The organism is Type-A symbiont of Plautia stali (assembly GCF_059731155.1).
This window is the reverse complement of the sequence record NZ_AP035891.1, coordinates 3,962,653-4,016,118: the sequence shown is the minus strand read 5'-3', so window position 1 is coordinate 4,016,118 and position 53,466 is coordinate 3,962,653. Positions and strand designations below refer to the sequence as shown.

Annotated in this window: 60 protein-coding genes, 1 tRNA gene and 12 pseudogenes (2 of these 73 cut by a window edge); 23 read left to right on the top strand and 50 right to left on the bottom strand. The window is 56.9% G+C overall.

Features of this window, described 5'->3' with window-relative positions:
- Positions 1–881: pseudogene (locus AC6I8M_RS21310) on the bottom strand (bifunctional 2',3'-cyclic-nucleotide 2'-phosphodiesterase/3'-nucleotidase); it reaches 1,079 nt to the left of the window's first position.
- Between the two features lie 281 nt (positions 882–1,162).
- Here AC6I8M_RS21310 and cysQ point away from each other — a divergent pair.
- On the top strand, positions 1,163–1,909 hold the full coding sequence (gene cysQ, locus AC6I8M_RS21305) for a 3'(2'),5'-bisphosphate nucleotidase CysQ (RefSeq protein WP_010617985.1): 747 nt from the start codon (positions 1,163–1,165) through the stop codon (positions 1,907–1,909).
- 31 nt (positions 1,910–1,940) lie between these two features.
- Here cysQ and AC6I8M_RS21300 read toward each other — a convergent pair whose 3' ends face one another.
- Positions 1,941–2,498 (bottom strand): YtfJ family protein, encoded by a 558-nt coding sequence (locus AC6I8M_RS21300; RefSeq protein WP_010617984.1) that lies wholly within the window; start codon positions 2,496–2,498, stop codon positions 1,941–1,943.
- A gap of 314 nt (positions 2,499–2,812) precedes the next feature.
- On the opposite strand from AC6I8M_RS21300, the gene AC6I8M_RS21295 reads away from it, so the two are divergent.
- Positions 2,813–3,019 carry a DUF1107 domain-containing protein gene (locus AC6I8M_RS21295; RefSeq protein ID WP_010617983.1) on the top strand — a complete coding sequence of 69 codons (207 nt, stop codon included), beginning with the start codon at positions 2,813–2,815 and terminating at the stop codon, positions 3,017–3,019.
- 56 nt (positions 3,020–3,075) lie between these two features.
- Here the strand turns inward: AC6I8M_RS21295 and paeA are convergent.
- Positions 3,076–4,342 (bottom strand): annotated as a pseudogene (paeA, locus tag AC6I8M_RS21290) (polyamine export protein PaeA).
- A 454-nt stretch (positions 4,343–4,796) separates the two neighbouring features.
- Here paeA and tamA point away from each other — a divergent pair.
- The 3 genes from tamA to AC6I8M_RS21275 are packed head-to-tail and all read left to right on the top strand — an operon-like array spanning position 4,797 to position 10,659.
- Complete coding sequence (gene tamA / locus AC6I8M_RS21285; RefSeq protein ID WP_010617982.1) at positions 4,797–6,536, top strand: autotransporter assembly complex protein TamA; 1,740 nt, start codon at positions 4,797–4,799, stop codon at positions 6,534–6,536.
- Positions 6,533–10,303 (top strand): autotransporter assembly complex protein TamB, encoded by a 3,771-nt coding sequence (tamB, locus tag AC6I8M_RS21280; RefSeq protein ID WP_010617981.1) that lies wholly within the window; start codon positions 6,533–6,535, stop codon positions 10,301–10,303. Before tamA ends, tamB begins: the two co-directional genes overlap by 4 nt.
- Before the next feature lie 2 nt (positions 10,304–10,305).
- Entirely contained in the window at positions 10,306–10,659 is a 354-nt protein-coding gene (locus tag AC6I8M_RS21275; protein WP_010617980.1) for a gamma-glutamylcyclotransferase family protein, read from the top strand.
- Between the two features lie 80 nt (positions 10,660–10,739).
- Here AC6I8M_RS21275 and ppa read toward each other — a convergent pair whose 3' ends face one another.
- From ppa to AC6I8M_RS21195, 16 genes and pseudogenes are all read right to left on the bottom strand, one after another.
- Positions 10,740–11,270, bottom strand: coding sequence for an inorganic diphosphatase (gene ppa, locus AC6I8M_RS21270; protein ID WP_010617979.1), 531 nt, complete (start codon positions 11,268–11,270; stop codon positions 10,740–10,742).
- Between the two features lie 100 nt (positions 11,271–11,370).
- Positions 11,371–11,820, bottom strand: a complete 450-nt coding sequence (locus tag AC6I8M_RS21265; RefSeq protein WP_010617978.1) for a DUF441 domain-containing protein — start codon at positions 11,818–11,820, stop codon at positions 11,371–11,373.
- A 67-nt stretch (positions 11,821–11,887) separates the two neighbouring features.
- Positions 11,888–12,249 (bottom strand): annotated as a pseudogene (locus AC6I8M_RS21260) (lysozyme inhibitor LprI family protein).
- A 35-nt stretch (positions 12,250–12,284) separates the two neighbouring features.
- Positions 12,285–12,677 (bottom strand): annotated as a pseudogene (locus AC6I8M_RS21255) (hypothetical protein); the annotation flags it as partial.
- 253 nt (positions 12,678–12,930) lie between these two features.
- Positions 12,931–13,305: a Mor transcription activator family protein gene (locus AC6I8M_RS21250; protein ID WP_498013374.1), complete on the bottom strand. Its 375-nt coding sequence runs from the start codon at positions 13,303–13,305 to the stop codon at positions 12,931–12,933.
- Complete coding sequence (locus tag AC6I8M_RS21245) at positions 13,299–13,721, bottom strand: gp16 family protein (protein WP_498013375.1); 423 nt, start codon at positions 13,719–13,721, stop codon at positions 13,299–13,301. The genes AC6I8M_RS21250 and AC6I8M_RS21245 overlap by 7 nt, the downstream gene beginning before the upstream one ends.
- Positions 13,722–13,857: 136 nt before the next feature.
- The gene (locus tag AC6I8M_RS21240) at positions 13,858–14,037 is read right to left on the bottom strand and encodes a hypothetical protein (protein ID WP_022547326.1); all 180 of its coding nucleotides are present in this window, start codon (positions 14,035–14,037) and stop codon (positions 13,858–13,860) included.
- A 246-nt stretch (positions 14,038–14,283) separates the two neighbouring features.
- Positions 14,284–14,454, bottom strand: a complete 171-nt coding sequence (locus AC6I8M_RS21235) for a hypothetical protein (protein ID WP_010617120.1) — start codon at positions 14,452–14,454, stop codon at positions 14,284–14,286.
- Entirely contained in the window at positions 14,451–14,981 is a 531-nt protein-coding gene (locus tag AC6I8M_RS21230; protein WP_010617119.1) for a host-nuclease inhibitor Gam family protein, read from the bottom strand. Before AC6I8M_RS21230 ends, AC6I8M_RS21235 begins: the two co-directional genes overlap by 4 nt.
- A 32-nt stretch (positions 14,982–15,013) precedes the next feature.
- Complete coding sequence (locus AC6I8M_RS21225; protein ID WP_010617118.1) at positions 15,014–15,244, bottom strand: hypothetical protein; 231 nt, start codon at positions 15,242–15,244, stop codon at positions 15,014–15,016.
- Positions 15,245–15,246: 2 nt separating this feature from the next.
- Positions 15,247–15,549 carry an HI_1482 family protein gene (locus AC6I8M_RS21220; protein WP_010617117.1) on the bottom strand — a complete coding sequence of 101 codons (303 nt, stop codon included), beginning with the start codon at positions 15,547–15,549 and terminating at the stop codon, positions 15,247–15,249.
- Positions 15,550–15,560: 11 nt separating this feature from the next.
- Entirely contained in the window at positions 15,561–16,715 is a 1,155-nt protein-coding gene (locus AC6I8M_RS21215) for an AAA family ATPase (RefSeq protein WP_498013376.1), read from the bottom strand.
- 12 nt (positions 16,716–16,727) lie between these two features.
- A pseudogene (locus AC6I8M_RS21210) lies at positions 16,728–18,516 on the bottom strand (integrase catalytic domain-containing protein).
- Positions 18,516–19,466, bottom strand: a complete 951-nt coding sequence (locus AC6I8M_RS21205) for a DUF3102 domain-containing protein (protein WP_498013377.1) — start codon at positions 19,464–19,466, stop codon at positions 18,516–18,518. Before AC6I8M_RS21205 ends, AC6I8M_RS21210 begins: the two are co-directional and overlap by 1 nt.
- A 12-nt stretch (positions 19,467–19,478) precedes the next feature.
- Entirely contained in the window at positions 19,479–19,799 is a 321-nt protein-coding gene (locus AC6I8M_RS21200; protein ID WP_022547321.1) for a helix-turn-helix domain-containing protein, read from the bottom strand.
- Positions 19,800–19,857: 58 nt separating this feature from the next.
- Positions 19,858–20,202: a helix-turn-helix domain-containing protein gene (locus AC6I8M_RS21195; protein WP_498013378.1), complete on the bottom strand. Its 345-nt coding sequence runs from the start codon at positions 20,200–20,202 to the stop codon at positions 19,858–19,860.
- A 30-nt stretch (positions 20,203–20,232) separates the two neighbouring features.
- Between AC6I8M_RS21195 and AC6I8M_RS21190 the strand changes: the two genes are divergently transcribed.
- A complete protein-coding gene (locus AC6I8M_RS21190; protein ID WP_498013605.1) occupies positions 20,233–21,264 on the top strand; it encodes a helix-turn-helix domain-containing protein in 1,032 nt (343 codons plus the stop codon).
- A gap of 29 nt (positions 21,265–21,293) precedes the next feature.
- Here AC6I8M_RS21190 and AC6I8M_RS21185 read toward each other — a convergent pair whose 3' ends face one another.
- Both AC6I8M_RS21185 and AC6I8M_RS21180 read right to left on the bottom strand, forming a co-directional pair.
- Positions 21,294–21,434, bottom strand: coding sequence for a hypothetical protein (locus tag AC6I8M_RS21185; protein ID WP_498013466.1), 141 nt, complete (start codon positions 21,432–21,434; stop codon positions 21,294–21,296).
- Between the two features lie 11 nt (positions 21,435–21,445).
- Positions 21,446–21,802 (bottom strand): annotated as a pseudogene (locus tag AC6I8M_RS21180) (DNA adenine methylase); the annotation flags it as partial.
- Positions 21,803–22,139: 337 nt separating this feature from the next.
- Between AC6I8M_RS21180 and AC6I8M_RS21175 the strand changes: the two are divergent.
- From AC6I8M_RS21175 to AC6I8M_RS21115, 13 genes and pseudogenes are all read left to right on the top strand, one after another.
- Positions 22,140–22,433, top strand: a complete 294-nt coding sequence (locus tag AC6I8M_RS21175; RefSeq protein WP_022547386.1) for a putative holin — start codon at positions 22,140–22,142, stop codon at positions 22,431–22,433.
- A 2-nt stretch (positions 22,434–22,435) separates the two neighbouring features.
- A complete protein-coding gene (locus tag AC6I8M_RS21170) occupies positions 22,436–23,074 on the top strand; it encodes a transglycosylase SLT domain-containing protein (protein ID WP_051588504.1) in 639 nt (212 codons plus the stop codon).
- The gene (locus AC6I8M_RS21165) at positions 23,067–23,651 is read left to right on the top strand and encodes a hypothetical protein (RefSeq protein WP_498013465.1); all 585 of its coding nucleotides are present in this window, start codon (positions 23,067–23,069) and stop codon (positions 23,649–23,651) included. The genes AC6I8M_RS21170 and AC6I8M_RS21165 overlap by 8 nt, the downstream gene beginning before the upstream one ends.
- Before the next feature lie 34 nt (positions 23,652–23,685).
- Positions 23,686–24,009 carry a hypothetical protein gene (locus tag AC6I8M_RS21160; protein ID WP_022547389.1) on the top strand — a complete coding sequence of 108 codons (324 nt, stop codon included), beginning with the start codon at positions 23,686–23,688 and terminating at the stop codon, positions 24,007–24,009.
- A 2-nt stretch (positions 24,010–24,011) separates the two neighbouring features.
- A complete protein-coding gene (locus AC6I8M_RS21155) occupies positions 24,012–24,323 on the top strand; it encodes a hypothetical protein (protein WP_022547390.1) in 312 nt (103 codons plus the stop codon).
- A gap of 2 nt (positions 24,324–24,325) precedes the next feature.
- Positions 24,326–24,877: a DUF3486 family protein gene (locus AC6I8M_RS21150; RefSeq protein WP_022547924.1), complete on the top strand. Its 552-nt coding sequence runs from the start codon at positions 24,326–24,328 to the stop codon at positions 24,875–24,877.
- On the top strand, positions 24,874–26,190 hold the full coding sequence (locus AC6I8M_RS21145) for a phage terminase large subunit family protein (RefSeq protein WP_498013604.1): 1,317 nt from the start codon (positions 24,874–24,876) through the stop codon (positions 26,188–26,190). The genes AC6I8M_RS21150 and AC6I8M_RS21145 overlap by 4 nt, the downstream gene beginning before the upstream one ends.
- A pseudogene (locus tag AC6I8M_RS21140) lies at positions 26,190–27,651 on the top strand (DUF935 domain-containing protein). The gene AC6I8M_RS21145 and the pseudogene AC6I8M_RS21140 overlap by 1 nt, the downstream one beginning before the upstream one ends.
- Entirely contained in the window at positions 27,635–28,468 is an 834-nt protein-coding gene (locus AC6I8M_RS21135) for a phage head morphogenesis protein (protein WP_498013463.1), read from the top strand. Before AC6I8M_RS21140 ends, AC6I8M_RS21135 begins: the two are co-directional and overlap by 17 nt.
- Before the next feature lie 96 nt (positions 28,469–28,564).
- On the top strand, positions 28,565–29,200 hold the full coding sequence (locus AC6I8M_RS21130; RefSeq protein WP_022547399.1) for a baseplate assembly protein: 636 nt from the start codon (positions 28,565–28,567) through the stop codon (positions 29,198–29,200).
- The gene (locus AC6I8M_RS21125) at positions 29,190–29,732 is read left to right on the top strand and encodes a phage tail protein I (protein ID WP_022548472.1); all 543 of its coding nucleotides are present in this window, start codon (positions 29,190–29,192) and stop codon (positions 29,730–29,732) included. Before AC6I8M_RS21130 ends, AC6I8M_RS21125 begins: the two co-directional genes overlap by 11 nt.
- Positions 29,733–29,779: 47 nt before the next feature.
- Positions 29,780–30,292: a tail fiber protein gene (locus AC6I8M_RS21120; protein WP_498013841.1), complete on the top strand. Its 513-nt coding sequence runs from the start codon at positions 29,780–29,782 to the stop codon at positions 30,290–30,292.
- Between the two features lie 56 nt (positions 30,293–30,348).
- Positions 30,349–30,939 (top strand): recombinase family protein, encoded by a 591-nt coding sequence (locus AC6I8M_RS21115; protein ID WP_022548474.1) that lies wholly within the window; start codon positions 30,349–30,351, stop codon positions 30,937–30,939.
- Between the two features lie 98 nt (positions 30,940–31,037).
- On the opposite strand, the pseudogene AC6I8M_RS21110 reads toward AC6I8M_RS21115, so the two are convergent.
- The 3 genes and pseudogenes from AC6I8M_RS21110 to AC6I8M_RS21100 all read right to left on the bottom strand — a co-directional run.
- Positions 31,038–31,763, bottom strand: a pseudogene (locus AC6I8M_RS21110) (Mu-like prophage major head subunit gpT family protein); the annotation flags it as partial.
- Positions 31,763–32,911, bottom strand: coding sequence for a phage protease (locus AC6I8M_RS21105; protein ID WP_498013603.1), 1,149 nt, complete (start codon positions 32,909–32,911; stop codon positions 31,763–31,765). The pseudogene AC6I8M_RS21110 and the gene AC6I8M_RS21105, both read right to left, overlap by 1 nt.
- 238 nt (positions 32,912–33,149) lie before the next feature.
- Complete coding sequence (locus tag AC6I8M_RS21100) at positions 33,150–33,626, bottom strand: phage virion morphogenesis protein (RefSeq protein WP_010616781.1); 477 nt, start codon at positions 33,624–33,626, stop codon at positions 33,150–33,152.
- Between the two features lie 38 nt (positions 33,627–33,664).
- Here AC6I8M_RS21100 and AC6I8M_RS21095 point away from each other — a divergent pair.
- A tRNA-OTHER gene (locus AC6I8M_RS21095) sits at positions 33,665–33,748 on the top strand.
- Here AC6I8M_RS21095 and AC6I8M_RS21090 read toward each other — a convergent pair.
- The 23 genes and pseudogenes from AC6I8M_RS21090 to AC6I8M_RS20980 all read right to left on the bottom strand — a co-directional run bounded on the left by AC6I8M_RS21090 (position 33,748) and on the right by AC6I8M_RS20980 (position 48,565).
- Entirely contained in the window at positions 33,748–35,079 is a 1,332-nt protein-coding gene (locus tag AC6I8M_RS21090; protein WP_498013602.1) for a phage minor head protein, read from the bottom strand. The genes AC6I8M_RS21095 and AC6I8M_RS21090 overlap by 1 nt on opposite strands.
- A pseudogene (locus tag AC6I8M_RS21085) lies at positions 35,063–36,605 on the bottom strand (DUF935 domain-containing protein). Before AC6I8M_RS21085 ends, AC6I8M_RS21090 begins: the two are co-directional and overlap by 17 nt.
- Positions 36,606–38,273 carry a hypothetical protein gene (locus AC6I8M_RS21080; protein WP_022548500.1) on the bottom strand — a complete coding sequence of 556 codons (1,668 nt, stop codon included), beginning with the start codon at positions 38,271–38,273 and terminating at the stop codon, positions 36,606–36,608.
- Positions 38,274–38,312: 39 nt separating this feature from the next.
- Positions 38,313–38,894 carry a DUF3486 family protein gene (locus tag AC6I8M_RS21075; RefSeq protein ID WP_010618207.1) on the bottom strand — a complete coding sequence of 194 codons (582 nt, stop codon included), beginning with the start codon at positions 38,892–38,894 and terminating at the stop codon, positions 38,313–38,315.
- 10 nt (positions 38,895–38,904) lie between these two features.
- Positions 38,905–39,195: a VpaChn25_0724 family phage protein gene (locus tag AC6I8M_RS21070; protein ID WP_010618208.1), complete on the bottom strand. Its 291-nt coding sequence runs from the start codon at positions 39,193–39,195 to the stop codon at positions 38,905–38,907.
- Entirely contained in the window at positions 39,192–39,500 is a 309-nt protein-coding gene (locus AC6I8M_RS21065) for a DUF2730 family protein (RefSeq protein ID WP_498013601.1), read from the bottom strand. The genes AC6I8M_RS21070 and AC6I8M_RS21065 overlap by 4 nt, the downstream gene beginning before the upstream one ends.
- Positions 39,490–39,645 carry a TraR/DksA family transcriptional regulator gene (locus tag AC6I8M_RS21060; RefSeq protein ID WP_022548499.1) on the bottom strand — a complete coding sequence of 52 codons (156 nt, stop codon included), beginning with the start codon at positions 39,643–39,645 and terminating at the stop codon, positions 39,490–39,492. Before AC6I8M_RS21060 ends, AC6I8M_RS21065 begins: the two co-directional genes overlap by 11 nt.
- A 3-nt stretch (positions 39,646–39,648) precedes the next feature.
- Positions 39,649–39,855, bottom strand: a complete 207-nt coding sequence (gene lysC / locus AC6I8M_RS21055; RefSeq protein WP_318285233.1) for an Rz1-like lysis system protein LysC — start codon at positions 39,853–39,855, stop codon at positions 39,649–39,651.
- Entirely contained in the window at positions 39,818–40,186 is a 369-nt protein-coding gene (locus tag AC6I8M_RS21050) for a DUF2570 domain-containing protein (protein WP_022548497.1), read from the bottom strand. The genes lysC and AC6I8M_RS21050 overlap by 38 nt, the downstream gene beginning before the upstream one ends.
- A complete protein-coding gene (locus AC6I8M_RS21045) occupies positions 40,183–40,680 on the bottom strand; it encodes a lysozyme (RefSeq protein WP_498013600.1) in 498 nt (165 codons plus the stop codon). Before AC6I8M_RS21045 ends, AC6I8M_RS21050 begins: the two co-directional genes overlap by 4 nt.
- A gap of 130 nt (positions 40,681–40,810) precedes the next feature.
- Positions 40,811–41,239, bottom strand: a complete 429-nt coding sequence (locus AC6I8M_RS21040) for a Mor transcription activator family protein (RefSeq protein WP_010618214.1) — start codon at positions 41,237–41,239, stop codon at positions 40,811–40,813.
- 490 nt (positions 41,240–41,729) lie between these two features.
- A complete protein-coding gene (locus AC6I8M_RS21035) occupies positions 41,730–41,891 on the bottom strand; it encodes a hypothetical protein (RefSeq protein ID WP_010618216.1) in 162 nt (53 codons plus the stop codon).
- Positions 41,860–42,237, bottom strand: a complete 378-nt coding sequence (locus AC6I8M_RS21030) for a gp16 family protein (protein ID WP_010618217.1) — start codon at positions 42,235–42,237, stop codon at positions 41,860–41,862. The genes AC6I8M_RS21035 and AC6I8M_RS21030 overlap by 32 nt, the downstream gene beginning before the upstream one ends.
- A gap of 23 nt (positions 42,238–42,260) precedes the next feature.
- Positions 42,261–42,602: a DUF7694 domain-containing protein gene (locus tag AC6I8M_RS21025; protein ID WP_010618218.1), complete on the bottom strand. Its 342-nt coding sequence runs from the start codon at positions 42,600–42,602 to the stop codon at positions 42,261–42,263.
- A 2-nt stretch (positions 42,603–42,604) separates the two neighbouring features.
- Positions 42,605–43,060: a hypothetical protein gene (locus AC6I8M_RS21020; RefSeq protein ID WP_010618219.1), complete on the bottom strand. Its 456-nt coding sequence runs from the start codon at positions 43,058–43,060 to the stop codon at positions 42,605–42,607.
- Positions 43,057–43,560: a nucleoside triphosphate pyrophosphohydrolase family protein gene (locus AC6I8M_RS21015; protein WP_010618220.1), complete on the bottom strand. Its 504-nt coding sequence runs from the start codon at positions 43,558–43,560 to the stop codon at positions 43,057–43,059. Before AC6I8M_RS21015 ends, AC6I8M_RS21020 begins: the two co-directional genes overlap by 4 nt.
- 78 nt (positions 43,561–43,638) lie before the next feature.
- The gene (locus AC6I8M_RS21010; protein WP_010618221.1) at positions 43,639–44,265 is read right to left on the bottom strand and encodes a DUF3164 family protein; all 627 of its coding nucleotides are present in this window, start codon (positions 44,263–44,265) and stop codon (positions 43,639–43,641) included.
- Between the two features lie 94 nt (positions 44,266–44,359).
- Complete coding sequence (locus AC6I8M_RS21005) at positions 44,360–44,593, bottom strand: Kil protein family (protein ID WP_058948937.1); 234 nt, start codon at positions 44,591–44,593, stop codon at positions 44,360–44,362.
- On the bottom strand, positions 44,577–44,993 hold the full coding sequence (locus AC6I8M_RS21000; protein WP_010618223.1) for a hypothetical protein: 417 nt from the start codon (positions 44,991–44,993) through the stop codon (positions 44,577–44,579). Before AC6I8M_RS21000 ends, AC6I8M_RS21005 begins: the two co-directional genes overlap by 17 nt.
- Positions 44,986–45,198: a hypothetical protein gene (locus tag AC6I8M_RS20995; RefSeq protein ID WP_010618224.1), complete on the bottom strand. Its 213-nt coding sequence runs from the start codon at positions 45,196–45,198 to the stop codon at positions 44,986–44,988. Before AC6I8M_RS20995 ends, AC6I8M_RS21000 begins: the two co-directional genes overlap by 8 nt.
- 2 nt (positions 45,199–45,200) lie before the next feature.
- Positions 45,201–46,141, bottom strand: a pseudogene (locus tag AC6I8M_RS20990) (AAA family ATPase).
- A 71-nt stretch (positions 46,142–46,212) separates the two neighbouring features.
- Positions 46,213–48,314 (bottom strand): annotated as a pseudogene (locus AC6I8M_RS20985) (transposase).
- A 2-nt stretch (positions 48,315–48,316) separates the two neighbouring features.
- Positions 48,317–48,565, bottom strand: coding sequence for a helix-turn-helix domain-containing protein (locus tag AC6I8M_RS20980; protein WP_041387605.1), 249 nt, complete (start codon positions 48,563–48,565; stop codon positions 48,317–48,319).
- Between the two features lie 156 nt (positions 48,566–48,721).
- Here AC6I8M_RS20980 and AC6I8M_RS20975 point away from each other — a divergent pair, with 156 nt between their 5' ends.
- Positions 48,722–49,345, top strand: coding sequence for a helix-turn-helix domain-containing protein (locus AC6I8M_RS20975; RefSeq protein WP_070206098.1), 624 nt, complete (start codon positions 48,722–48,724; stop codon positions 49,343–49,345).
- 160 nt (positions 49,346–49,505) lie between these two features.
- On the opposite strand, the pseudogene metL reads toward AC6I8M_RS20975, so the two are convergent.
- A pseudogene (gene metL, locus AC6I8M_RS20970) lies at positions 49,506–50,931 on the bottom strand (bifunctional aspartate kinase/homoserine dehydrogenase II); the annotation flags it as partial.
- Positions 50,932–50,933: 2 nt separating this feature from the next.
- Positions 50,934–52,082: a cystathionine gamma-synthase gene (gene metB / locus AC6I8M_RS20965; protein WP_010618227.1), complete on the bottom strand. Its 1,149-nt coding sequence runs from the start codon at positions 52,080–52,082 to the stop codon at positions 50,934–50,936.
- A gap of 279 nt (positions 52,083–52,361) precedes the next feature.
- Here metB and metJ point away from each other — a divergent pair, with 279 nt between their 5' ends.
- Entirely contained in the window at positions 52,362–52,679 is a 318-nt protein-coding gene (gene metJ / locus AC6I8M_RS20960; protein WP_007885403.1) for a met regulon transcriptional regulator MetJ, read from the top strand.
- Between the two features lie 76 nt (positions 52,680–52,755).
- Here metJ and rpmE read toward each other — a convergent pair whose 3' ends face one another.
- Entirely contained in the window at positions 52,756–52,971 is a 216-nt protein-coding gene (gene rpmE / locus AC6I8M_RS20955) for a 50S ribosomal protein L31 (RefSeq protein ID WP_010618228.1), read from the bottom strand.
- A 276-nt stretch (positions 52,972–53,247) separates the two neighbouring features.
- Here rpmE and priA point away from each other — a divergent pair, with 276 nt between their 5' ends.
- Positions 53,248–53,466 carry the 5' end (the start) of a primosomal protein N' gene (priA, locus tag AC6I8M_RS20950; RefSeq protein WP_010618230.1) on the top strand. Its footprint extends 1,980 nt past the window's final position, so 219 of the gene's 2,199 nt are visible here — the first part of the coding sequence; it begins with the start codon at positions 53,248–53,250; the stop codon falls past the right edge of the window.

Here is a 53,466-nt window from a genome sequence, read left to right as displayed (position 1 = left end):
CGCCCCACATGCCGGGCATCACCGCCGGTACGCCATTAAGCGTACCCTGAGCGATATCCGCGCCTTTAATCGCCGCAAACTCTTTGCCGGGGAACACCGCGTGCGCATGGCCAAACAGGATGGCATTGATGCCTGGCACTTGGCTGAGGTAATACACCGAGTTTTCCGCCATGGCATGGTACGGCTCACTGCTCAGACCGGAGTGCGGAATGGCGATGATTATTTCAGCACCTTTTGCGCGCATTTCCGGCACATAGCGCTTCGCTGTCTCGGTGATGTCATCAACGCGCACTTTACCCTGCAGATTGTTGCGATCCCACACCATAATCTGCGATGGTACGAAGCCGATATAGCCGATTTTCAGCGTATGCGGCTTGCCGTCGCGGTCTTTTACCGTGGTTTCTTTAATTAAATAGGGGGTAAACAGCGGTTTGCCACTGGTTTCATCGATAACGTTGGCGTTGATGTAAGGAAAACGTGCCCCGGCAATTGCCTGCTGCAGATAGGGCAGGCCGTAGTTAAATTCGTGGTTGCCCAGATTACCTACCGCGTAATCCAGCGTATATAAGGGCTTTATACACCGGATGGATTTCACCCGGCTGCAGGCCTTTGGCCGCCATGTAATCACCCAGCGGGCTGCCCTGAATAATGTCGCCGTTATCCACCAGCACGCTGTTTGGTACTTCGTCACGCGCCTGCTGGATGAGCGTGGCGGTGCGCACCAGACCAAACTTTTCGGTCGGCGTGTCTTTGTAGTAATCGAAATCCATCATGTTGCTGTGCAGATCGGTGGTTTCCAGAATGCGTAAATCCACCGTGGCAGCCTGCACCGTGGCGGCTGCAACGCACAGTGCCAGTAACGACATGCTCGCTTTGAACATGGCTTGCTCCTTGTTCGCTTTAATGGTCCTCTCAAAATAATGTAAAACCATGACGAATTATCATTTCAATTTGTGATGAGGCTCGGGATTTTGCCTCTTTTCTGCGGAAGCTGACGGAGTGCCTGCCATTCAGCATTGCGCCATAGCTGCCACGACCGAACTATAATATTGATAATAAAAGCGAATACGCTTAGCTGCGGCTGTCACAGCGCACCTGCTAAAATATCTGGAGACGGGCTGCCGGGGTTTCAGCGGCAGCATCAGCCGAAATGAGGTGAACAATGTTAGATAAAATTTGCCAGCTGGCGCGAAGCGCGGGCGATGCCATTATGCAGGTCTACAATGGCGCACAACCGCTGGACGTGACGCGTAAATCGGATGATTCACCGGTCACGGCGGCCGATCTGACGGCACATCAGGTTATCGTGCAGGGCTTAGCGGCGCTGACGCCTGACGTGCCGGTGCTGTCGGAAGAGGATCCACCCGGCTGGGATGTGCGTCAGCACTGGCAGCAATACTGGCTGGTCGATCCGCTCGACGGCACCAAAGAGTTCATCAAGCGTAACGGCGAGTTCACGGTCAATATCGCGCTGATTGAGCACGGCAAACCGGTGCTGGGCGTGGTGTACGCGCCGGCGCTGGGGGTGATGTATTCTGCGGCCGAAGGCAAAGCGTGGAAAGAAGAGGGCGGCCACATCACGCAGATCCACGTGCGTGAAGCGCGGCCGCTGCTGGTGGTGGTGAGCTGTTCGCACGCCGATAAAGACGAAGAGCTGAAGGAGTATCTGACCCAGCTGGGGGAGCACCAGACCACCGCTATCGGCTCCTCGCTCAAGTTCTGCTTGGTGGCAGAGGGCAAGGCGCAGCTCTATCCGCGCTTCGGGCCGACCAATATCTGGGATACCGGTGCCGGCCATGCGGTGGCGATTGCCGCTGGCGCACACGTGCATGACTGGCAGGGCAAAACCCTCGACTACGCGCCGCGCGAGTCGTTCCTGAATCCGGGCTTCCGCGTCTCGCTGTTCTGATACTCTGTGCGCGCCACCCGCTGTGGCGCGATCACGCCTGCAGCAGCTGATGGATCAGTTTCATCGCCTGCTGCACTTCATCTTGCGTCAGCGGACCGTCTTTGGCGTAACGCACATGGCCGGTCTTGTCCAGAATCTCAATCGCCGAACCGCCTTTCTCCAGCTGCCACGCCTTCCGCGCGTTGCCGTTGCTGTCGACAATGAACTGCGACCACGGATACTGCTGTTTATTGCTCTCAATGCTGCTGCGTACAAACATACCGGTGCCGGGAATGGCATCATCGGTATTAACCACCGTGGTGGTTTGGTAGCGGTCGTGCGGCAGCTGAGCGGCTTTGATGGCTTCAATCAGCGCGGCGTTCTGTTCTTTGGCTGACGAGCGTCCGGCAATGTGCAGGATAACCCGCACTTTGCCACTCAGCTGGGCGCTGTTCCAGGGCTGGTAGCGAAACTTCTCCTGCTGATACAGCAGTTCTCCTTTGTCGTTAACGCCGACCGCCGGTACGCGCTCGCCAACCTTAAACGCGTGAGCTGAGGCAAGGCTGGGCAGCAGCAGCGCCAGGGCTATCACGGAATGTGCCAAACGCATGGTAATGCTCCTTAGTGATCCGACCAGTTATTCATGTTTTTGCAATATTAGGCGTGGATAATGCGCCTGTCGCGATGAGATAGCAGCTTTGTAACCCATGCCACAATTCCTTAACCAATGAAGGTTTATACTGTATTTTGTGATCTTTATGACAGAGTTCTCTGTAATGATGTGTCAATTTAGTAAAAAATCCATTTTTTCGGAACATCGGCAAGGAATCATGTTCTATGGTTATGCCTCATTTGCGCTTCAAGGGCTCGTACCGAATTTGGCAACGGCGAAGCGTATTACATCTGTTTAGGATGTTAAACAGCATGAAGATCTTCCAGCGTTATAATCCGCTGCAAATTGCGAGATATGTAAAGACGCTATTTAAAGGAAGGTTGTACATCAAGGATGTTGGCGCGTTTGAGTTCGACAAAGGCAAAGTCATGTTGCCGCACGTCAAGGATAAACAGCACCTTAGCGTGATGTCAGAAATCAACCGCCAGGTGCTGCGGCTGCAAGCCGAGTACAACTAAGCGAAAGAAAGGGCGCCGCTGGCGCCCTGAATCTTTCTGTAACCGCACGATCACTGCTACGCGGCAGGCCCTTCAGACTTATCCAGCGTACTCTTCGACACATTCAGCACCGGCGGGAGGTCATCAATGCGCGTCACCAGCAGCTGGTCGATGCGGTAGCTGTCGATATCCACCACCTCGAATTTGTAGCCGGATAATTTGACGAAATCGGTGCGTTTGGGGATCTTACGCAGCATATACATCATGAAGCCGCCGATGGTCTCGTAGTTACCGGACTGCGGGAACTCGTCGATATCCAGCACGCTCATGACGTCATCAATCGGCGTACCGCCTTCCACCAGCTAGGAATTCTCGTCACGCGCCACAATCTGCTCTTCCAGTCCCTGACCGACCAGATCACCCATCAGCGTAGTCATCACGTCGTTGAGCGTGATAATCCCGACCACCAGCGCATATTCGTTCATGATCACCGCGAAGTCTTCGCCGGCGGTTTTAAAGCTCTCCAGCGCCTCTGACAGCGTCAGCGTGTCCGGCACAATCAGCGCCGAACGAATCTGCACGCCGCTGTTGAGCGTCATGCTCTGGTTGCCCAACACGCGCAGCAGCAGCTCTTTGGAATCAACGTAACCGACGATATGGTCGATATCGCCGTCGCACACCAGAAACTTCGAATGCGGGTGTTGCGCGATTTTGGTTTTCAGGCTGGTTTCGTCTTCGTGCAGATCGAACCACACGATGTTTTCACGCGAGGTCATTGACGAAGGCACGGTGCGTGATTCCAGCTCAAACATTCTCGATCAGCTCGTGCTCCTGCTTGCGCAGCACGCCGGCCAGCGCGCCCGCTTCTACCACCGCGTAAATGTCATCCGAGGTGATGTCATCTTTACGCACCATCGGCAGCTTAAAGATGCGAAAGAACACGTTTGCCAGGCTATTGAATAGCCACACCAGCGGGCGGAAAATCAGCAGGCAGAAGCGCATCGGATTGATAATGCGCAGCGCAATGGCTTCCGGCGCGATCATGCCGACGCGTTTCGGCGTCAGGTCGGCAAACAGAATAAACAGGCTGCTGAAGGCGGGTGAAAACGCCGCATCGCCGACGATACCGCCGAGAATCGCGACGGCGTTGAGGCCAATCTGTACCACGGTGAAGAACATGCCTAGCTGTTCCTGCATCTTCAGCACGCGCTGCGCGTTGATGTTGCCTTCATCGGCCAGCAGTTTCAGTTTGATCTTGCGGGCAGCCGCCAGCGAGATCTCCGACAGAGAAAAAAATGAACTGATTACGATCAGTAAAAGAATGACAAGCAGGCTATCAAGCATAAAAGATCCGTTGGGTTAATCACTTGTCATTTTTGGCCTGGGCAGCGCGAAGAGGCGTACATCCGGTACTTACCCGTCAAACAAGACTATCCGTGCCAAAAATGTCTGCGCCAGTTCGACAAAGTCACGTTAACGTCGGGGCAGAAATGCGTGCAGGCGAGGCCTGCTGGTCGCTGATTATAGCAGCAGCGCTATTGCTGCCGCCAGCGGCGTGATTGGCCGGCTCGGATTAATCCGAGTGGCGGCTGGCGGTGCGCAGAAGCGCGGCTTCGTTGTTGTATCGGTACGCACATTTACCGACAATAGCAGTCGATTTGGCTTAGCGGCCGTTTTTACACAGCCGCTCGCAAAAAAGAGCGGCTATGCTGATGGGTATGCAAGATGTGGTGATACCCTTTCCACCAGAGTTAACGCCCCTGCGGAATAGGGGCAGGCATTATTAACAGGAGTACGCGTGCCGCGATTTCATGCTTATTGCTTGGCCAGCCTGCTGCTTGCCGCACCTGCTGTTGAGGCAGCCAAAGTGCGACTGCAGCTGGAAGGCCTGACCGGGGAATTACAGAAAAACGTCAGGGCGCGCTTGTCCACTACCGGCAGTGACGAGGTGTCGAACGACGGCAGTTTCCAGGCGCGCGTGGCTGCCGCGATCAAAGAAGGTCTGCGTGCGCTGGGCTATTACGAGCCGCAGATCGACTTTGAGTCACGTCCGGCACCGCCGCAGGGAGGGCGTCCGGTGCTGATTGCCCGCGTCACCGCCGGTGAGCCGGTGAAGATTGGCGGCAGCACCATCGTGGTGGAAGGCGCGGCAAAAGACGATCCTGATTATCAGGCGTGGGTGAAACAGGGCAGGCCGAAAGTCGGCAGTCAGCTCAATCACGGCGACTACGATAAATTCAAAAACGGCTTCTCCAGCCTGGCGCTGCGTAATGGTTACTTTGACGGTGACTTTAAGCAGAGCCAGCTTGGTGTCTCGGTAGAACGGCGCTTAGCGTTCTGGGATATCGACTACGACAGCGGCCCGCGCTATCGCTTCGGCGATGTCAGCTTTGAAGGCTCGCAAATCAACGAAGCCTATCTGCGCAATCTGGTGCCGTTCAAAAAGGGCGATCCCTACAGCTCGCGCGATTTGGCCGAACTCAATCGTCGCCTCTCCGCCACCGGCTGGTTTAATTCTGTCGTCGTGGCACCCGAGTTCGATAAAGGGCGCCAGACTAAAGTGCTGCCGCTCAGCGCCGCCGTGTCGCCGCGCGTGGAGAACACCATCGAAGCCGGTGTCGGTTACTCGACGGACGTCGGACCGCGGCTGAAAGGCACGTGGAAAAAGCCGTGGATCAACGACAGCGGCCACAGCCTGACCTCCAGCGCCTATATCTCCGCGCCGGAGCAGCAGCTTGATCTCAGCTATAAAGTGCCGCTGCTGAAAAGCCCACTGGAGCAGTACTACACCTTCTCCGGCGGCCTGAAACGCACCGATCTCAACGACACCAAATCGGACAACACTACGCTGGCGATGTCGCGTAACTGGGACAGCAGCTCCGGCTGGCAGCGCGCGGTTAACCTGCGCTGGAGTCTCGACCACTTTACTCAGGGCAATGTCACCAACACCACCATGCTGCTCTATCCGGGCGTCAGCCTGAACCGCACCCGTTCGCGCGGCGGCCTGATGCCGACCTGGGGCGATTCACAGCGCTACTCGGTAGACGTGTCGGACACCACCTGGGGCTCGGACGTCGACTTCCTGATTCTGCAGGCGCAGAACGTGTGGATCCGCACGCTGGGCGAGAAGCATCGCTTTGTGGCGCGCGGTAACCTTGGCTGGATTGAAACCAACGACTTCGAAAAAGTGCCGCCCGATCTGCGCTTCTTCGCCGGCGGTGATCGCAGCATTCGCGGCTACAAATACGAAGATATCTCGCCGCGCGATGACGAAGGCAAACTCACCGGTGCCTCAAAGCTGGCCACCGGCTCGCTCGAGTATCAGTACAATGTCTCTGGCAAATGGTGGGGCGCGGTATTCGTCGACTCCGGTGAAGCGGTCAACAACATCAAGCAGAGTAATGTTAAAACCGGTGCAGGCTTCGGCGTTCGCTGGTCTTCTCCGGTAGGGCCGATCAAGTTTGATATCGCGCGCCCGATTGGTGACGACAAGGAGCATGGATTGCAATTTTATGTAGGACTGGGGCCTGAACTATGAAGCTGTGGAAAAAGGTCCTGATCGGTATCGGTATTTTCATGCTGGTGCTGTTGGCCAGCGTGGCGTTTCTGGTGGGCACCACGCCCGGATTGCATCTGTTGTTTAAAAGTGCCGATCGCTGGGTGCCGGGCTTGTCGATCAATAAGGTGGAAGGCGGCTGGCGCGATCTGACGCTGAGCGGCGTGAAGTACCAGATGCCGGGCGTCAGCGTGGATGCCGGGCGCTTCCATCTGGCGCTCAACCTCAACTGCCTGCTGCACTCCTCGGTGTGCGTGAACGATATCGCGCTGCAGGACGTCAGCGTGGTGGTCGACAGCAAAAAAATGACGCCCGCCAGTGCGCCGCCGCCGGAAGAGGAGAGCGGCAGCAGCAATCTCAGCACACCATACCCGATTACCCTGAGCCGGGTCAGCCTGCATAACATCAACGTAAAAGTCGATGACACCGCCATTTCGCTGCTCGACTTCACCAGCGGCCTGCAGTGGCAGGATCGCGCGCTGACGCTCAATCCCACCCATATCCAGAGCCTGCTGATCGCGCTGCCGAAGGCGGCGAAAGTGGCGGACGAACAGGTGGTGCAGCCTAAAGTGCAGCTGCCGCAGCCGGATGAGAAACCGCTGGGCGAAACGCTGCAGGCGATGTTTGCCGAGCCGCTGCTGCCGGCACTGCCGGATTTCCAGCTGCCGCTCGACATCAACGTGCAGCAGCTGTTGGGTGAGCAGTTGCGCATCACCGGCGATACGGATGTGGCGATTACGCGTCTGTTGCTGAAGGCCAAAACCACCGACCGGCATGTGCAGCTGGAGACCTTTGACATAGACTCGCCGCAGGGGCAGCTCAACGCCAGCGGCGATGCCCGGCTGGCGGATAACTGGCCGGTCAATGTTGTGCTCAACGGTTCGCTGAATCTCGATCCGATTAAAGGCGAGAAGATCAAACTGAACCTCGCCGGGGCGATGCGTGACGAGCTGAAGCTGGGCCTGAATCTCTCCGGACCGGTGCGCGCCCAGCTGGACGCCGCCGCGCAGCCGGCGGTCGCCGGTCTGCCGCTGTCACTCAAACTCACCAGCCCGCAGCTGCGCTGGCCGCTGACCGGTCCGGTGCAGTATCAGGCGGATAATCTCGACTACCAGTTCAGCGGCAAAGCCACCGACTACGTGATGTCGCTGCGCACCGCGGTGAAGGGCGAAGCGGTGCCGCCCGCCACCATTACGCTGGACGGTAAAGGCAACGTGCAGCAGTTCAGCCTGGATAAACTGCGCGTGGCGGCCCTACAGGGCAACATTGACCTCAGCGCGCTGGTGGACTGGAGCAAAGCCATCAGCTGGCGCAGCGAACTGACGCTGGCGGGCATCAATACCGCTAAACAGTATCCTGACTGGCCGGCGAAGCTTGACGGTAAAATCACCACGCGCGGCAGCCTGTACGGCGGTAGCTGGCAGCTCAGCGTGCCGCAGCTGGCGCTGAAGGGCAATGTGAAGCAGAACGCGGTGAGCGCCGAAGGCACGCTGACCGGCAACAGTTACAATCAGTGGAAAATCCCCGGCATTGACATCGCGCTGGGGCGCAACCATCTCGACGTGAAGGGCGAACTGAGCGACGCGCTAAATCTGGACGCCAGTGTCGATGCGCCGCATCTGGATAACGCGCTGCCGGGCCTGGGCGGCGTAGCCAAAGGCACCATCAAGGCGCGCGGTACGCTGCAGGCGCCCCAGCTGCTGGCCGATCTTACCGCCAGCGGCCTGCGCTGGCAGCAGCTGCAGATCCGCTGCGTCACGCTGCAGAGCGATGTGAAATCCAGCGATCAGGTCGCCGGTAAACTGCAGCTGCGCGTGGAGCAGCTACAGCAGGACGCGCTTAAGATCAGCCTGCTGACGCTCAACGCCGACGGTAACGAGAAGCAGCACCAGCTGAAACTCAACGTGCAGGGCGAGCCGGTCTCCGGCCAGCTGGCGCTCAACGGCAGCTTTGATCGCCAGACGCAGCGCTGGCAGGGCAATCTCAACAATACGCGTTTTGACACGCCGGTGGGCGAATGGCGCCTGACGCGCGCGATGACGATTGACTACCTGAACAGCAAACAGAGCGCCACCATCGGGCCGCACTGCTGGCAAAACCCCAACGCGCAGCTGTGCGTGCCGGAGCCGATCGAGGCCGGTGCCAGCGGTCATGCGCACGTGGTGCTGAACCGCTTCGATCTGGCGATGATCAAGCCGTTCCTCACCGATGCCACCCAGCTGAACGGCGTATTCAGCGGTGATGCGCGCGTTAACTGGACCGCCGACGGCGCGCTGCCGACCGGCACGGTGTCGCTTAAAGGAAACGGCGTAAAAGTGGTGCAGGATGTGCAGGGGAATAACCTGCCGATCGCCTTCGACACGCTCAACCTGAATGCGGCGCTGCGTAACGGACGCGCGCAGCTCGACTGGCTGATTCACATCGTTAATAACGGTCAGCTGAGCGGCAACGTGCAGATCGCCGCTCCGGAGAATCGCCGCCAGCTGTCAGGCAACATCGGCATCAGCAACATTTCGCTGGCGATGCTTAATCCGGCGCTGATGCAGGGCGAGAAGATCAAAGGCAACCTCAACAGCAATCTGCGTCTCGGCGGCACGCTGCAGCAGCCGCAGATCTTTGGTCAGCTCGGGCTGAGCGATGTTGATGTGGATGGCAGCTTTATGCCGGTCGATCTCACCTCGGCCAATCTCAATCTAGTGTTTAACGGCATGAGTTCCACGCTCAACGGCCTGATCCAGACGCAGCAGGGTAACCTCAATCTGGGCGGCAACGCGGACTGGAGCCAGCTGGATAACTGGCGCGCGCGCGTTACTGCGCAGGGTAGCCGTATTCGTGTTACCGTTCCGCCGATGGTGCGGATGGACGTTTCGCCGGACCTAGCGTTTGAAGCCACACCGGCGGCGTTTAATCTTGACGGCAAGGTTGATATTCCGTGGGCGCGCATTACGGTGCAGGAAGTGCAGGAGAGCGCTACCGGCGTGTCGTCGGATGAGGTGATGCTGGATGAGAACCTCAAGCCGATTCAGCCGAAAACCGCCGCGATCCCGATCAACAGCAATCTGGTGATCCACGTCGGCAACGATGTGCGCCTCTCGGCCTTTGGCCTGAAAGCGCGCCTCAATGGCGATCTCAAACTGGTGCAGGATAAAACCGGCCTGGGCTTAAACGGACAAATCAATATTCCTTCCGGCCGTTTCCACGCGTATGGTCAGGATCTGATTGTGCGTAAAGGTGAGCTGCAGTTCGCCGGTCCGCCGGATCAGCCGTACGTCAACCTAGAGGCGATTCGTAACCCGGAAGCCACCGAGGATGATGTGACAGCCGGTCTGCGCGTCAGCGGGCTGGCCGACGAGCCGAAGGTGGAAGTCTTCTCCGACCCGGCGATGTCGCAGCAGGAGGCGCTGTCTTATCTGTTACGCGGTCAGGGACTCAGCAGCGATGGCGACAGCAATGCCTTAACCTCGGCGCTGATTGGACTGGGGGTTGTACAAAGTGGTCAGGTTATGGGTAAAATCGGCGAGGCCTTCGGCGTCAGTAACCTTGCGCTTGATACCACCGGTGTCGGCGACAGCCAGCAGGTGCAGGTGAGTGGTTATGTGCTGCCGGGTCTGCAGGTAAAATACGGTGTTGGCATATTTGATTCACTGGCGACGCTCACTTTGCGTTATCGCCTGATGCCCAAACTCTATTTGGAAGCCGTGTCGGGTCTCGATCAGGCACTGGATTTGCTCTATCAGTTTGAGTTTTAGCAATGCGAATAATTGTCTACGGCAGTTTACGGCGCAAACAGGGAAATAGTTATTGGATGACCAATGCGCAATGGCTCGGCGACCATCAGATTGAAGGGTTTGCGCTCTACAATCTCGGTCACTATCCGGGCGTGGTTGAGGGAGACGGCACGGTGTACTGCGAAGTGTATCGCATCGACGCCAGCACCCTCGGCGAGCTGGATGCCTTGCGCAGCAAGAACGGCAAGTATAAGCGCCAGCTGATCCAGACGCCCTACGGCAGCGCCTGGCTGTACGTGTATCAGCGTTCGATTGCCGGTCGCACCCGCATCGCGAGTGGCGACTGGTTACGGCGCGATGACGCCGCAGAAGCGTAAATAAAAACACCGCCCAGTGGGCGGTGTTTTTTTATCTGCCGATCGCCATACATAGCGATGCGGCAGCGCTGACAGAAAACTTATTTCTTCTGTGCGCGCTCGAAAGAGGAGATGATTTCAGCTTTAGCCGCTTCCACGTTGTCCCAGCCGTCAACCTTCACCCATTTGCCTTTTTCCAGATCTTTGTAGTGCTCGAAGAAGTGGGTGATCTGCGCTTTCAGCAGTTCTGGCAGGTCGTTCACATCTTTAATGTGATCGTACTCTTTGCTCAATTTGGTGTGCGGAACCGCTACCAGTTTGGCATCTTCACCTGATTCGTCGGTCATCTTCAGCACGCTCACCGGACGGCAGCGGATTACTGAACCTGGCTGCAGCGGATACGGGGTTGGCACCAGCACGTCAACCGGGTCACCATCCAGAGACCGCGTGTGGTTGATGTAACCGTAGTTGCACGGATAGAACATGGCGGTAGACATGAAACGGTCTACAAACAGGGCGCCAGACTCTTTGTCCACTTCATATTTGATCGGATCGGCGTTGGCCGGGATCTCGATGACGACATAGATATCTTCTGGCAGATCTTTACCTGCAGGCACCTGGTTCAAACTCATCTGGCTTTCCTTCATTAGTCGTAAGTTGAGTGACGGCTATTATAGCCAACTGACTCTGAAAGTATGCGCCCTTTTTGGCGTTTCGGAATGGTCCAGCAGGCTACTTCGTGGTGACAAACAGCGACACAATCCCTGCCGCGATCAGCGGCCCGACCGGCACGCCGCGAAAGAACGCCACACCAATCACCGTGCTAATCAGCAACCCGCCAATCACCGACGGCTGCACGCTCATTAAACTGACGTCGCGACCGCTGAGCCAGGCAACAAACACGCCAACGATAATCGCCACGATTGATTGCCAGTTAGCAAAGGATTTCAGCAGCGACGAGGCCGGCAGCGTGCCGCTTGCCAGCGGTGCCATGACGGCCACGGTGAGAATAATGATACCAATCTGGATGCCCTGCTTTTCGACGTAGGGAAAGAACTGTGCCAGCGGCGTGAGCTTAATCACCAGCAAGATGAGAATCGAAATGGTGACGGCGCTGTTGTGGACGAAGTAGCTCAGGATGGCGAGGCAGATAAGAATGAGGGGCGAGGCGTAGGCAGCCATGGTTTCTCCGTGAATAATGGGCGCGCTGACCGTGGCCAGCGCTAAGCGTGTTTAACGCTCCCATTTATCAACAATCATCGGGATTGGCGCAACTGCCTTTGTTGATTGCAGCATCAGCGCTTGGTTGCGCACCAGACTAACGCCCTGCGCGCCCACTGACAGCGCCGCCATGGAGCCCTGACTGCTGAGGAAATAGCTGCGGCTGGCATCGGTCCAGCTATCACGGTAGGCCAGCCAAGCGCGCTGCGCATTGCGCAGTTTGTCTTTGGGCTCACCGGTTAATTTCTTCATCAGCTGGCTATATTGCGCATTCATCTCTTTGTCCCATGCCTTATTGGCCGTGCTGTAGCACTGTGACATGCCGGCAGTGCTGGACTCTTTATTCAGGCATTGATTGAGCTGCTGATCGATAGGGTTTTGCTGTGCCATTGCCACGCTGGACGCGAACAGACAGGCAAGCGGAAGCCATTTTTCAGGTAAACATAGACTTCCGAAACATAGTAGCCACGCTGGTCAAACATCCTCTGCCAGGCAGAGTGGGTGCTGTCAGACCACGATATATCATATTTCCGCAGGAGGCCATACATCCATTTCTTGCCGTATTTGCGCCAAACCGAACCTGCAATAAAAGCAGAGATAACAGCCGGAACAGATGCTATGTAGGTGTTGAACCCCAACCACACTGCTGAATGATAAAGCCCGGCGGGTAAAAGACAAAAGACCAGGGTCGTAAACGTGATATCAACAGGCTTATGGTGCTGTTTCAAGCCAACATTGGCAATAAAATAACCGATGTAGCCAGAGGCCAGTGTTACCAGAGTTGCCCAGGGCAGATTCAGCAGCGATGCCTCTATCATTCAATCCTCCTTCGCCTCGTGTTGCCAGGACTCATTAGTGCTTTCTCGCAGAACATTCTTGTATACATATGGCAAACAGACTAGTAAACACCTTTAATGACGTTGAGGATTTTACCCTCATTGCACAACAAGTGATGAATCGAGCATATGAAATATTCTTCTATTGTCTGGTTAGCATTAAACCAATACTCACTATCTGGTGTACAGGTTATGTTTTTCTCTCCGACGTTTCACTGTGTGAAACAAGAAACAGTCATCGAGGCGGCTTATCTTCATCTTCAAACAGATTGCCCTGGATGCGGGCCAGTTCTTCTTTTTTAACCCGTTTGACTACCGAATAAATCCACTGTAACGAGACTTTGTATTTACGCGCCAGCGCGTGGTGGTTATGGCCGTTGAAGTCAGCAAATATCTCCCGGTCACGCTGATTAATTTTCCACATCAACCCCATTGGAAAATAGACATTTTGCCCGCCCCAGACCGCCATCATCTGACTGGCGACGGCATCACCTATCTGGCTGGCGACAGCAGGGTCAACATCGATAATCTGCCTGACAGTCTGGGCGGTGTGTTCGGCCAGCTCAACCAGTAACTCCGGCCCTTTGCTACGAAAGGTATTCTCTAGCATGATGCTGCCCTCGCCACGCGCTTTTGCCACTGCTTGAGTTTCTCGATAACCTGGCTGGCCTGTTGGCTGTCCAGCCAGTAAGGCGAATCACAGCCGGTTTCCCGTTTAACAAAGTGGGCCAGGGCTGTTGCTGACGCATCACGGACAATGCCCTCCTGGGCCATTGCCTGCCACAGGGCCTGCATTTTCTGGAGTTGCGGACGGTCGGTCTGCTTTTTTGTATTGGCTTGATGGGGCTGGATACGGAAGCCTTGTGTCTTCAGGGCGTTTAACACCTGCGCCAGTTGACCGGGATTCAGGGCTTTTGCCGATGTTTTCCCCGTCAGCCTGTGCAGCATCTGGCGGTAAGTCGCGTCATCCAGTTTGAGCTGGTGGGCGGCAATATGGATTAACTGCAGGTACTTTTGTCGGGTCATCGGTGACGTCCTTTATCGTTGTGGTCGGGGTCAGGTTTCCTTATGCGGTGAGCAAAAAATAATCCTTCGGGGTTTGAAGGATTATAAAATGAATGGCGTTATTATACAATTGAATGGTTTACATGCCGCTTTTCCGCTATGACTTCTTCACGCAAATCGCCCTGGCATCAATATCCCTGAAGGTTTCAAATTTTTTCGCAAACAGTCTGGCGGCCTGCTGACAGGCGGTTGCCGTGTCAAAATCCTGTGTATGCAGGGAGGAAAAAACATTATCGCTATAAGGACTGGCGTACATGGCCAAAATTAATATCCACATGGCGATGTCCTCCCCGTTAACCGGCGGGTTTATTGTGAGTGTGTGGCGTTGATGGCGAATTTGTCGTGATACCTTTTAGTGGCACGACATCCCAGTTAAGTATCCAGGCGCTATAAGGCTGTCCGCAGTGTGGGCAGGCCAGCAGCAGGTCAATTCCCCACTCGCCGCTTTCCGGTTGCTGGATAATCCGGGCCTGGGCAGGATTCAGGTGACGGGTTGCCTGATGGCAGCTGATGCAGGTAATGCTCATAACGGGTTTTCCTTATCTGAGTCGACGATGAGTCCGGCCAGTATCCCGAAGGCATGTTGAAATTCACAATACGCGGCGGCAGAATGGTCTGCCCGCAGGTGATGCATGGCGCGGTTTATGTGCCTTTCAATCTGGCGGCGCAGAGGTTTTATTTTCTGATAGCTCATGAGGTCACCTCCTGCCCGAAGGGCGTAATAATGAAATCCTCAAGCTGGTGATGAAAGGTAATGCCGCGAATATTAAGGGGCCTGATGGTATCCTGATTTTTTAGCAGGGCATTTTTATCCACCTGTGCCTTGCGAATAATGCAGTGGTGTTGCCCGTTTTCTTCCAGCGCCTGCAGGATATCGTCCATTCCTTTTAGCGAAACGGATGGCGGGCGGTTACGCCATGACACCTCGCCGGTTATCAGGTTGGCGGTTTTGGTTTTGCCGTTTTGGGTAAGCTCCTCCCGGTTGGCCTCGCACCAGGTCTGGATACCTTTTTGCAACAGGGTGATGCGGGCCTTCATGGCTTCAATATCAGCCGCATGCTGATGCGTTAATCGTGCAATTTCATCATTAATCTGCGTCTCCAGTCGGGTCATTTCCCGCTGGATATCGCCCAGATTTTTAATATCGCTTATCACCTGCTCACGAGTTTGCGGGGTGCAGGCACCCGCCGCGGCTTTAAGCCGCGTTATTTTCTTTGCCATCTTTTTTACCTTTTAATTAACAACGTCGGGAATTAAACGCGCTCGAAAATAATGTCTTCAGGGGCGTCAGTGTGTTGAATATGCTCAAATAAATTCATGTGGTATCGGGCCGCTATTTCACCAAGACGCTGGTCTTGTTCATTAAAATCACGGCAGTTTTCGCAAATCGATAAATAGGTTTCATAGTCCTGTTCGGTAATATCCACGGTTTTTGCCAGATAAACCGATTGTCGTGCGGTAATACGGACAGGGCGTGTTTTCATGATTAACGTACCTCCCAGGTGATTCGGCAGTTATCTTGCAGGAACTGGTATTTTTCCCAGCGGCCCTGACGGTCAGTACCCAGGGCATAGCGAACGGCATGGCCCTTTTGATGTAAGGCATCACACCGTCGGTCATGCCGCAGGATAATGGTCGGACGGCTATAGCCATCAACGGTAAACTGACTGACGGTAAAGCCCTCCTGGCTGAGTTTGTCCATCACCGACAGGCATTGCCTGAACTGCTGCTGGATGGCCTGGTAGGTCATCGCTGACGGGTTTTTAATGGTCACGGCGGGGTTCAGCATAAAAGCCTCCTTTAATGCACACTGTGAATAATATTGGCGTCGATAACCGGGATGGCGTTCTCGGCGGCCAGGTTCATGGCGTCGGTCACCAGATTGCCGACAGCGAGCGGGTAAAGCAGGCTGACCGGCGTGTCTTTTTTCGGGCGCAGCCAGCTCAGGCGTTGACGCAGTGCCGGTATCGCGTCCGGGCCGAGAACGTTGTTCATGTCGCCACCGACGCGTTTAAACCTGAAATCAAGAAAGTCGCTCAGGTGTTCATCCAGCGGCGGCAGGTCAATGACCTCGCAGCGCTGTACCACTTCCCTGACCGCTAACAGGCGCTCGGATAACTTGTCGCCCAGCTCGGGTTGTCCCAGCAGGACGATGGACAGCAGTTTTTTAAAACCGTCTTCCAGCTCAAAGAAGCGTTTGAGGTGCTTTAAGGTCGGGATGGGCAGGCAATGGGCTTCTTCAGTCACCAGCACATGGCTGTACCCGGCACGGCTGCTCTCTTTTAATAGTCGGTGTAACTGACGGAAGCGGGCTTCGGGTGAGCGTTTGAGTTTTTCCAGTGGGGCCAGGGTGTGGACAATAGCCTCGGCGAGACTGGCGGCTTTGAGGGTCTTGCCCTGATGGTCGTTGTCTTCCATCGCCAGCACGTAGGGTTCAATCACCACCACCGGGGCGTTTTCCCGATAAATGCGGTCAGTCAGGTCACGACGCAGGGTACTTTTACCCGAACCGGATTCCCCGATAACCGCGATAAAGCCGCCATAGCGGGCGGTCTGGTACAACGCCTCGCGCACATAACGGCTTTCAGGGGTTAAAAACACATCTTCATGACCCTGTACCGCGTTGTCATCAAACGGGGCGCGAAACAGCCCAAAATGCTTTTTGGTGGCAGGCAGTAATACCTGTTTTTTGAGTAACATGGTGTCCTCCTCGTTGCTGGGTGGTGTGTGCTTTTCCCTGCCGCCGGACGTAACCCCGTCAAAGCAGTCGTCCGTCGCGATACCCTGGTCACGTAACCAGGCCCGGATACGGTGTTTTAGCGCGTCGGTGTCCTGTTTCGGCCACTGGTGGTGATTGACTATCTGCGCCAGTGTCGCCCCGGAAAGGTCAAGCGCCCGGGCCAGTGCTGCCTGTGTCAGATTGTGTTGTTGTAACAGGGTTTTCAGTTTCAGCATGATGGCCTCCCGTTAACCGTGACTGGCCAGGGGGACCACCACCCCGGTGGACTGGGCCATCAGTTCATCACCCAGCGCGTCGACCTGGTCGGCGGGGATGCCGTCCGGGAAGCGCTGGGTCAGCGTGGTGTAAAATTCACTGCGCCAGGTCTTGCCCGCCGCCTGAAAACGCGCACGCAACTGTTGAACCACCACGACCGGGTTTAATCGCTCTTCAAAACGCGGGGCACAAACCGTGGAGACCTGCCCCTGTCTGGGGAGGTAAATCGGTGGGGTATCGCGTTCATTATCAAGATAAGGGTTAAAGCGACCGCCCAGTGGCAGCGCCCTGGCTTTTTGCGCGGCAGCGGTTTCCCCCGGTGTGGTGGTTGCCATACAGGGTCTGCCCGACTTCCGCCAGATGGTGTTGCGCCGTGGTGTGGGGTAATGCCCTGAACGATTCGCCGGGTGTCGGGCTGTTGAGGTCAAAGCCGTAGTCGTCTTTCGCCACTTCCGGCATCCGGCAAAAGACTTCCAGTCCGTTCTCATTCATCATGACCACCTGCGCTTTACTGTCGCGCCAGGGGTTGCGCACTATCTGTACAGTGTCGCCCACGCAAATGCCGGGGACTTGCCGTACATCGTATTCACTCCCCCTGAACGACACGCGAAGGTGAGTGCTGACCTTACGGTTTTCCGGCAGACTCACCGCCAGTTCGCGGCAGACGTCAACAGGCGGTGCCTTGATTAACTGTCCAGGGGTAATACGCAGCCAGCAGTCGGTGCGGGTCATGCCGGTACGTCGGTGGATGGCGGTACGGTTGTATTTTTTACGCCATAACCCGACCAGGCGGTTGAGTTCATCAATATTATCGACTTGCACAAACCGCAGACCGGATTCAAAATGGCACTCGAGAATGTCACGCGCCTTTTCCACTGAGCCGGTGGCGCGGGCATTGCCGGCTTTATGGGCGATAAGCTGAATACCGAGGGTTTGACACAGGTTGCGCAGGGTGGACGAGACCAGCGCGCAACCGGGGTCGGTATAAAGGATGCGCGGCACGCCATGCAGGACGTCGGCCCCACCGCGCTCCTGCATGGCATTAATCAGTACATCGGTAAAGTTTTGTGTCGTTTCGCCGCCGAAGCGGTACTCGGCGTAAATCCAGCCGCTGGTATGGTCAGTCAGCTCAAATGACCAGACGCGGTCGTTAACAATGCGGTCGAGATTTTTTGGCTTGTTCTTGTTAAATTCCGCCTCACTCATCATGTGCAGGCCGGTGTCACGAGTCGTGCTCCGCTTGCCTGGGTTTTTCAGGTAATAAAGCACACACAGCGACGCATCCAGTTGCCAGACATGATTGGGATGGTTGGTTTTTAGCTGGACGCAAGGGGCAGGCGCGCCTAACTGGCTGGGGTGCAGGCGGTAACGGTACAGCGCCCGGCTGATGGCATCCACCGACAGGGGGTACCACTCGCCGGTCTCGTTATCAGTATACCCGGCATGAATCAGGTTGTTCGCCCGCAGGTCATTAACCGCCTGCTCCAGGCTGTAAAGGCGTTTGCCGTTCTTGCGATGCGAGGCCATCATCACGCCGGATATCTGCAGGGCTTCCTCACGGGTCAGGGCACTGGTGCCACAATCCACCCGCTGCCTGCGCGGCGGTTTATAGCTCACCTGTTTAATTTTTCGCAGCAGTGTGGCTCTGGAAATGCCGAGTGCCTGGCAACCTGTCTGATAAACAGCGTCTTTGCCGCCATGCCCGGCTTTTTCGGCAGCCTGGGCAATCGCCAGTATGCGTTCGGTCAGGATGGGGTTCATTACTCCACCTCCTCGCCGCTATCCTGTCCGGTACCGCGTAAATGTTCAGGTAACTGAAAATCCGCGTCTTCTGCCTCTGCATCGGCGTTTACCCAGTCAGGTACGGTCTCTGACGGGGCGTGATGGGGCAGTGTAAAATCACTGCGTAACACATTGATTTCAAACTCAATATCATTAAGCAGGCCCGCTAAATAGTCGGCGTGGGACGTGATATCACCACTGTGACTACTCAGTTTTTCCAGCCCTTCCCGAAAGCGGCCCATTAATATGGCTTTAACATCAAAGCCCACCAGGCCAATCTCTTCACGGAGCTGACGTATTCCCTCTTCCCCTAATGGGCGATGCTGATCGAGCAGGCGTTTTTCGCTCAGTTCATTGAACTTTTGATCTTTCTCATTGGCCAGGCGGCGGCTGGCTTTAAGTGACTCTTCCGTTTCACGCAGTTTTGCCCTAAGTTCCCGCACCGACATGCGGTCAACCTCATCGAGCGTCAGGCCCGCGATGGTGCCGCCTTCGGCCAGTTCGGCGAGGTCTTCGTCGTCTTCGGTCATCAGTTCAAAGAGCTTAGCTTTACCTAAACTCGCTAACGTTAGCGAGTTTTTCTGTAACAATGGTGATGTATATTTCAAAGCTGCTTTCATTATCGAATTTGCAGTTCTATGAGCCATTCCTAGTTTTTCAGTAACTATCTTAGTAAACTCCCCATGCGGCTCATTCTCTTTAAGAATAATCAGTCGCTTCCCCGCCTCCAGCATGGCTTCGGCACTCTGTGCCATATAGAAGCGCGCCTCATGCACAATACGTTCTCTTTCATAGGGCAGGCCTTCGCCGTACCTGTCCATAATCGCCTGCTGATGTTCAGCCAGGGCGTTAAGATTGTTCATTAAATCCGGCGACAGGGGCTGTTCGGGGGTGATTTCAGCCGTTATCGGTAACGCTTTTCTACCCATGATTTTTTCCTCTTACGGTTTTGACGGTGAGGCTACGCAGCGACCCCGTCGTTCTGCCATCCTGATTTGCGCCCGTTCGGTTTCATCAAAAAAAGCCAGGGCAATCTGTATCAGTTCTTCACTCAGGGCGTAATTCCCGTTGAGGCGCCGTTCAACCATGCCCTCTTCCATTAAAAACGGCAGGGTGCGACTGATATTGGCGGGTGAGTCATTGATAAGCGTCGCCAGGGCTTTATTGGACAGACCCTCGCGGTAATGCCCCTTCATGGCTTTCAAAATACGCAGCGCCCGCCGTGTGCGTGAAGAAGCATGGAGCGATAAGGTGTTTTTCATCGGAGAGCCTCTTTTTCATTAATGGAAATTATGTTACCGTCAGTGAAACGGGCGAATGTTATTTTTTATAGCGCTTTTTACCTGATGGCATGGGTTTTCCCATTATCTGTTCAATAGCCTGTTTAATTTTGCGCGCTTCCCCGCGCCAGCCCTGGCAGGAGCCATCAAGCAGCATGTATACCTGATAAGGTTTAAAGCCGGATTGGCGTGCCCATGCCGCCACCGTCGGATAGTCCTGATAGACGCGGTCATAAAAATTTCGCTTAAAGTCGGCGGGGTGTTGTAGTGACATTGTTTTGCCTCCGTCATAAAAAGTTAAAAATAAACATACCAATACATGCGAAATAATGTAAAGTCTTTTTTTGTCTGTTTTTGTATATCTCTTATCACCATTAAAAATCACTGGCTGTTATCGGCCTAGAAGGAGACCTGTATGGCAAAGAAAAAAGCGGCAACCAGCCTGTCTGTAACTACGGCGGACAATATCACGATTGCGGGGGGGGCAATTGCATACCCTGAAAAAAAGGCAGAAAACAGCGCCCAACAGGAGGTGATGGCGCGTTTCGGAGATGGCTTACCCTATGAAAGAGAACGTATTGTGCATGAGGCGCGCTTCTATATGGCACAGAGTGCCGAAGCCATGCTGGAGGCGGGGAAGCGACTGATTATTCTTAAAGAGAATGAGCCGCATGGGGAGTTTACTAAGATAGTTACTGAAAAACTAGGAATGGCTCATAGAACTGCAAATTCGATAATGAAAGCAGCTTTGAAATATACATCACCATTGTTACAGAAAAACTCGCTAACGTTAGCGAGTTTAGGTAAAGCTAAGCTCTTTGAACTGATGACCGAAGACGACGAAGACCTCGCCGAACTGGCCGAAGGCGGCACCATCGCGGGCCTGACGCTCGATGAGGTTGACCGCATGTCGGTACGGGAATTGCGGGCAACATTGCGTAAAGATGAAGCGGCGCTCAAGCGCAGCCAGCAACTGGTGGCCGAAAAAGAGAAGCAGTTGCAACAGTTAAGCCAGCAACTGACCGATAAAACCTTTCCGTCTGCCGCGAGCGATAAGCAGGCTCCGCTCGATACCCAGCAGTGGGTGACACTGACACTCGAAGGGGTGGGTGACCGTCTCAAATCCGAGCGCCTGCGGCTGGGGCTCAGTCAGGAAAGCTTCGCTGAACGGTGCGGGGTTAAAAAGCTCACCCAGTACAACTATGAAAAAAGTGAGCGACATCCTGATGCGGGCTACTTAATCGCGGCGAAAGCGTTAGGCGTCGACCTTCTTTATGTGATGACCGGGGAGCGCAGCGATGAAGCCAGTGCGCTCGATGTGGTGCGCGATGAGGAAGAGGCAGAGGTATTAACTGCCTTTCGACATATTCCCGGCGAAACCCGCGAAGTGGCTAAACGCACCCTGACGGCAATGGCAGAGAAAAAAACCGCCCGCCGCCGCGCATGACGCATCCCTCTCCGTTGCAGCGGAGAGGGTTATTTGACGGTAATAATCAGCTCGCGCCGTTGTGTGGGCTGATTGATGTTGAGATTATACCGAATCGGCACGCTCTGCATCTCGAACCCCTGAAACACTGCCCGCATCTCAGGAATATCATTGACGGAAACAATCATCATCCCGGCTAAATCCCGTCCCATACCCGCCAGTTTTTCATATAGAAACGTGCCGCCCGCTGGATATCGGTCAGGGTCTCGGTCGGGGTTATTTTCAACCAGTGGTACATCGCCCGGCTGACCAGCGCCCATTTAAACTGGCGCATAAACTCTTCCAGATGGTGTTTCAGCACCCGGTAGAGATTGACCAGCTCGCCGTTGATATCGTTAATCACTTCCACTTTGCTGGGTGACTTCATAAAGAAGAGCGCCGCTGCGCCACAAAACGGCTCCACGTAGCAGGTGTGCGCCGGGAAGCGCGGTAAAATCTGTTTCGCCAGCCGCCGTTTACCGCCTGCCCAGGGCAGTATCGGTAAAAAATGTTGCTGCATTGTCTGTCAGCCTGTTTCACTCATGGAAATTAAGGTAGACTCTTTCCTGTCCTCGAGGACGAAAAGCGCCACGGTTGACTCACAGGTGATGTCTGTGTGTTGACGGCCTGTCCGGTGTTAGCGCACCGGGTGGGTCGCGCTTTTTCCCTTGCCCCATTCGGGGCAATTGCTGAGGATAATCTAACCACGCCCTGCCATTCCCACTAGTAAACCGCTTTAAAAGCGGTTGGCGCACCGCCCTGTCACACTGTCGGCCTGATTCTCAGGGAGAGTGTGATGAAAATCCGAAAAAAACTGACCTTGACCCCCTTTAAAACCCCCACGCCTCGGCGGCTGGTTGCTCACTGCGGCTGGTCTGTTGCTGGTGATTGGCCTGGTCTCGCCGCAGCAACTGCCGGTGGTGCTCTACAAGCTGGCCTTGATCACCCTGGCGGCGGTGGTCGGTTACTGGCTTGACCGTTCGCTGTTCCCCAGGGCTCGTCCCGGTCAATACCTGCACCATGACCACCCGGAGGTGGCACAGGGTCGACATCCGGTACGCGGCGGCTGCCATCAGGTGTTTGCCGCCGCCCAGTTGCGCCGGGCAGTGATTGTGGCCGCAGTGTGTCTGAGTGTGGCGATGGGGTTATGACCATGAACCGCTATCAACGTCCGCAGGGCGACCCCAGATGGCTGTTATTCCTTTTGCTGATAGTGCTCCTTGGTGGCGCGCTTGATGCCGATGCGGCGCGTCCCCCACAAGCGGCACTGCCATACCGGACTGAGCTGATACGTAACGCCCGTCTGGTGTGGGGGCTTGATGCGCCGGTGGCGGATTTTGCCGCCCAGATTGAGCACGAAAGTGGCTGGCAGCCGGCTATCACCAATCGCATCGGGGCGCAGGGGCTGGGGCAGTTTATGCCTGCGACCACGGACTGGATTGGGGAGGTGATGCCGGAACTGGCCGCCAAAGCGCCGCTTAATCCCGGCTGGAGCCTGCGGGCAGTGGTGAGTTTCGACCGCTGGCTATGGCAACGCCTGTCGGCGGTGAATGCGTGTGAGCGCATGGCGATGACGCTCTCGGCCTACAACGGTGGCCTGGGCTGGGTACAGCGTGACCGCCGCCTGGCAGAACGTCAGGGGGTCGATGGCAGGCGCTGGTTTGACAGCGTTGAGCGGGTCAATGCCGGACGTAGCCTGACCGCCTGGCGTGAGAATCGTCATTATCCGCACCGTATTTTACATGCCCTGGCACCGCGTTACCTGACCTGGGGAGGGGCAAGCTGTGTTTAGTGCAGTCAGCCTGAAAAGCCCCGGCGGAGTGCTGGTAATGGCGCTGTTGTCGGGTATCTGGTGGCACGGCTACACGCAAGGCGCAGGTCGCTCAACCGAACGGTGCGCGGCAACCCTCAGTCAGCTGCGCGAGACGTTTGCCATGCAGGAAAAACAGCGCGCCGGGCAGGCCGCGCAAACCCTAAATGCCCTGCAGCAGCGTTTCATCCATCAGGTGAAGGTGGCGCATCAGGCCGAACAGCGCTACCTGAATCGCATTGCACAGCTTCATGACAAAACCCAACACTTAACCCGGCGGATAGATGACGTTACCCAACACTGGCAGGATGAAAAAGGTCAGGCTCATACTGTGGCCTGCGTATTTACTCGTGGCTTCGTGCAGCACTACAACGCCGCCCTCGGGCTGTCAGACGTTGACGGTTCAGTCCCTGCCACCCTTACCGGCGGTACTGGCAACACGACCCGGTCAGCTGAGACCCCTGGCGAGCGACACACCCCGAGTCCAGTTACCCAGCGCGATATCCTCGCCAATATCACCGACAACGGGCAACAGTGCAGGTCTGGCGGGCACAGGTAAACGGATTGCTGGATTATATTGAAGGATCACAACCATGACATTACAGGTCGATTTCTGGGTACTGGTAAGCTATCTGTTTGGGCTGGCGGGCTTTCTCGCGGGGCTGGCACGCTGGTTTATCCGGGAGACCGAAAAGCGTCAGGCCGAACGGTTTGCTTCGCTGGAGCGGTTGATGCGTGAGGCGTCCGACAAAGGCTCACGCCTTGAGCGCGAGGTGCTGGAATTCAAAGTGGAGGTGCCGGAACGTTATGTCCGGCGCGACGAATTTATTCATTATCAGCAGGTGGTGGAGTCACGGCTTGACGCGATTTACCAGAAGCTGGAAACGATACAACTGCGTCAGGTGGCAGGAGGATAAGGATGACAGAAACCGAACAGGCGCGCCGCGAAGGGCTGCGCTGGGTGTTACTGCAGGTGGTCAACAAGGCACGGCCTTATCCGGCCAATGACCGGCTGCTGTGGGACGTGGGCCACTCGCTCTACCCGGACATGACCATGCTGGAGCTGCAAAAAGAGTTACTGTTCCTTGAGGGCTTAAGTCTGGTTCGCCTGACCCGACCGCCGGCGCGCTCATGGACCGCCACGATGACGCCGGAAGGGGTGAACCAGGTGGAATACGTCACCGACGATATCCCCGGCATTGCCCGCCCCGCCAGATACTGGAGAGAGTGACGATGGCACCGCGCAGTCATATCGATGTATTGCCTCCATCGGTGCGTGAATGGCTCGACCGGGCGCTGACGGAGCGCAATTTCAGTGGCTACCGGGAGCTGGAGACCCTGCTGCGGGATAAAGGGTACAGCATCGGTCGGGCGCAGATTTCCCGCTACGGTCAGAAGGTGCAGCGCCGCTTTGCCGCCATTCGTGAAGCCACCGAGATGGCACGCGTCATTACCGAAGGGGCGGAAGACGACCAGGACAAGCGCTCGGAGGCGATTATCGCCACCATTCAGGCCGATATTCTGACGGCGCTCATCGACGTGCGTGAGGCCAGTGATGAAGAGATGGCGCCCGCAGAGCGTGCGTCGCTCCTGGCCAGGGTGGGCAAAAGCATTGCCACCCTGACCCGCTCGTCGGTCAGTCTCAAACGCTATCAGGCAGAGGTGCGCGATAAAATTGCCGCCCAGCTGGATGTGCTGGAGCTGGAAGTCAAAAACAACGACGGCCACGTCAGCCTGGAAACCGTGCAGCGTGTCCGTCAACAGATTTACGGGATCATCCAGTGAGCGCGGCACTGGAGCTTTACCCTTACCAGCAGCGCTGGCTGCTTGACCGGCCGCGCTTTAAAATCGGCCAGTTTGCGCGCCAGACCGGCAAAACCTTTACCACCACGCTGGAGCTGGTTGATGACTGTTTTGAGACCGAGGCCCGTGGCGGTCGCACCCGCTGGGTCATTCTCTCGCGCGGGGAACGCCAGGCCAAAGAGGCGATGGAAGAAGGGGTCAGAAAGCATTGTCAGGCGTACGGTCTGGCCATCCGTGAAATCGAAGGCAGCGTGAAAGGCTCGGGCAGCGAGCGTTACACCCTGCTGGAGGCAGTGCTGCCCGGCGGCTCACGCATTACCGCACTTCCCGCCAACCCCGATACGGCGCGCGGCTTTGCCGCCAATGTGTTTCTCGATGAATTTGCCTTTCATGCTGACAGCCGCAAAATCTGGGCCGCGCTGTTTCCGGTGATATCAAACGGCTACAGGCTGCGCGTCACCTCCACCCCCAATGGCAAGGGCAACAAGTTTTATGAGCTGATGACCGACCCGTCGCTGGACAGCGTCTGGTCGCGCCATCGGGTCGACATTTACCAGGCGGTCAAAGACGGCCTGCCACGGGATGTAGCCGCCCTCAAACAGGCGCTCAATGATGAAGACGCCTGGGCGCAGGAATTTGAACTGCACTGGCTGGATGAAGCCGCCGCCTGGCTTTCCTATGACCTGATTGATGGCGTAGAGCACCCGCAGGCCGGCAAGCCTGAGCACTATAACGGCGGTCCCTGTTTTGTCGGGGTCGATATCGGTCTGCGCCATGACCTGTTTGTGATATGGGTGATTGAACAGGTGGGCGATGTGGTCTGGACACGCGACATCATTACCCGCAAGCGTGCCCCGTTTGCCGAGCAGGATGCGCTGCTCGATGCGGTCTTTGCCCACTACCGGGTACTGCGCTGCTGCATCGACCAGACTGGTCTCGGCGAAAAGCCGGTGGAAGATGCGAAACGCCGTCATGGCAGCACGCGGGTCGAAGGGGTGTTATTCACGCCTACTAACAAGCTGACGCTGGCGACACGCGGTAAAGAAGTGTTTGAAGACCGCCGCCTGCGACTGCCGCAAGGGGACGGGGCGCTGCGGGCCGATTTGCATAAACTGAAAAAAGTGATGAGTCCGACTGGCGCGCCGCGTTTTGTGGCCGAGAGCGATGCCGCCGGGCACGCTGACCGTGCCTGGGCGCTGTTTTTAGCGCTCAGCGCCGCCGACCAGCCCCACGGCCCGGTGCGCGCTTACTCCTGTTGCCCGCGTCAGGCCTCATCGTTGCTGGAGGGATATTGATGATTATCGATAAAAAAGCGTTGTTCAGTGACATTGCCACCCGCGCCCGCAGTCCGGCGGGCCTGGGACAACTGTTCGGCCATTTACCCAATCCCGACCCGATATTACGCGCCCGAGGCCAGGCGATTAGCGTCTACCGCCAGTTACGCGCTGAGCCGTTGGTGGGTAGCAGTATCCGGCGGCGTAAATCGGCGGTCAAATGCCTGGAGCGCGGACTGGAGCCGGGGCAGGCACCTGCGCCTGTGGTGCGCTTTATTGAACAGACCCTGGCGCAGTGGGACATAAACCGCCTCATCGGCGAACTGCTGGAGGCGGCCTTTTTGGCTATCAACCCGCCGAACTGAGCTGGGCAAAAGACGGGCGCCATCTGGTGATGACCGATGTGGTGGGCAAGCCGCCTGAGTTGTTTACCTTTGATACGGAGAATCGCCTGCGCTTTCAGGCCCCGCAGTCCGGCCTGGCGGGCGAGTTATTACCGCCGCGCAAATTTGTGGTGGCGACGCAAGACGCCACCTTTGATAACCCCTACGGCTTTCCCGACCTGTCAATGTGCTTCTGGCCGGTGACGTTCAAGAAAGCCGGCTGGTCGTTCTGGATGCGCTTTAGTGAGAAGTACGGCACCCCCTGGGTAGTGGGGTATCATCCGCGTAGCCAGGACCAGGCGCATATCAGCCCGCTGCTGCACTCCCTCGAGCAGATGGTGCAGGATGCGGTGGCGGTTATCCCGGATGACAGCAGCATTGAATTCAAGGAGCCCGCCACCAAAGGCGCGTGGAGCAGTCTGTATAAAGACCTGATTGAGATGGCCCGCAGTGAAATTACCATTGCGCTCCTGGGCCAGAACCAGACCACCGAAGCCGAAACCAATCACGCCTCCGCCCTGGCCGGGCTGGAAGTCGCCGCCGATATCCGCGACGGCGATGCGGTGATGGTGATGAGTGCGGTGAATCAGATACTCCGCTGGCTGGTTGAGCTGAACTTTGGTGATGTGCCGGTGCCAACGTGGCGACTGTGGGAGCAGGAGACCATCGATGAGGTGCAGGCCCCTAGCGTGACCAGAGTCTGGCGCAAACGGCAGGCTTTTTCAGCGCGCAATACTATCAGCGTGAATATGGCCTGCAACCCGGCGATTTGCTGATGGAAAGTGCGCCACACGCAACCTCTTCCGCCGCACCGCCGCTGACCTTTGCCGAGGACGAAACAAAGACCGCATCCGAGGCTCAGGCACAGCTTGACCGTGCCCTGGACAGCCTGATGAAAAACGGTACCCTGGACAACACTCTGCAACCGCTGCTGGCCCCGTTATTTGACGCGGTGCAATCCGGTGTGACTCCCCGCGAGCTGATAGCGCAGCTCAGCACACTGTATCCACAGATGCAGGCGGACGCACTCCAGGAGACCTTAGCCCGGGTGATGTTTGTTGCCAGCGTCTGGGGGAGGTTACATGCCGACACTCAATGATAACGCACTGACGGCGCTGTTTAGCCTGCCGCCCAAACGGGTCATTGCTTACCTGAAAGCCAAAGGTTTTACCTTTTCCTGGGACTGGCAGGATGTCTGGCAAGACGCCCATGCGCAGAGTGCGACGGTGGCCAAAGTGACGCGACTGGATATCCTGCAGGACATGTATCAGGCACTGAACACCTCGCTGGCTGAGGGGCAAACCGGGCAGTGGTTTGCCCAGGAATTAACCCCGGTACTGCAGGCCAGGGGATGGTGGGGGCAACAGGAGACCACTGACCCGGTCAGCGGTGAGCCGGTCACTGTACAACTGGGTAGTCCGCAGCGCCTTGAGACGATTTATCGCACCAATCTCACCACCCTGTACAACGCCGGGCGCTGGGCAGAAATGCGGGCGAATATCGCGGCGCGCCCCTACTGGATGTATGTGGCAGTACGGGATAACCGTACCCGCAGAAGCCATCTGGCGCTGCATGGCCGGGTATTTCATGCCGATGACCCGGTATGGCGCGCGCTCTATCCGCCCAATGGCTGGCGCTGTCGCTGCAGTGTGATAGCCCTGTCAGTGCGGGATGTCAACGCGCGTGGGCTAACAGTGGAAACGTCCGGTGACCGTCTGCGCTGGTCGTTGCAGGTGGTCTCGCGCAAAACCGGCGAAATGCGGCCAGTGGCCCAGCTGACACTCGACAATCATACGGTGTTTTCCCCGGATATCGGCTGGTCGTATAATCCCGGTGAAGGGTATCGACCGGACTTAACCCGCTATCAGGGGCCGTTACACACCCTGGCCGTTAACACCCTGGGGAGAGCGGAATGACCGCTACTATTCTGTCGGTTGAGATAACCGATAACGACCTGCAGCGAGGCGGGAACAAAGGGTAACGGCTGGCAACCGGCGCAAATCAGCACCCTGATGGAGGCCATCGATGACGGGGATATCCAGGTGACCAATACCACGCCAAGCGAAGGCGGCTCAGACGCTGAGGACGATGCGCATTTGCGGAGCCGTATTCGCCTGGCTCCGGCGTCCTTCAGTACCGCCGGTTCACGCGAAGCCTATCGTTTTCATGCCATGAGTGCCCATCCGGGGATTTGTGATGTGGCGGTGACCCGCCCGAAGCCGGGGACGGTTAACCTGTATCCGCTGCTGACCAGTGGGCTGCCGGACAAGACGATACTCAGCCTGGTAACGGCGCTGTGCTCGGAAGAGCGGGTACGCCCGCTGAATGATACGGTGCAGGTGCTGGCCCCTGAGAAAGTCGACTATGCGATTAGCGCGCAACTGACCTGTTATGCCAGCCAGCCGGGCGCGCCGGTACTGAAACAGGCGCGGCAGGCCGCCGAGCAGTATGTCGCCCGCCAGGCTAAACAGCTGGGTCGGGATATTGTGCCCAGCCAGATTATCGCCGCCCTGTCCGTCCCTGGCGTTTACCGGGTGCAGCTCAGTAGTTTCAAGACCCTTGAGCCGACGGTACTGGCCGCGCAGCAATGGGCGCATTGTAGCGACATTCAGTTAACCCTGGGCGCGGAGAGTGCTGATGACCGATAACAGCCTGTTACCGCCGCTGCTGGCGGCAGAGAAACATTTTCAGGCGCTGGCGGCACAGGCCGCTTGGTTACAGCAGATTGACCTGACGCCGCTGCTGGTTTACCTGCTGGATATGACCGAGGCGTCGGCCTTGCCCTGGCTGGCAGAGCAGCTGGCGTTAACCGGGGTCAATGGCTGGTCTCTGGCAGAATCGGATGATGCGCGCCGGGCGATGCTGAAATCAGCCATCACGCTGCATCGCTATAAGGGTACCCCCTGGTCGATTCGTGCCATGATACGGGCGCTGGGGTTTGGGGAGGTGACGATAACCGAAGGGGGAGCGGCCCTTAAACCGGAACAGGCGACAGCGTATCCCGATAGCGAGACGCTGGCGGCCTTTGCGCCGGCGCGTAGCGAACTGGTGGCGCTGGATTATACGGCAGTGCCGCTGCGCTATAACGCTCAGACGACCTACCACGGGCGCTATAATCAGGCAGCAGTTAATAGTATGCAAAAACACTTAATCAATAGACGAAAACAGACTACACTGTGACTAAAAAAACCGCCAAGATGGGATCCAGCCCGATGGAGAACGATGAAATGAGCTATTTAAAAGAAACGGCTGCCTGGGAAGAGGATATCTACCAGATAGAGACCTCCGACCCGGTATTGGGTGGGCCAGATGGCATCACCAACCGACCCGCGCGTGAACTGGCGAATCGCACCGCCTGGTTAAAGCAGCAATTAAAAGAGGCGGAAGCGGCGTTAACCGCACATACGCGCTCGAGAAACCACCCGGATGCGAGCGTAAGTGAAAAGGGTTTCGTCAAGCTCAGCAACGCCAATCAGAGCAGCAGTGAAACGGAAGCGGCGACCCCGAAAGCGGTAAAAATTGTCAATGACAGGCTGAACGCGGTGATCGACAGTGCACCCTCAACATTAGACACACTGAATAAACTGGCAAAAGCCATCGACAATAACCCTAAATTTGCTGAAAAACTCAATCAGCTTCTTGAGCAGAAGTTATCAAAAAATGACAACGGCGCCGACATCCCGGACAAAAATCTTTTTTTTAAAAAAACCAAGGTTTTCTTAAATCGGGAATTTAGCTAATATTTTGCCCAAAACCAGCGATGACAAGGCTTTCGGAGGGAGGATTAGGGGCTAAAATGGCAAAAATTGGCTATATGAGGGTGTCAAAAAATGACCAAAACACCGATTTACAGCAAAAATCCTTGATTTGTGCAAATTGCGAACAGATTTTTGAGGATAAAATCAGTGGAAAAACAGACCAGAGACCCGGATTAAAACGCGCGTTAAACTGCCTGAAATCGGGGGATACTCTGGTGGTCTGGAAGCTCGACAGGCTGGGTCGCAGCATTAAACATTTGATTACTTTAATATCCAATCTGGAAGATGAAGGTATTCATTTTCATAGTTTGACGGATGCCATTGATACCTCTACGTCCGCAGGCCGTTTTTTCTTTCATGTGATGAGCGCGTTAGCACAAATGGAGCGCGAACTGATTGTTGAACGTACTCAGGCTGGTTTAGCTGCAGCGAGAAGCAGAGGACGTATTGGCGGCAGACCTCAGTCGCTATCTTTTGCACAGCAACAGGAAGCTCAAAAATTATTGGCGAATGGTCATAGCAGAAAACAGCTTGCATTACTGTATGATGTTTCATTGGCCAGCATCTACAAATATTGTCCAGTTAACCGGAATGCTCGAACAGGCCAAAATGGCTTTGATGAAAAATGACAGTGTAATTTCGTTGCACTGATGGAAACAAAAGTAGCCTGCCATTTATCGCACGTTTTGGCTTCAAATATCGCACGCCGCATCATTATCCAGCGTCAGGGGGCCTGCATGCGGTAAGCCATCAGCCAGAAGCCGTAGCCCACATTGCGCCGGGCCGAGGCACCAAAGACAAATTCGTTGTCGGTAAATGCGCGGCCCTCATCCACTTTGGTCAGTGCAAGCAGCTCAGGTGGTCGGCGGTTCTGGAAAATCAGCGGCTTGAGGGCGCGCGAGCAGTCCAGCAGATACCAGACAGCACCGTCGTACGCTTTTTCTGTTGCCCCGGAGCCGGTTTTTTCAATCAACTGGTTGGCAACCTTTTTGGCGGTGCCGCTGCCGTCGACCTTGGGATAGACCGGATGCTCGCTATCAAAAAAAGGTTTGCCGTCGTAGCAGTCGGTTTTATTGCCGTCGCGCAAGGCGGTAAACACCAGCTCATCCGGTTGTGCGGCGGCGGCGCGGCCCATTTCCTGAAACAGCGGGCTATACGCGCCGAGATTGTCATCCTCAAAATCATCGCGGGTAATGGCGACCGTGCCTTCATAGGTCTTGTTGTTGATGGCGTAGCCATAGACCTTCATCTGCTGGATACTGCGCGAGCCGACCCACTCCCGGAACGCGGGAAACTGCCCCAGCCAGCCGTAGGTATTGGATTTTGACGTGGAGGCCACCGTGGTCGCCACCTGCTGGTAGTGAGACGGGGCCATGCCCAGCCCGTTCTGAAACTCCTTGCGAAAGCCGGTCATCAGGGCAGTGATTTGCGACGGGGTAATCGGTGTTGGCATTATTGTGCGTCCTCGGTCTTGATTTTCTGGAACGCCGCCGGGGTCATCCCCAGCACGCGCGCGGCCTGTAACTCTTCCGCCGACAGGGCAACGGTGGCGGTTTTTTCACGGTTTTGGGGCGGCTGGGTCAGGGTTTCAGTCTGCACCCGGGTCAGGGCGGCTATCGGCTGGCGCGTCGCCAGCTGCGCCGACAGGGCCGTCACACCAATCTGGTCGCCGAGTTCTTCCAGGTAGGGGCGCTCGGATTTCAATATCCGCCCGTCCTGCTCGGCCTTGTCCAGCGTCTGCGCCAGGGTGGTTTTTCCCAGGTCGGCGGACAGTGACACCACCTGCTCACGCACCGCGTTATAGGTCTCGACCGGGACATAGCGGCGTAAATCCACGGTCTCTGTTGGTGCCTGGGTTTTCAGCGCGTTCAGGTCAGCGGACAGGGCCGCCATAGTGGTTTCCAGCGCGGTAGCCTTGTCCGCCTGGCTTTTTAGCGTGGTCACGGCAGACAGGGCGGCGGTGGCGACCTCATCGGTCAGCTCGCCGCCCGCCGGCACCGTCAGGCCCAGCGCGGCCAGCAGCGCGTTTAAGGATGGATTCATTGCAGGCTCCTTAGGGGAGGAAGGGGGAACAGTTAACGCCAGGTACAGGTCCTCGGCGCTCAGGGCGGCCACCGGGCGCAGGCCCGTCAGACCCGGATCGCCGGTAATGGCCAACATTCTTAGCTCAAGGGGTTCGCCGCTGCGCGCGTCATAGCCCATCACCGGCGAAAAATAGGGAAATTCATTGTTTTTCAGGCGCTCAAGCGCCGGCGGGTTCCAGTCCGGCTTGACCCAGACCCCGGTCTTGTCGTCCCAGCGAAAACGCGCCGGGGTCGCCGGAACAAAGCCAGCCGCCGGGGCCGCTTCCTGTTTAAACAGCGTCTGGTGGTTATAATCGATTTTGACAGGCTGATTGAGCGCCACCACCCGCGCCACCATGCGGTTAAACGCGGCCTCGTTAATCAGCCAGCCCTCGGCGGGCGTCTCGGGGCGACCGTCACGCGCCCGGACATGGCCGGCGGGCATCACCTGACACCAGCCGTCATGATCAAAGGGCGAGAGCGTCGCGGCGTTGAGCACCGCATAGGCTATCTTGGGAACAGGGAGTTTTGTCGTCATGCCGCCAGTGTGGCAGCATCAGCGCGGACGGTGGGATTACGCTACATTACCAATCAACGGGGTGGGCAGTTTTACTTTCGCAGTGGGGCAGATTTCAATGGGCACTGACAACGGCGGGCGATCGCCTGAATAACCCCGTTCAAAACCCCTTCAAAAACGCCGTAGCGCGTTCAAAAGATTTTTTTGATGCCGAGGTACCCCTTCTCCGTCATCATCGCATAGTAGGGCGCACAGGCGTTTATGGGTGCAGGGCGTTGGACAGGCGTTGCGCCAGGGCGTCGAGGATATCCCACTCGCCGGTCGGATCCAGTCCCATAAACGGTCGGGCCGGGATGGCTGCCGGCCCCGGACGCATCCCCGGTTTGCCGCCCCCCTGATGGATGGCCGCCTGCGGCACATTGGCCCCGATACGCGCCCAGCTATCGCCCCAGTCGATGCTCACCGAGCGCGCCATATCGCCCTCGCGGGTCAACACCTTTATGGGGCTGTAACCGTGCCGCTCACGCCAGCGGCGATACGGATCGCTCAAGGGTGCCCAGGCCGCCCCGGTATCCGGCGAGCGTTCGCGCTCAAACGCCTGCTCAGTGGCCGAAAGGAGGCTGGCGGCGACGATACGGGTGATCGCCTTGCTGTCTTCGCCAACGCGTTGCAGTTCAGCAAACAGGGTTTGCAGGCGCTTGCGATCAATCACTGCGGTTAATTCAGTCTGTGACATCTTGCCCTCCAGGGGCTTTGTGACTACTCTATATACAGGTCGATGTACTCTTAACGGTAAAGCGGTGTGTCCCTGTTAACAGGTGACAACATTATATGCGGGTTCAACTCCCGTCATCGACCTAATCAATACTTCCCTCAATGACATCAATCCATCCACCGATAATATCTTCCCTGATTTTTTTCAGATCTGCTCGATAGGCATTAATGACCACATCCAGGCTATCAGGATGTTTCCTCACACCGTAAGGGGCATTCACCGCGATTTTCATGTGTCCGTCGTCAGCGGTTTTCGCAATGAAAATCAGGTTTTTGTGGCGTTTATCCCAGAGTACGGCTTGAGGCTTTGCCAACAAACCAGGGAGTGCGGCCACATCCTCGGGCAACAATGCCACCCCGGTTTTATGGTGCTTGTCACTGTCGGCATGCAGCAGGTTTTTTTCGCTCATCGCCAGCAGACGGGCCGGTGCCTGCCCCGTGCGCGCCTGTACCACACGGGCAATGGCTTCCGGCAAAAAGCCCAGCGTGTGAATGCCGTTGCCGGCACGCCGGTTTTGCATAATGCGCGTGGCCCATAGCGAAAAACTCAACTGACGCGCCGGGCTGTTGTTCAGCTCCTGCACCACGGCTTCACGCAGCGCCGCGTCTTTGACCTCAAGGAGTTTGCGGATCATTGTCTGGTCAACACCGAACGCCGCCGCGCCGGGGTGATAGGACCAGCCCACATCCGGCGTCATTTTTACCTTGCCATCATCAAAGGTGGTAACGGGGGTGGTGACGATTTCCCCACTACGCTTATCGACACCCGCCTCTGCCTCATGAGTGTGTAGCTGACCGGCCTCTTCCGTAACGCGCAGGCCTAACTCATTCAGTCGGCGTTTTGACAAGGCGCGTACCCGGCAGCGGCAGTTAAACCCGTTGGGCGGGTAATGGCTTTGCCAGAAGGGGTGATCGTAACGAAAAACCTTGCCATGCAGGGCGGCATGTGACGGCCGGGTGCGGCTATCCCCGACGGCGACATACTGCCAGTAGGGATAAAGGTCTGCGGTGGCCATCATCTGTGCATAGCGGCCGGCATTATAGGCGACGCGGGTATTGACGTTATATATCGTCGCCAGGCGGCGGGCGCTGCCCAGTTGCACGACTTCGGCATTGCCCTGGCTGTCCACCACGACCTGTTTCCCCCACCATCCGAGCGTTTGCAGCAGGGGCGTCAGCGTGTTGATAAACGCCTGCCGGGATATGCCCTGTGATTTTACTCTATCCACCTCGTCACGGATCGCACTCAGGACGTCCAGCCGCGCCGCCTTGGCGACGTTAAATATCCGGGCGTGAACGGCCGCCTGTTGCTCAAACCAGTTCCAGGTGATGTGATACCCCTTGGCGCGGAAGTAGGCGATGGCCTCTTTTGGCGGCAGGCGGGCGACGACGCCCAAATCAATCGGTTGTGGCATCGAGACGCCCCCACACTTCCAGCGCAAAGGTGGCGCGGGTCAGCAGTTCAATCAGCGCGCGGTCGTCCATCTCGGGGTAAAGGATCGCCGCCTGCTCCAGCGCCGCCTCCGGCCCCTGCTCACGGATAGCGGCTATCACCGGTGCCAGTAACGGGTCGGCACTGGCGTTCAACCCTGTGGCGTCGAGTGCTGTCTCCACCGCGTCCAGCGCGTCGGTTATCGGCGCTGCCGGTGTGAGGGTCGCTGATAGCGCAGTGTGCGCCACCGCCGGTGGCGACGAGACGGTAAACACCGCCTCATTGCCATCCGGCACCGGAATGCGCAGCTTATCGTAGATCCAGGAAACCGGTATCGCCATGCCGGTCGCCAGTTTGGGAATAGCCTCGGCAAAGCTGGCCATATCCTCACATTCCAGCGTATCAAACACCAGGCGGGGGAGTCGCCGCGGATCAAGCGGGACCGGGCTGTTCAGCGCCAGCAGCGGATAAATGAGATCACGGTTAAAGGTCCGTGACAGCTGGCGTAAATCGGCGTTGCGGATCTCCTTGCGCACCGCATTATGCACCTCGCCCAGCGAGCGCGCGCCTTTATCGCCGGCCTCTGAGGTCAGTGTCCCGCCGAGGATCGCTTTAGATATCGCGCGCTCTCCCCAGGCAATCATCGCCATAAACGGGTCAGACTGACCGTTAGCGGCGGCCTCAAACTCCAGGCTCATGCCGGCGGGAATAATCCCCCCGGCCCGACGGCCAATATCCATCACCGCCCGCATCAGGGCGCTTTTCTGCTCAGCACTCGCGCCGCTGGGGTATTTCCCCACCCGCAGCGGCAGTCCGTAAATCTCCAGAAACTCGGCGAAATCCCGCACGCTGTAATTCTTGAAGATAAACGGCACAAATCAGTGTGCGTACCAGCCCCTGGGTGCCGGGGTAGCCGGTTTTGGCCTTGGCCTCATGGCAAATCCAGCCAAACGGCTGTAACACCTGCCCGGCATAGCTGCCATCGCGCAGCCGCAGCTCGCGGTAGTCGTCAGGATTGACGCAGAACAACGCCGGATCGCGCCAGTGGACAGCGCGCGGGAAAAATTCGCCGCCGCGCGGGGGACCCCAGATAATTTCCTGCATCGCATAGCCTTTGAGAAGGGCGTCGGTGGCGTCAAACAGCGCATTGTCAAACCATGACGCATCGGCGAGCCGTTCTTCCAGCGCCACCGCCTGGGCTTTCTCCTGGGCGTTGGGGTTATCCGGCGGCTGAATGCGCCATTCCACACTGTGCAGCGCCAGGCGGCGCTTGCTGAGTTCAGAAAACAGATGAGTGTCTTTTTCTTCCAGATCGGCAGCCAAATCCACCAGAGCCGTCATGTCACCGCGCTCTGCCGCCCGCAAACAGAGTGCGGCGCGGTTAGGGGTGATACCGGACGCCGGATGCGCTGGCGCACGGCTGGCCACCTGGGGAATATCGGTCTTTGCCGTCTGGCTGTCCGGTGAAAACGCCAGCGGCTGCCCCTGAATATCCACAAGCCTTTTCATTTACCAGCATCCTCGCTCATCAGCGTTATCATCGTCATCGCCGACCTCATCGGCATACTCCATCGCCCGGATACGGGCGGGCAATGCCTGACAGGCCGCCTCATCCAGCACAAAACCGTCCAGCGCGGCGGCGCGGTTGGCCATACAGAGCGCCACCGCATAGTCACCGTGGCGGCGCGCCCCCTGAACGCCTGACTGCGTATCCTTGCTGCGGCCCTTGTCAATTTGCGGTATCCCGTTCACTACCTTGATATGCAGCAAATCATCCAGCGTGGACTGATGGCGGGCCAGCGTCAGGTTTTGCGCTTCCAGCTCACCTTTCAGTTTGGGCATCCATTCGGCATACCATTTGGCCGAGAGTGTGACGCAATCGACCATGTCCGGGCCGAAATGCAGCCGGGCGGCCTCGGCCAGATAGCCGCCGTTGCCGGTGGCGTCAAAGGCGGCCCCCACCAGACGCGGCAGCCGGGTCAGGATAGTGAGCATTATCTGCTTTTGCTGGTCATAGGTGACGTTGCGCAGCTCGACGCGCAGCGCCTCGCGTTTGCTTAAATCCGGGGCGATGGCCAGTACCACAAACACCGACAGATCGCCCTTGCGGGCAAAGTCCTCGCCGAAACAGTAACGACAGTCCGGCGCAAGGGTCGTCAGCACCGCCTCGAGATGCGCCTGACACCAGGCCGCGACCTCGGCTTCGCGCTGTGCGGCGCTCCACAGTTCAAATACCGCCGGGGCTTCAAAGCGCAGAAGGGGGACACGGCCTGCCGGGGACATCGCCGCCTCAATCAGCGGGCGGGCAAGATAGGCACCGCCCGACTTGCGCGGCACGCAGCCGTATTCCTCCGCGGCACATTCGCTATTGGGGGCGTTTTTATACAGGTTATCGCGCCACGCTTTTTCGGCATCAGGCGACCACACCTGCCCGGTGACCGTGCAGATACGGCGATACAGTCCTTCGCCAATCGCCTCATCCAGCGTGATGCGGTGCAGGCTGTAATCCTTGCGCCCTTCGCGGGCGTCCTGAATGTAGGCATTAAACGGGTTATCGACCCCGTTATGGGTGGAAATCAACCGCACCCGCGCGCCCCACATGTTGAGTGCCAGCGCCGCCTTGAGCAGTTCTTCAAGGGATTCATGGAACGCCGCCTCGTCAATCACCACATCGCCCTGCAAGCCTCGGAGGTTGGACGGGCGAGAGCTTAACGCCTGAATTTTAAAGCCGCTGTGGGGAAAGCGGATCATGTACTGGAGAATTTCCTCGTGCTTCTCGCTGTCCCAGAAGGTGGACTCGTAAACATCGGCCTGGGCCAGCTGGTTAAAGGCGCGGGCAAACAGCGCGCAGGCGGCAATATATTCCAGCGCCATCTCCTTCTTGCTGCCGACGTAAAACACATTGCGTCCGCCATCGCGCCGCGACTTGCTGGCGGTGATGACGTTGCGCCCGGCCTCGGCCCAGGTCAGGCCGGTACGGCGGGATTTTTCGGCAATGCACACCGGGCTGTCGTCGAGGAACCAGCGTTGTTGATAAGGCAAAAACACCGGTTCATTTTCGGGTAACGCCAGTGATTCGGGCACATCGACGCCGCAGGCGCGGGTGGCCTCGCGCAGGTCAATTTTGCGTGGGTCGGTCAATCGGTGCATCGGGGCCGGCTGTTCAGCGGTTTGCATTGGCTCTTTCCATGAAAAATCAAACTGTTGAAAAATGCATTAGGCTTTACCCAGCAAAATGTCGCGGATTTTGCTTTCCATCTGGTGACTCATGCCCTCCTGCCCACGGAGTGCTTCACTGACGGCATTCGCCGCTTCCTCGGCATAGGTCTGGCGGATTTGTGCCTCGCGCTTGTGGCTCATCTCAGCCGTGCGCTCCAGGCGCTGGGCGGCCAGCATGGCTTCTTTCAGAAAATCAATATCAATCTCGTCGTTATCCTGACTGGCGATCTGGTGTTTGCGTATGCCCTTGAACAGCAGGGAGCGCGCCATCTCCATAATCAGCCGCGAGGTTTCGCCGGTGGGTTTTTCGCCCAGTTCGGCGGTCAGGGCGCTGGTCTGCTCACGCAGCTCGCGTAAATCCCGCGCCACACGCTCGTTTTCACTCGCCAGCCGGTTCAGGGCGCTACGCGAGAGTTTTTGCTCCGGCGGTAAGCCGGCCGCCTCAATCAGGCGGTTTACCTCGTCCAGAATTTGCAGCTGGGTGATACGCTTTTCCCGCAGCAGCGTAAAAAGACGTTTACGGATATCTTCCGGCAGCACATTGACCTTGCCGGGACGGCCTCGGGTGGCTTTTTCCATCCCTGCCCCCTTAGCGCCGACGCGGCTTCTTCACACCCGGCACGGTCGCGCGACCCTCGGCGACCTCCTGCCCGCGCCCGCTCAGATGGGCCACCAGATAGCCGCCGGGCAAGGTGTCAAGCCGCAACAGGTCCTGCTCCGCCAGCCAGGCCAGCAACACGCGCACGCGGTCGCGCGAGACCTTATGACCGTAGGCGTCGAGGCAGTCCTGCAACACCGATTCATTTAATTCGCCGTGATACTCATTCAGTGAACGCACTATCACCAGGCGCTGGTCCTGCGTCAAAATATCGTCAATCATCCGTCACTCCGGTAAAGGGCTTTTTCCACCAGTAACTCCAGCTGATGCGTCACCGCCTGCAAGCTGGCGCGGGTCTCTTTCAAATCGCCGCGCAGCTCGGTGATTTCCACTTTCAGGGCATGCACCGTCTGCGCCGACGGCGTGGCCCCCAGGCGGGTTTCTACCGTCAGCAGACGGGCGTTAAAGTGCTCGACCTGCTCGCGTCCGGCAAAGGAGCGGCGCATCAGCCACATAAACAGCGCGCCGGCGGTGCTGGTTGCCGATAAGGCCGGCGCGATATACTCCTTCAGCACGTTAACCCACACGGGCACGCTCCCGCCGGGCCTGGCAGGCCACACAGCAGCGCGCCTGCGGCAATACCGCCAGCCGGGCCGGGGCAATCCTGTGGCGACAGTCCTCGCAATAGCGCGGCGGCGCATTGTCTGGCAGGGGGGTGTTGATTGGCTTCATCGTTTACTCATCATGCGTTTGTTCTTGTCGGTAATGCTCTGCCTGGCGCAAGGCGGCCTTGTCGGCGTTGCACTGCTTGATCACGGCCAGCAGTTGCAGGGAATACTCCACGTTGGCCCCAAAGGTCAACGGCTCAGGCGGCAGCGGAGCCGGGCAGGCGGCCAGTAATGCCTCAGGGAGCGGCACCGGCGGCAACGTCACCACTTTCACGGGCGTCGCGGCGCACCCGGTCAGCCACAGGGCCAGGCACAGGCTCACGGGCGCAATTGAGCCGCGATAACCGCTGGCGCACCTGCTGGCGGCCTTTTTCACTTTCGCCGCGCTGTTGCTGTTTTTCATGCTCAACGGTCTGCTCCAGGGTATGAAAGACCTGCTGCGTCTGTCGCTGCTCGGCGAGCGCCTGCCAGGCGGCATCACGCTCCTGACGCAGGGTACAGAGCGCGGTTTCCCGCAGGCGTTCACGCTGCCAGAGCCAGCCACCGGCCCCTAACAGCGAGGCCAGCAGGCACAGGGTGAAGACGACTTTCAGACTGCCCGTCACCCTTTATCCTCGGGGGCGGGCAGTCCGTACCGGCACAGCCATTCATCGGCGGCGCGCCGATTGACCAGACCGTTCAGCGTGACGCCATTCACCTTGACCCAGCGCCGCAGCTCATCGCAGGCCGCCGGAATATCGCCGGCATTGAGGCGCTTTAGCAGGGTCGAGCGCGCAAAGGCTCCCGCCCCGACATTGTGAATAAAGGCGGCAAGCGCCACGCGCTGTCCGTCTGACAACGGTACGGTGACCTGCTGGTCAATCACGGCGAAAGCCTGACGCATATCCGCCGCCAGCAGGGCCTCACACTGCGCCGGCGTTCGGGTCGTCTCGGGGGTGATGTCGCCACCGGTATGGCCGTAGCACACCGTGAGCACGCCGCCACTATCGGCATAGGGTCGGGTGGCATGACCTTCCCAGAACGCGGTATAGCAGGCGGCCAGCGCCAGTGCACCGGCACCGGACAGGGCCAGCAGTTTTTTACGCAAGGGTTCGGGCAAAGCGGGCATGGCGGTCTCCTTAACGCGCTGATGCGCACAAGGATAGGGAATTAACCGACAGGGAGGGGATTACGCTCCGTTAACAATCCGTCCCCTGGGGGCCAGTCGATTGTCCGGGCACGTCGCGGGGTCAGTGAGCGAAGAGGTCTGGCTGGGTACGGCGGGCGTGGAGTTGGCGCTGGGTGGCGATAATATGGTAAATCTGCTGCTGGCCGAGCCGGTATTCGCGGCGCAGGCTCTCGATGGGGGTCCCCTTGAACCAGCGGCTGAATATCTCATCATCGCGCAAGGCGTTAAACAGGGTATCGCCCTTGGGCAGGTAATAATTGCGCCCGCCGGCATAGGCAGCCAGCGCGGCGGCCTGCTTGCGCGCCAGCAGACGCGCCCGTTCGGGGTCAAAGCCCTGGCGTTGCAGTTCGTTGTCCATCACATCCACCAGAGCGCCCAGCAACTGCGGCCACTGGCGCTGCAAGGTCTCCTCCGCCACGGTCTCCATACGGTCAATCAGGGCATGCAGGTGCGGCGTATCCTGCAATAAATCCGGTTGTTCGGCATTCATAGGCGATCTCTTTTTTGAGATTGTAGATTAACATGATCGGTTTTTTTGATAGAAAACACCCCAATGGCTTTCTCTGGCCTCTGTAGCGCTTCACCGTCTGCGGCTACTGCATCGTTATTCACCGAAAGCCGGGCAACACCCCCCCGCCAAAGTAGACCAGGCCATTATCAGCAGCCCCCAGGTAAAGGCGAGACGAATTTTAAACGTTTTGGGATAAATAATAATGTCCACGTTACAACCTCATCAGCAGGGGCTTTGTCAACGGTTATTATTGCGTGGATACGGCGTAACAACAAACGTTCAGTAGAAATAATCATACAGAGAGGAAGCGTGAAAGTATCAAGGCTCAGGGCTATTGCGTAGAGGATGTAAAGCAAATTTTGACAGAGGCGACACGTCATTCAGACAGCGCGGAAGCTCGGTTGTATTTTAAACATGCGCAAGAGAACGATACAAATCCCGTCTAAGCGGCGGGATTTGTACGCGGGGATTATGCCTGTGCCTGATAACGGTCGCAGACACGGGTATAACTTTCTGCCGGCGTACCCGGCGGAAGCTTTGCCAGCATGCTGCGCCGGTGCCAGCGCTTGAGGCTTTCAAGCACCTTGACGGCCAGCGCACTATCCTGATTGAGCCAGGCCAGCTGCGCCACCCCCCAGGCCGCCGTTTTCCTTGGCCGTGGTACGCCTTATCCAGGCATTAAGCGCCACCTCATCGCCCGACTGTACAAACCCCTGGCGGTGCATGGTCTGCCAGATGGACAGGATTTTGGCTACCGGTGAAGCGGGTTTAACGCCGCGTAAAGCGGGCTTTGAACGCACCTTAAAGCCCTTTTTCTTAAACGCTTCCAGCACCCTGACCAGCTCGGGTACGGTCATATCCCGGCAGCTGGTTTTTGTGCGACACACCTTGCCAAGCGCCGCGCGGTAGGTCTCATCATCAAGCTGGAGTTGACGCTGGGCAAGGTGAATGAGTTTGATAAGTGTTGAGCGGTTCACGTATTCTCTCCTGTTTCGCAGCATCATGGCTTATGCCGCCAGGCAAAAGACAGCTTTTCCGGCAGCACCCACAGATGCCGCATATTAGCGACATTGACCACATCCTGTGCAGCCGGATAGACCTCGACCGCATCCTGCCCGGCAAAACCGACCGCATCCTTAATCTCTTGCAGCATGTCCCACGATATCCCGTCTTTCCAGCGCCCGTTACCGCCAAGGGCCAGCAGATTGACCGTCAATCGGTAAAGGCCGTTACCTTCATCGAATACCTGAACCAGCACCTCGGGATGGATAAACATCTTTAGCCGGCGAGGATCATGGTTCTGCGGCGGCCACTGGGCGACAGGAATAGATAATAATTCCATGCTTATCTCCTCACGACCGGCGTCGGGTCAAAGGGTAAATAGCGCAGCACCTGCGCGCTGATATCCTGCCCGCTGCTGGCGCAGCGGCATCGGGTGGGAGAAAGTGTCAGATACGCCAGCATAAAGGCGGGTACACCCTCTTTTTTCTGTGCCCAGCGCTGGGTTTCTGCCACCACGCAAACCTGCTCACGACCTTTTGCGCCGGTAGCCAGCCGCGCGACCCAATCGGGCAACAGCCGACCTTCCACCCAGGGATAGCCAGGGCGGGGGCTTGTGGTCGGACTGCCCAGGGCATAGAAGCCGTTAAGCTCTGTCAGCGCGCCATCCAGCACGGCCCGGCGCAGCGTATCAATCAGCTCACCGGGCTTGAAGCCCGTGCGTTGAGCCAGGTCACCACAGGTCAGGCGCGGGGTAAGATGCAGTTGTTCAAGGACCTGTTTCATCACAATATGGCTCATGCTGAAACCTCCCGGGACAGTGTTGCTTCACGCTGTGCTTCACTGATGCAATGCTGGGCCGCATGCCAGAAATGCCCGACCGCCTTACGGATAAACCGGGCAGCCAGACGCTTGTCGGCGGCGGTGCTGCGGCCACGGTTATAGAGGGCCAACGCCTGCTCGCCTGCATCCAGCGCCTCGTTGATAAGGCGGTCAGGCGCAAAGGCAATCTCCTCCGTCTCCGGCAGATTTTCGGCCAGCAGGCGCTGTGCCAGGCGTTGCAGTCTGCGGATTTTTTCATCCTCCATTATCGCCCCCATGCCGTTAGCGCGTAGCTGGCCAATCATGATGTCCACCTCTGCGGCAGCGATGCAGACCTGTCTGACGTTCTGCTCATGAGTAAGGAAACGGGATAGCGCCGCGGCCAGTTGGCCGCAGGCATCAATGGTTTTTAACATTTGCCGGTCATGGCCCCAGCGCGCCAGGGCGGCATCATAAATAGACTGTTCATTCAATGACATAATATGTCCTCGGCTACATTTTGCGCGCACGAAGCCCTGACGCACGCGCCTGATTTAAAACAATCGATTAAAAAGGCATTACAGTCTGGAGATATCGAGCAGCAATTGTGTATATTCTTTGTTCCCCTCCCGTTGATAAAAACGAATATAACGGGTCGAGCCGCTGACTTTTATTGAGTCCGTCACGGCGCGCATAGCCTCTTGCCAGTCTTCATCATCAATATCAAGGTCTCGTAGTGATAGCACGCTATTGATATCAATGTAGCCCTGTTTATTGACATTGAAAGCGCGGTTGACCAGCGCCATCAATTTGGCATCGGCACCGCCTGACCATTTAGTAATACAGGCCTCTATTTTTTCTTTTGCGACCTGAATACGCTCATCAAAAATACGGTGCTCATCCACCGCTCTGCGCACACGTCGCTCGCCGTCAAAGCTGGTCAGCGTCACATTACCTTTAGTGGCCCCATAATTGACGCCGTACTCTGCGGCGGACAGGTCGATAAAATCGCTTATCTGCTGCATGGCGCGCTGTTTGAACGCGGCCATTTGACACCGTAGTTGAAGCGCCTCGTCAAACAGGGCATTGACCAGCTCGTCGCGCATGTCATCAACGGGTTTGATAGTGTCAGTGGGCACCAGGTGACCCTGTGCGTTGCGCCGGTAGCCCGCCGGGATGGAGGGCATGGTATTTAGCTCGTTCATCGTCAGCCTCATGTTTACTTTTTGCGATTATCACTGGCGGCTATCGCCAGCGGTATGATGATAAAAAACAGCAGTGCCACAAAATCGTCTTCGCTCATGGCCACTCCCAGTACACCAGACACCCCTCAATCCGGCGGGCGTACACCTGACGGCGCTCTCCCTGGCAGCAAAGGGTGATTTCCGTCGCGTTATCCCTCTCCTCCGGGCGTACCGGCGGGGTGATTTTTATAAAGGGGCGCTGGCAGTAACGCCGGGTATGCAGGATGTCGCTGCCCGCCTGACGTAGCCGGCTGCGCACGGCGTTCATGGCATCAAACATGTTCATCATGGTGACCTGTCCTTTTCAGCATTTTCATTAATAGCCGAGCCTCACACAGTAGTTTGCTCAGTAAAACCGGCCCTGATCCGGACGGCACTTCCCGCCCGGACAGCAATGCCCGTAAGGTGCGCCAGGCGGCGTACCACGCCTGACGCCGGCTTGGGCCAGAGAGATAACAGCCCAGTTGCAACGCTTCCCAGACATCCACATCAAATCCCTGCCACCGGTAATAATGTTGCTGCGCCGGGGGCAAGGTCGCCGCCGCCATCTCATACCGGTCCAGCCAGAGGTACGGCGTTGCCCCGCGTGACAGGGTCATATTGGGCCGGATAGTGCCATCAACGTTATAGCTTGCGTAGCGGGCCATACGCCGCAGGGCGCGGACTTCATGGCGTAAAGAGTTATTCATCACTGGCTCTCCTGAGTAACTGGTTCATGTCATGACAGACCTGCATCATCACCTCCTGCGCATCCGGCAGCACATAGAGCGCGTCTCCCCGGTTGCCAAACGACACTAACAGGCTGTGTGACGATTCCAGCGAGACGGACACCACCCGCCGGGTATTGAGCAGCACCTGGCGTCCGGCGCTGTCGGTAAAGAGCACACCGCCCATACTCACCCCCTTGCCGGCAGCAGGTCGGTATCGGTATACACCTCCCTGAACGCCGCCTTGATGTATTTTTCCCCCAGCTGGGCCTGTGCATCACCGCTGGCCATCAGCCACGCCTGGCGCAGGGTGTGCGACAACACCCGCAAGGCACCGGCTTTCTGGGCAATGGCCTGTACCAGCGTCAGCTCACTTTCGCCGGTAATGCCCCAGGCGGCAGCAATCGCGGCCACATCCGCTTTTTTGGCCTTTACAACCGTTTGGAGCGGGCGATACGGCTGTACAGCCGGGCCAGATCATCCGCCCCCTGGGTTGAGCGGGCCGATTTCGACAGGCCGCGCGGGTTACCAATCAGTACCATACCGACCCCGGTCGCATCCTGAATGGCGCGCAGCTGCTCCAGCCCGTCAATGCCCAGGTGGTCGGCCTCGTCGACAATCACCAGCCCATTCGTGCCGGTCAGCCGCCGCCGAATTGCACGCGCCAGCGTCCCCTTGTTTCTGGGCAGGTCGCTAAGGCCCAGCGCTTCCGCCAGCTCCAGCAGACACTCGGTGATGCTGGCGTGGGCCGGGGAAAGGGTCACCATCCAGGTATTGGCATGCTGGCAGTACTGACGGGCGGCAAAGGTTTTGCCCACCCCCGGCACCCCGACAATCACATTCATGCACTGCGCCAGCCGGACAAACTGGAACACTGCCCATATCTCCTTGACCGTGGCCGTCTCCACAAACTGCGGCGGTGCGGGCAAGGTCTTTTTTTGCTGATAATCCGTCAGCCAGCGGGTTAACAGCTCACCGACCCGCTGGTTATTTCCGGTGTAACTCCCCTTGATAAAGTTGGATATCACCGCCCCTGACTGCCCGGTCTCGCGCGCTATCTGCGCCTGGGTTACCTGACCTGAATCAATCAGTTGATGCAGCGTCTTGATAAGATCATCGTTTTGGGTCATCATCCAGCCTCCTTGATGAAAAGCATTCTTGTGTTCCGATAAGGCCATTCGGTCCCCGCCGAATGTTTTTTTTACAACAGCGGATCGGCATCCTGCTGGGCTTCAAGTAGAGCCAGCCCACGCTGTAAGGCCCCTTCGGTATCCCAGTCATCCGCCTGAACTTCACACTCCACCGCCTGTTTCACGGCAGCATTACCCACCGTGCGGTAAACATTGCCAGGCAGCCAGTTGTCTTCCGCCACTGCGGGCAGGGTGACGGTGTTTTCTGCCTCGGCCAACGCCACTTTCTCTTCGCCCCGCTTGCGCATCCCCTTGATACGTTGTTGCCGGTTGTGGTATTCCGCCGTCACCGGGAAGGCCTGGCGCTTGTTGCCATCCCAGACGGCTTCACAGAGGTAGGAGCCATCCATGCGGCGCACGATCACCTTGCTGGCATCGTGAATGTCGTAGTTCACCAGCACCTTGTGCCCGTGCTCATCCGCCAGTTTGGCGGCATAGTAAATATTGTTGAGGAAACGGATTTCACAGCGACTGACGGTACGCTCGGTCTGCGGCATGAACAGGTCGCGTAGCTCAAACTGCGTCAGCCATTCCAGCTCGGTGGCTTCGTTTTCCAGCTTCCAGCGGCGAAACTCGGCCGGACTGTAATGCTGCCCATCAGGGCGTTTGGGTAATTCACTGTGCGGACGGGCGTTGTACCACTCGACGCCGGCCTTGATTTCATCAATCAGCATCTCCCAGGAGGGCTGCTTGCGCAGCGTGGTCTGCTGGGCGACGGTCAGCTCACCGCCCTTTGATTGGGCGTTCAACGCCGATTTAAGCGCCTTGCCGGTCTTGCGCACGGTTTCCCTGTCAGCGCCGGTGCCGTAGTAGGTGGCAAAATGGCGGGCAATGCGCATCGGCAAGGTGCGGTTAAGCCGTTCAATAATGCCGCGCCCTTGCGGATTGCCGGGAATGCCGGTCGGATGTTCAATATTCAGGCGGGTTAAAATACCGGTAATATCCGCATCGAGCGTGTTGTTGGTTTCACCGCTGCCATTATCCGAATAATAGAGAAACGGCTTGCCGTGGGTAGCAATGCCATACCGCAGGGCATCGGTGACGGCGATCACGTTCTCGGAGAGCGACAGGCTCCAGCCGGTGATATAGCGGCAGCTGCCATCGATAATAAAGGTCACTTCCGGCGAAAAGGGCTGACCGTGGTCGGGATGGGCGACTTTCATCTTCATGCCGTGACCGTCGCCAATCCAGACGTAGTTAACCGGTAAACTGGTCCAGTCGCGGCGAATAAACCCTTCCAGCTGGCGATATTCACTGCCGGTCTTGCGCCCGCGCTGTTTCACGGTTTCGGGGAGTTTCTCCATGGCATACAGCACCGCATCATAGGAAGGCTGCGCGGCCAGCATCAGCGGCTCATCGGCATAGCGTTGTTGCCATTCGGTGCAAAAATCCGCATACGCCTCTTTCATGCTGCACCCGTTCGGTTTGCGATAGTGCGCCAAGTAATCATGCAGCCAGGCGATGTGCTCCGGTTTGACCACTTCGCGCTTGCCCGGTGCCAGCACTATCAGTGCGTTCGGCAGGGGTAGCGGCTTTTTTGTAGTCGGCCAGCCAGCGCTTGAGGGTGATTTCACTCAGTTGACGGTTTTTGCCTTTCTTGGCATTGGCCACCTGTGCCGCTTGAGCGATACCCTCGGGCAACTGGCCTGTTTTCGCTTGCTGGACAATAAAACGGATCGCCTGCGCGCAGCTATAACGGGGGCTGTTGCCCTATGGTGAGGATATGCTGCACCAGTAACATCCGCGCATCAGCAATCTGGCGCTGTTTATCCGTCAGGTCGGCCAGCCTGCTTCCAACCAATGCCGGGCAACGGCGGTAAACGTCCAGCTTGCCGGCTTTTTCGAGGTTTGAGTTGGCCTTTGATACGACGGGTTGCTTGACGACATCATCCACAGGAGCAGCGATCATCAGTTGTTGAAGATGACGCTCACGGATCGCGCACTGGGCTTCAATAGGCAAACAATCAATGTGGTACTCGTAAGCTTTAGTCCCTTGACGTTTACGCACGAGATCGGGCGAGTTCTTCGTTAAACGCGCCAATATCTCTCTAATGCCCTTGGTAGTTTTGGGGAGACCTATTACGCCAATGATTTCTTTAGCAACAAGAAACATAATTATGATGCCTTGCGTATGTAGCTTTTAATCTTGTAACGGCTTGGCCAAATGATTTCCGGTTCGACCCCCAACGCCTCGGCAATAATCTTCTGATAAGTCTTACAGGGCGTGCGTAAAACCGTTTTGAGCGAATCCTTGCTGTAGCCGGCTTGTAAGGACAGTAAGCGAAACGACAGCCCCAACTTATGGATCTCCGCTTTAATGATTTCAGGGTGCCAATCCGCACACACGTCTTCTTTTCTACTCATCATTCGTCTATCCTAAAAAGTTATCCGTATGGGTAATCAGATGGTTATCTCTACGGATAGAATGATAAGAACAAAAAAGAATTAAAATCAAGTGTTTTTGTTAATTCTTTATTCTTTGAGTTCTTGTCTTTTTATATCAATTACTTAGGTATGATTATGTCTAATTTTAAAAAAGAACAAACTCGTTCTTTTGGCTCCAAGGAAAAAGAACCTGTCATAGATCGAATTTTTCAGTTAGTAGATCGTTATCCGTCACGCTCTCAAGCAGCAAGAGCTTGGGGCATGAACATTAGCACCCTGCAAAATTATTATAAGCGTAAGGATATAGAGCCTACGCCACGCAAGGCTCATCTGCTTAAAATTGCAGAAAAAGAACAAGTATCTTTAGATTGGTTACTCACAGGAGAAGGTGAAATCCCAGACTTCAAAAAGAGCATAAAGAATGAAATGAACAAAAAGGAGTTAATTATAAAACAAGGAGTTAGCAACGAATTGATTGACTTGAAAATTATGGAGTTATTATCCTTTCTATCCAAGGATGAAAAAGAAAGAATCATGGAGGTTTTAGTTAGAAAGGGAGTAGAAACGGTTCTATACCTTCTAGATCCTTCAAACCAAGCGCTTCTTGAGCTAAGAGAAGATAAAAAACGAGTCGCTTTGCGGATGGACTCGATGTCAGAAGAACAGTTCAGAGAGATTTTGTCCAAAATTGAAATCAGTACCGAAGACACCATTTCAAAAGTAGAGCACTCTAACGCTAACATCCGGGCCAGAGCCTAAGAAGCCCTGGCCCAAGTAAAACTATTTATAAATGCAACTTAAAGGACATTAAAGCTTGTTTGTATTGGTATCAAATATTTTACTTCTAGATGAAGGGTTGTTTGTTTTTTAACCTTTGGTATCAAATCCAAAAATCACTCCTAACCTCAAGAAATCCCATGAGTTCCCGCCAGATCCCGCCAATTCCCGTAAGTATCAAATAAACTACTTCTGTATACTCGGCGCGGAACAGCGACTGGTGCAGTCCCTGAATCAGATGCTGGGTCGGTCCGACGCGCAGCACCGCCACTAGGCTGATGTGATCTTCTGACTGCCAGACGAATTCGACCGGCTGGTCTTTGATCTGCTGCCAGAAGCGATGTCTGTGCAGCGGATTACGCGTCACGCCGGCACCGACCAGCGCCACCAACGCCAGACCGTCACGCAGCTGCAGATGGCCGGGCAGCGCCGCGTCCTGCAGCAGGTTAAAGGCGCTGTTGACCACTTCCGAGGTGTAACACAGCTGCAGCAGGCGACGATCCGGATGGATACTCATCGCCAGCGGACGCAGCTGCGCACGCTTCAGCAGCAGATCGATCTCTTTCTGCTGGGTGGCAAAATCGTGGCTATCGGGAATCTGAATCTCAACCAGGCAGACATCGTCGTGGCTGGTAACAATGCGCGCGCCGGTGCCGGACGCCAGCACGCGCTCAATGCGCGTTGAGCACTGCTCCGGCTGATAGCTGCAGCGCAGCTGTAAATCGATGTCGCTGTTGGAGACCGGCTGCAGCGTACGCGTGTGCAGCACTGGTGCCGCCAGTAGAGCCAGCTCGCTGGCCTCATCCAGCCGCAGCAGCGGCAGCAGGCAGGCATCGGAAACCTTGCGCGGATCCGCGCTGTAAACGCCAGCCACGTCGCTCCAGATGGTGACGCGGTTCACGCCCGCCAGCGCGCCAATCTGTGTTGCCGAGTAGTCAGAGCCGTTACGGCCGAGCAGTACGGTTTCGCCCGCTTCGCTGCGGCTGATAAAGCCCGTCACCACCAGACGCTTATGCGGGATGCTGCGCCAGCAGCGCCTGCAGCAGCGGCCAGGATTTGCCTTCATCTACCTGCGGCTGCGCCGCACGTTCGGCACGCAGAAAGTCGCGCGCGTCCAGCCACGCCGCTTCGATATCGCGCTGGCTGAGCACCGCCGCCATCAGGCGCGCCGACCAGATTTCGCCGTGGCCAACCACTTCGGCGTACACCGCATCGGTGATGGCGCCGTCGAGCAGCGCCGCCAAGCGTTCAAGATCGCGAATGAAGGCTGCGGTCAGGGTTTCTGCATATTCAGCAGGCAGCAGTGCAGCGATCAGCTCGCTGTGAAAACAGCGTAACGCCTGTTGCACCTGATGGGCCGATAAGCGATCGCTCTGGTTCAGCTTGAGCCAGCTGATCAGCTGGTTAGTGGTGCTGCCTGCGGCAGAGACCACCATTAAGTCGCCCGGCTGGCTGTAATCGGCCATGATACCGGCGACGCGCTGATAACAGCGCGCGTCGGCTAGGCTACTGCCACCAAATTTATGCAACTGCTTGATCGGCGTTCCCGCGCCTGCTGAAATCGTCATGGTTACCCCTCGGCTGCGATCCTGAATGCATTATCCAGGTCGGCGATTAAATCTTCGTGATCTTCAATTCCGACAGAAATACGCAGCAGCGAGTCGGAAATGCCCGCTGCGGCACGCGCGTCCGCCGACATGCCGGCGTGCGTCATGGTGGCGGTGTGCGAAATCAGACTTTCCACGCCGCCCAGCGACTCCGCCAGCGTAAACAGCTGTAGCGCTTTCAGGAAGCGGCGCAGCCGCGCCTCATCGGCGTCAAGTTCAAAACTGAGCATGGCGCCAAAACCGCGCTGCTGACGCGCGGCAAACTGGTGTCCGGCGTTCTCTGGCAGAGACGGATGATACAGCTTTTTCACCAGCGGTTGTTGCTTCAGGTAATCAACAATCGCCAGTGCGTTACGTTGCGCCGCCGCCATGCGCGGTGCTAAGGTACGCAGGCCGCGCAGCAGCAGATAGCTGTCAAATGCCGCGCCGGTGACGCCAATGTTATTCGCCCACCAGGCGAGTTCCGTCACCAGCGCCGGATCTTTGGCGATGACCGCACCGGCCACCACGTCCGAGTGACCATTGAGATATTTGGTGCAGGAGTGGATCACCAGATCGGCACCCAGCGCCAGCGGGTTCTGCAGCGCCGGGCTGAGGAAGGTGTTGTCCACTACGCTCACCGCACCGGCAGCACGCGCGGCGGCGCAGATGGCCGCAATGTCCACCACGCGCAGCAGCGGATTGCTCGGGCTTTCGACCAACACCAGCTTTGGTTTTTCCGCCAGTGCCGCTTCATCGCTCTGATCGACAAACTTCACGCGATAAGCGCCGCGCTTGCTCAGGCTGTCAAACAGACGGTAGCTGCCGCCATAGCAGTCGTGCGGCGCCACCAGCAGATCGCCTGGCTTCAGGAACACCGTCGTCACCAGATGAATCGCCGACATCCCGGTGTTGGTCAGCACCGCGCCCGCGCCCCCTTCCAGCTCAGCCAGCGCGCGCTGGACCACATCGCGCGTCGGATTACCGCGGCGTGAATAGTCATGCGCGCGCGGCTCGTTGAAATAGAGGAAGTTATAGGTGCTGGAGAGGTGAATCGGTGGGACAACGCAGCCATATTGCTCGTCATCATTCAAACCGCTGCGTACTGCGATGGTTGCCTGTTTACGCGTCATGGTGCTTACTGTTCCTGAAGTGTAATAAAAAAGTGGCAACAGAATAACATTCCGCAACTGGACGTCAACACATCTGGACATCTAAATGTCTTGGCGTATAGATTGAGCAAAGCCGCAATACCCGCTAAAATTACGCGTCATCGCTTGGTGTTCAGCGCGCTTTCCTGTGAAACGCGATGTGTAAGCATAAAACCGGCAGTTTAAGCGGTCAGGCATCGAAAAATCGGGCATAATCAACGGATTTCCCCATATTCAACTTTTTATTGATTAAGGTAACCCATGGCTGAATGGAACGGCGAATATATTAGCCCTTACGCTGAACACGGTAAGAAGAGCGAGCAGGTTAAGAAGATTACAGTTTCTATCCCGCTGAAAGTGCTGAAGATTTTAACTGATGAGCGTACCCGCCGTCAGGTGAACAATCTGCGTCACGCCACCAACAGCGAACTGCTGTGCGAAGCCTTTTTGCATGCCTTCACCGGGCAACCGCTGCCGAATGATGTTGATCTGCGTAAAGAGCGCAGCGACGAGATTCCGGAAGAAGCAAAACAGATTATGCGTGAGATGGGCATCGATCCCGACAGCTGGGAATACTGAGGCCAGAAATAAAAAAACCCAGCCGAGGCTGGGTTTTTCTTGCAACCGAATCGTGAAGATTCGCCGGCAAATAATCTTATTTCTTGCTGCCTGGGATGCTGAAACGCTTGTTGAAGCGATCAACACGACCACCAGAGTCAACAACACGCTGCTTACCGGTACAGAACGGGTGGCATTTGCCGCACACGTCCAGGTTCAGGGTACCAGTCATGGTTGAACGGGTGTTGATCACGTTGCCGCAAGAGCAGGTGATGGTCACAGCTTCGTATTTCGGATGAATACCTTGTTTCATGGGAGAACCTCATAAAAGGCCGTGTCGCTCTCCGTGCCAGGCGAACCTGCACAGCACCACACGCGGTTAATAAATGGTGTATCTTTGACGAGTCATCTCATCAAAGGCGGCATAGTATACAGAAAATGAGCGCATTGATCAAATCAGCGCAATGCGCCGCGCTCTGCCACCCCAGATAAACGCCTGCAGCCAGCGCCAACGCGCGCTGAAGTATGACGGGGGTGACGCCAGCGTGTACACTACTTCTCCTTTTTACAGAACCGGATAGAGATCGACATGCCCGTTGTTCAGGTTGCCCTGCCCGTTCCGCTGCCTCGCCTGTTTGACTACCTGCTGCCCGCCGATGCGCCGCAGCCGGTAACCGGCGCGCGCGTCAGCGTGCCGTTCGGCAACCGGAAAATGACTGGCATCGTGGTTAGCACACGCGCCACCAGCGATCTCCCCCTTGCCCAGCTGAAACAGATTGATGCGTTTCTCGACGACCGCTCGCTGTTT

Coding starts and splice junctions, on each gene's coding strand:
- cysQ (WP_010617985.1), top strand. CDS start 1,163: ATGTTAGATAAAATTTGCCAGCTGGCGCGAAGCGCGGGCGATGCCATT.
- AC6I8M_RS21300 (WP_010617984.1), bottom strand. CDS start 2,498: ATGCGTTTGGCACATTCCGTGATAGCCCTGGCGCTGCTGCTGCCCAGC.
- AC6I8M_RS21295 (WP_010617983.1), top strand. CDS start 2,813: ATGAAGATCTTCCAGCGTTATAATCCGCTGCAAATTGCGAGATATGTA.
- tamB (WP_010617981.1), top strand. CDS start 6,533: ATGAAGCTGTGGAAAAAGGTCCTGATCGGTATCGGTATTTTCATGCTG.
- AC6I8M_RS21275 (WP_010617980.1), top strand. CDS start 10,306: ATGCGAATAATTGTCTACGGCAGTTTACGGCGCAAACAGGGAAATAGT.
- ppa (WP_010617979.1), bottom strand. CDS start 11,270: ATGAGTTTGAACCAGGTGCCTGCAGGTAAAGATCTGCCAGAAGATATC.
- AC6I8M_RS21265 (WP_010617978.1), bottom strand. CDS start 11,820: ATGGCTGCCTACGCCTCGCCCCTCATTCTTATCTGCCTCGCCATCCTG.
- AC6I8M_RS21250 (WP_498013374.1), bottom strand. CDS start 13,305: ATGCTAGAGAATACCTTTCGTAGCAAAGGGCCGGAGTTACTGGTTGAG.
- AC6I8M_RS21245 (WP_498013375.1), bottom strand. CDS start 13,721: ATGACCCGACAAAAGTACCTGCAGTTAATCCATATTGCCGCCCACCAG.
- AC6I8M_RS21240 (WP_022547326.1), bottom strand. CDS start 14,037: ATGTGGATATTAATTTTGGCCATGTACGCCAGTCCTTATAGCGATAAT.
- AC6I8M_RS21235 (WP_010617120.1), bottom strand. CDS start 14,454: ATGAGCTATCAGAAAATAAAACCTCTGCGCCGCCAGATTGAAAGGCAC.
- AC6I8M_RS21230 (WP_010617119.1), bottom strand. CDS start 14,981: ATGGCAAAGAAAATAACGCGGCTTAAAGCCGCGGCGGGTGCCTGCACC.
- AC6I8M_RS21225 (WP_010617118.1), bottom strand. CDS start 15,244: ATGAAAACACGCCCTGTCCGTATTACCGCACGACAATCGGTTTATCTG.
- AC6I8M_RS21220 (WP_010617117.1), bottom strand. CDS start 15,549: ATGCTGAACCCCGCCGTGACCATTAAAAACCCGTCAGCGATGACCTAC.
- AC6I8M_RS21215 (WP_498013376.1), bottom strand. CDS start 16,715: ATGCTGAAACTGAAAACCCTGTTACAACAACACAATCTGACACAGGCA.
- AC6I8M_RS21205 (WP_498013377.1), bottom strand. CDS start 19,466: ATGGGTAGAAAAGCGTTACCGATAACGGCTGAAATCACCCCCGAACAG.
- AC6I8M_RS21200 (WP_022547321.1), bottom strand. CDS start 19,799: ATGAAAAACACCTTATCGCTCCATGCTTCTTCACGCACACGGCGGGCG.
- AC6I8M_RS21190 (WP_498013605.1), top strand. CDS start 20,233: ATGGCAAAGAAAAAAGCGGCAACCAGCCTGTCTGTAACTACGGCGGAC.
- AC6I8M_RS21185 (WP_498013466.1), bottom strand. CDS start 21,434: ATGATGATTGTTTCCGTCAATGATATTCCTGAGATGCGGGCAGTGTTT.
- AC6I8M_RS21170 (WP_051588504.1), top strand. CDS start 22,436: ATGAACCGCTATCAACGTCCGCAGGGCGACCCCAGATGGCTGTTATTC.
- AC6I8M_RS21160 (WP_022547389.1), top strand. CDS start 23,686: ATGACATTACAGGTCGATTTCTGGGTACTGGTAAGCTATCTGTTTGGG.
- AC6I8M_RS21155 (WP_022547390.1), top strand. CDS start 24,012: ATGACAGAAACCGAACAGGCGCGCCGCGAAGGGCTGCGCTGGGTGTTA.
- AC6I8M_RS21150 (WP_022547924.1), top strand. CDS start 24,326: ATGGCACCGCGCAGTCATATCGATGTATTGCCTCCATCGGTGCGTGAA.
- AC6I8M_RS21135 (WP_498013463.1), top strand. CDS start 27,635: ATGCCGACACTCAATGATAACGCACTGACGGCGCTGTTTAGCCTGCCG.
- AC6I8M_RS21130 (WP_022547399.1), top strand. CDS start 28,565: ATGGAGGCCATCGATGACGGGGATATCCAGGTGACCAATACCACGCCA.
- AC6I8M_RS21125 (WP_022548472.1), top strand. CDS start 29,190: ATGACCGATAACAGCCTGTTACCGCCGCTGCTGGCGGCAGAGAAACAT.
- AC6I8M_RS21120 (WP_498013841.1), top strand. CDS start 29,780: ATGAGCTATTTAAAAGAAACGGCTGCCTGGGAAGAGGATATCTACCAG.
- AC6I8M_RS21115 (WP_022548474.1), top strand. CDS start 30,349: ATGGCAAAAATTGGCTATATGAGGGTGTCAAAAAATGACCAAAACACC.
- AC6I8M_RS21105 (WP_498013603.1), bottom strand. CDS start 32,911: ATGACGACAAAACTCCCTGTTCCCAAGATAGCCTATGCGGTGCTCAAC.
- AC6I8M_RS21100 (WP_010616781.1), bottom strand. CDS start 33,626: ATGTCACAGACTGAATTAACCGCAGTGATTGATCGCAAGCGCCTGCAA.
- AC6I8M_RS21090 (WP_498013602.1), bottom strand. CDS start 35,079: ATGCCACAACCGATTGATTTGGGCGTCGTCGCCCGCCTGCCGCCAAAA.
- AC6I8M_RS21080 (WP_022548500.1), bottom strand. CDS start 38,273: ATGCAAACCGCTGAACAGCCGGCCCCGATGCACCGATTGACCGACCCA.
- AC6I8M_RS21075 (WP_010618207.1), bottom strand. CDS start 38,894: ATGGAAAAAGCCACCCGAGGCCGTCCCGGCAAGGTCAATGTGCTGCCG.
- AC6I8M_RS21070 (WP_010618208.1), bottom strand. CDS start 39,195: ATGATTGACGATATTTTGACGCAGGACCAGCGCCTGGTGATAGTGCGT.
- AC6I8M_RS21060 (WP_022548499.1), bottom strand. CDS start 39,645: ATGAAGCCAATCAACACCCCCCTGCCAGACAATGCGCCGCCGCGCTAT.
- AC6I8M_RS21040 (WP_010618214.1), bottom strand. CDS start 41,239: ATGAATGCCGAACAACCGGATTTATTGCAGGATACGCCGCACCTGCAT.
- AC6I8M_RS21025 (WP_010618218.1), bottom strand. CDS start 42,602: ATGGAATTATTATCTATTCCTGTCGCCCAGTGGCCGCCGCAGAACCAT.
- AC6I8M_RS21020 (WP_010618219.1), bottom strand. CDS start 43,060: ATGAGCCATATTGTGATGAAACAGGTCCTTGAACAACTGCATCTTACC.
- AC6I8M_RS21015 (WP_010618220.1), bottom strand. CDS start 43,560: ATGTCATTGAATGAACAGTCTATTTATGATGCCGCCCTGGCGCGCTGG.
- AC6I8M_RS21010 (WP_010618221.1), bottom strand. CDS start 44,265: ATGAACGAGCTAAATACCATGCCCTCCATCCCGGCGGGCTACCGGCGC.
- AC6I8M_RS21005 (WP_058948937.1), bottom strand. CDS start 44,593: ATGATGAACATGTTTGATGCCATGAACGCCGTGCGCAGCCGGCTACGT.
- AC6I8M_RS21000 (WP_010618223.1), bottom strand. CDS start 44,993: ATGAATAACTCTTTACGCCATGAAGTCCGCGCCCTGCGGCGTATGGCC.
- AC6I8M_RS20995 (WP_010618224.1), bottom strand. CDS start 45,198: ATGGGCGGTGTGCTCTTTACCGACAGCGCCGGACGCCAGGTGCTGCTC.
- AC6I8M_RS20980 (WP_041387605.1), bottom strand. CDS start 48,565: ATGAGTAGAAAAGAAGACGTGTGTGCGGATTGGCACCCTGAAATCATT.
- AC6I8M_RS20975 (WP_070206098.1), top strand. CDS start 48,722: ATGTCTAATTTTAAAAAAGAACAAACTCGTTCTTTTGGCTCCAAGGAA.
- metB (WP_010618227.1), bottom strand. CDS start 52,082: ATGACGCGTAAACAGGCAACCATCGCAGTACGCAGCGGTTTGAATGAT.
- metJ (WP_007885403.1), top strand. CDS start 52,362: ATGGCTGAATGGAACGGCGAATATATTAGCCCTTACGCTGAACACGGT.
- rpmE (WP_010618228.1), bottom strand. CDS start 52,971: ATGAAACAAGGTATTCATCCGAAATACGAAGCTGTGACCATCACCTGC.